A 55104-nucleotide genomic window follows, 5' to 3' on the forward strand; every position below is an offset into this window, starting at 1 on the left:
TTGCGCTCGCCTTCAACTTGCTGATCGGCTATGTCGGCCTGCTTTCCTTTGGCCATGCCATGTTCTTCGGCGGCGCCGCCTATATCAGCGGCCATGTGGTCAAGGTCTGGGGCTGGTCGCCCGAACTCGGCATTCTCGCCGGCACGGTTTGTGCGGCTCTTCTGGGCCTAGTTACCGGGGTGCTGGCCATCCGCCGCCAAGGCATCTATTTCGCAATGGTCACCTTGGCCCTGGCGCAGATGGTGTTCTTCTTCTGCGTGCAGGCACCGTTCACCGGCGGCGAAGACGGCATTCAGGCGATTCCGCGCCGCCCGATCCTCGGACTGTTCGATCTCTCCAATGACTACGCCTTCTATTATGTGGTGCTGGCCATCTTCACCTTCGGCTTTTTGGTGATCTGGCGCACCATCCATTCGCCCTTCGGCCAGGTGCTCAAGGCGATCCGCGAAAACGAGCCGCGTGCCATCTCGCTCGGCTACCGGGTCGAGCAGTACAAGCTGCTGGCCTTCGTGCTTTCCGCCGCACTGGCCGGCATGGCCGGCGCCACCAAGGCGATCGTCTTCCAGCTCGCCTCGCTGACCGACGTCTCCTGGCAGATGTCGGGCGAGGTGGTGCTGATGACCCTGGTCGGCGGCATGGGCACGGTTTTCGGCCCCATCGTTGGCGCCGGCGTGATCATCACCATGCAGAACTACCTTGCCGGGTTCGGCGAATGGGTTCTGGTGATCCAGGGCGTGATCTTCGTCGTCGTCGTGCTCGCCTTCCGTAAAGGCATCGTCGGCGAGCTGCAGGCCTGGTGGCAGCGGCGGCAAAACCAGAAAGGCTGATTGGCCTTATCCGCAAAGCGAAACGGCCCGCATCGGCGGGCCGTTTTCATTTCAGCGTCTTTCAAGCCGGCAATCAGCCTAGCCCAATGCGGCGGCGGTCATAGGTCTGCGTAGCGCGGCGGCACCAGGCGGCATTGTCGAGATACCATTGCACAGTGGCCTTGAGGCCCTCTGCCAGATCATAGGCAGGCTTCCAGTCCAGCTCGCGCTCGACCTTCGCCGGATCGATGGCATAGCGCGCATCGTGGCCGGGGCGGTCGGTGACGAAGGTGATCTGCTCGGCATATTTGCTGCCATCTTTTTTTGGCACCAGCTCGTCCAGAATGGCGCAGAGCCGGTGAACCAGATCGATATTGCGCTGCTCGCCGCGCGCGCCGATCAGATAGGTCTCGCCCGGCCGGCCCTTCTCCACAACGAGCTGCAGCGCGCCGACATGATCCTCGACATGGATCCAATCGCGCACCTGCTCGCCCTTACCGTAGACCGGCAAAGACTTGCCCTCCAGCGCGTTCAGGATGGTCAGCGGGATCAGCTTCTCGGGAAACTGATAAGGGCCGTAATTGTTGCCGCAATTGGTCACCAGCACCGGCAGGCCGTAGGTGCGGCCGAAGGCGCGCGTCAGATGGTCGGCCGCCGCCTTGCTGGCCGCGTAAGGCGAATTCGGTCGGTAGGGGCTGTCCTCGTCGAACAGCCCGGTCGCGCCCAGTTCGCCATAGACCTCGTCGGTGGAAACCTGCAAATGCCGGAACTGGGTTTTCGCAGTCCCGTCCAGATTGCGATAATGGTCGACCGCCGCTTCCAGCAACACCAGGGTGCCGGTGACATTCGTGTCGATGAACGGCGCCGGGCTGTCGATGGAGCGGTCGACATGGCTTTCCGCCGCCAGATGGTAGACCGCCCGGGGTTTGACCTCGGCATAAATCCGCTTGATCGCCGCCCGGTCGCAGATATCGACCTGCTCGAAGCGATGCAACTCCGGGTTTTTCAGGCCCGCCAGATTGTCCGGATTGCCGGCGTAAGTCAGCTTGTCAATGGTGACGACACGCTGGCCCTGGGCATTGAGCCGGCGAACCAGCGCCGAGCCGATAAAGCCGGCGCCCCCGGTAACGATGATGGTCATATGGACATGTCTCCCTGGAGCTTTGTATACCGGAGGCCCTGAGCCGCCGGAAGGCTCGCAGAAACGCCCGGACCGGGTGGTTGGCCCCGGCCCTTCTCCACCCCATATTGGCAGCCATGAGCCAGACCCCAGTCCAGAGCATCGAACGCGAAATCGAAGACCCGGATCGCTTCGCGGATGCCAATTTTCCGGATTTCATTCCGCATCGCCCGCCCCGCCCGAACAAAAGCGAAGGCGGCATCGCCTATGACCTGCAGGCCCCCTACGAGCCGAAGGGAGACCAGCCGCAGGCGATTGCAGAACTGACGGCAGGCGTGGAGCGCAACGAGCGCGATCAGGTGCTGCTCGGCGTGACCGGGTCGGGCAAGACCTTCAGCATGGCGCAGGTAATCAAGCGCACCGGCCGGCCGGCGCTGATCCTCGCCCCGAACAAGACGCTCGCCGCGCAGCTCTATGGTGAGATGAAGGCCTTCTTCCCGAACAATGCGGTGGAATACTTCGTCTCGTATTACGACTATTACCAGCCCGAAGCCTACGTTCCGCGCAGCGACACCTATATCGAGAAGGATTCCTCGATCAACGAGCAGATCGACCGCATGCGCCATTCGGCCACGCGCGCGCTGCTGGAACGCGACGACGTCATCATCGTCGCCTCCGTGTCGTGCATCTACGGTATCGGCTCGGTCGAGACCTATTCGGAAATGACACTGTCGCTGGAGGCCGGCAAGACCATTGATCGCGACACGCTGCTGCGCCGCCTGGTCGATCTGCAATACCGCCGCAACGACGCCGCCTTTGCCCGCGGCGCCTTCCGGGTGCGCGGCGACGGCATCGAGATCTTCCCCTCGCATATGGAAGACCGCGCCTGGCGCCTGTCGCTGTTCGGCGACGAGCTGGAAAGCATCGTCGAATTCGATCCGCTCACCGGCCATAAGACCGGCGAGATGAAATCGGTGAAGCTGTACGCCAACAGCCACTACGTGATCCCAAAGCCGACGCTGCAGCAGGCGATGGAGCAGATCAAGGTCGACCTCAAGGTGCGACTGGATCAGCTCACCCAGATGGGACGCCTGCTGGAGGCGCAGCGCCTGGAGCAGCGCACCACCTTCGATCTGGAGATGATGGCGGCAACAGGTTCCTGCGCCGGCATCGAGAACTATTCACGCTACATCACCGGCCGCAAACCGGGCGAGCCGCCGCCGACATTGTTCGAATACCTGCCGGAGAATGCCCTGCTCTTCGTCGACGAAAGCCATGTGACGATACCGCAGATCGGCGGCATGTTCCGCGGCGACTTCCGGCGCAAGGCGACGCTGGCGGAATACGGCTTCCGCCTGCCGTCCTGCATCGATAACCGCCCCTTGCGGTTCCGCGAATGGGATCGCCTGCGGCCGCAAACCATCTTCGTCTCGGCCACGCCCGGCAAATGGGAACTGGAACGCACCGGCGGCGTGTTCGTCGAACAGGTCATTCGTCCCACCGGCCTGATCGATCCGGTCACCGAGGTCCGCCCGGTGGAGCATCAGGTCGACGATCTGCTCGCCGAGTGCAAGACGGTGATCCAGAAGGGCTATCGCGTGCTGGTGACGACGCTTACCAAGCGCATGGCGGAAGACCTCACCGAATACATGACCGAGGTCGGCCTGAAGGTGCGCTATCTGCATTCCGATATCGACACCATCGAACGCATCGAGATCATCCGCGACCTGCGGCTTGGCGTGTTCGATGTGCTGATCGGCATCAACCTGCTGCGCGAGGGCCTTGACATTCCGGAATGCGGCCTTGTCGCCATTCTCGATGCCGACAAGGAAGGTTTCCTGCGATCCGAGACCTCGCTGATCCAGACCATCGGCCGCGCGGCGCGTAACGTCGATGGCCGCGTCATTCTCTATGCCGACAAGATGACCAACAGCCTGCAGCGTGCGCTGGACGAAACCGCGCGCCGGCGTGCCAAGCAGCAGGCCTATAACGAAGCACATGGCATCACGCCGGAAAGCGTGAAGAAGCAGATCGGCGACATCCTGCAATCGGTCTACGAGCAGGATCACTACACGGTGGATGCCGGCCAGGCCGAGGCGGGCCATCTCGTTGGCCACAATCTGAAGGCCTATATCGCCGAGCTTGAGAAGCGCATGCGTGAAGCGGCAGGCAATCTCGAATTCGAGGAAGCCGCCCGCCTGCGCGACGAGATTCGCCGTCTGGAGCTGAACGAACTTGAATTGCCGGCCGGGCCGGTTGCCCTCAAACCCATGGGCCTGGCGGAGGAAGCTGCTGCCGCGCCGCGTCCGGTCGGACGTTCCACCGCAGGCCGCGCAGGCTCACGTCGCGCCTATCGAGGCCGGAAGCGCTGATCATGACTGTTCCGACTGCTGCTCCCACCGCCCTGATCACTGGCTCCGGGGTCCGTATCGGGCGGGCCATTGCACTTTATCTCGGCCGCCGCGGCTATTCCGTCGCCGTGCATTGCAACCGCTCGCGCCAGGAGGCCGAAGCGGTGGCATCCGAAATCATCGGCCTTGGCGGCAAGGCAGCGGTAGTCCAGGCCGATCTCGCCGATCATCAGGCGGTGATGAAACTGGTCGGCGAAGCAGCCGCAAAGCTCGGGCCGCTCTCGGTGCTGGTCAACAACGCCTCGCTGTTCGAATACGACCATATCCAGACGGCCACCGAGGAAAGCTGGGACCGCCATCTCGACATCAACCTGAAAGCGCCGTTTTTCCTGTCGCAGGCCTTCGCCGCGCAATTGCCGGACGATGTTCCGGGCAACATTGTCAATCTGATCGACATGCGGGTCTGGCGGCTAACGCCGCATTTCGCCTCCTACACCATGGCCAAGGCCGGCCTTTGGGCGATGACCCAGGCCCTCGCGCTCGCGCTGGCGCCCCGCATCCGCGTCAACGGGATCGGCCCCGGCCCGGTGCTGCCTAGCGCGCGCCAGACCCCGGAACAATTCGCGCGGCAATGGCAGAGCACACCCCTGCGGCGCGGCGCCTACCCTGACGAGATTGCCGCAGCCGTCGGATTCCTGCTTGACGCTCCGGCCCTCACAGGCCAGATGATCGCTCTCGATGGCGGCCAGCATCTGCCCTGGCAGGGTAATTCCGGTCCCTTGGCATCCGGTCCGGTAGACCCGGAGGAATGAAATGACCATTCATGAACGGGCGCGTGCTGCCTGGGCGGACATTCCCGTCCCTGACCTTACTCCCAGTCTGCGCCGGCGGAGCCAGCCGGAACGGCGGGTTTTCGTCCGCGACCTGCTGCTTGAAGGCCTGATCGGCATCTATCCGCATGAGCGAATCGAACCGCAGAAGGTCTTGATAAACATGGACTTATGGGTGGCTGAAACCCCAGGCGAGCCGCCCAAGGACTACGCCGACGTGGTCTGCTACGAGAAGCTGGTCAATCAGGCAAAGATCCTGTTGGCCCAAGGCCATATCGATCTGGTCGAGACCCTGGCCGAAAGGCTGGCCGAACTCTGCCTTGTGGACGAGCGAGTTCTGCGCTGCCGGGTACGTGTTGAAAAACCCGATGCCATCGCCGAGGCGGCTGGCGTAGGAGTGGAAATCGAGCGGCATCGCCACTAACTAACGGTGGTACTTGCATTTTTAAAATGAAACTGCACTTTGCGTCGCGATAGTACTGTTCCAAAAGGTTGTACACAGCGCGCTTTTCCGAGTCGTTGAGAGCGATTTACAGCGAATCGGCTATCAAAAGACTGTGCATAAGTGATCCTAGATCAATGAAATCAATGATTTATTCCTAGGCTTGAATGCGCAAGCTGGAGAAGCTTGGCGTTGGATTGTTAGCAACTCGGATAGACCGCATCATTTCCCCACAAAGTTATCCACAGCCTTGGGACGCTTTTGTCAACACCGTGTAATCATTGAGCTTTTAACGGTATGGTCTGGCGTATGAGTGAGCCTGACAGCGTGTCTTCCCCGGCCGATACGGCGGCGCATCCCGGCGAGATCGGCGCGGAGGTGATTGCGCGGCACCTGCCCACACTGCCGCTCGGGCCAGGCGTCTACCGGATGATCGATGCCCGTGGCGAAGTGCTGTACGTAGGCAAGGCCCGCTCGCTGCGCAAACGCGTCTCGTCCTATGCCAAGACCTCGGGCTTAAGCATCCGCATCCAGCGTATGGTGCGTCAGGTGGCCTCCGTCGAGGTCACCACGACCCATACCGAGGCCGAGGCGCTGCTGCTTGAGGCCAATCTGATCAAGCGTCTGCAGCCGCCGTTCAACGTGCTGCTGAAGGACGACAAGTCCTTTCCCTATATCCTGATCGCCCGCGACCATCCCTTCCCCAGCATCACCAAGCATCGCGGGGCGCGCGACGTGCCGGGCGAATATTTCGGTCCCTTTGCTTCGACCGGCGCCGTGCACATCACGCTGAACGCATTGTCGCGGGCTTTTCCGCTGCGCAGTTGCACCGACAGCGAATTTGCCAGCCGCTCACGGCCCTGCCTGCAATATCAGATCAAGCGCTGCACAGCGCCTTGCGTCGGGCGGATTTCGGAAGCGGAGTACGCCCGCCTCGTCAATGAAGCGCGTGACTTCCTCAGCGGCCGCAACCGCCATGTTCTGGACGACTGGCGGCGGCGCATGGAAGCGGCTTCGGAAGCACTGGATTTCGAAACCGCGGCCGAGCTGCGCGACCGCATCCGCGCGCTCGCCCATATCACCCAGAAGCAGGACGTCAATCTCGCCGATATCGACGATGCTGATGTCATCGCCATTCATGCCGAAGGCGGGTTGGTCTGCATCCAGATTTTCTTCTTCCGCGCCGGGCAGAATTTCGGAAATCGTGCCTATTTCCCGGCCCATGCGCGCGATGTGGAACTGGACGAAGTTCTGGATGCCTTCATCGGCCAGTTCTATGCGCAGCGCGAGCCGCCGCGCCTGATCCTCATCAGCCATCCAGCCGGCAATGCCGAGCTGATCGAGGAAGCGCTGACCAAGCATGCCAGGCGCAAGGTCGAACTGCATTGCCCGCAGCGCGGCCTGAAGCGCGATCTCGTTGAACATGCCGTCAACAATGCGCGCGATGCCCTGCGCCGGCGTCTGGCGGAAACCAGCACGCAGCAACAGCTTCTGAAAGGTGTGGCCGAACTGTTTGGTCTGGAAGCACCGCCGCAGCGCATCGAGGTCTACGACAACAGCCATATCATGGGCCGCCATGCCGTCGGCGCGATGATCGTCGCCGGCCCCGAAGGCCTGCGCAAGAACGCCTATCGCAAGTTCAATATCCGCGGCGAGGATATAGCGCCGGGCGACGACTACGCGATGATGAAGCAGGTGCTGACCCGGCGCTTCCAGAGATTGCTCAAGGAAGATGCCGAAGGCAGCGAGGCGGACTGGCCCGATCTGCTGCTGATCGATGGCGGCAAGGGCCAGCTCAGCGCTACCTTGCAGGTGATGCAGGAACTCGGGATCACGGATGTGCCGGTGGTCGGCATCGCCAAGGGTCCGGACCGCAATGCCGGCCGCGAGCAGTTCTTCCTTCCCGGCCGCGAGCCCTTCATGCTGGAGCCGCGCCACCCTGTGTTGTTCTTCCTGCAACGGCTGCGCGACGAGGCCCATCGCTTTGCGATCGGAACCCACCGGGCAAAGCGCAGCAAGGACCAGATCCGCTCTCCGCTCGACGAAATTCCCGGCATCGGGGCGGCACGCAAGAAGGCGCTTTTGCTGCATTTCGGCTCGGCCAAGGCGGTCGCCCGTGCCGGACTGGCCGATCTCGAGGCGGTGGATGGCGTCAGCAAGGCCATGGCGAAACGTATTTACGATCACTTCAACGGCAGTTGACGCCGGGGACGGCTCTGGCCCTTCCCCAGCCGCCATGCGATAGTTGAGTGCCATGCTGAACAGCCTGCCCAACATCCTTACCGTCTCGCGCATTCTGGCAATTCCGGCAATTTGCGCGGCCTTTTTCCTGCCCGGCGCCTGGAGCGCCTGGGTGCCCCTCGTCCTGTTCGTCGCGGCGGGAATCACCGACTGGTTCGATGGCTATCTGGCGCGCAAATGGAAGCAAATGTCCGACCTCGGCCGCTTCCTCGATCCGGTCGCCGACAAGCTGCTGGTCGCCGCGGTGATCCTGATGCTGATTGCCTTCGAGCGGATTGACCGCATCACCTGTCTGGCCGCCGTCGTCATCATGTGCCGCGAAATCACCGTGACCGGCCTGCGCGAATTCCTCGCCGAACTGCGCGTCAAAGTGCCGGTCTCGCGCCTCGCCAAATGGAAGACCACGGTGCAATTGATCGCGCTCGGCATCCTCATCGTGGGCGATTACGGGCCGGATGCTTTCCATGTCCGCCTGATCGGCGAAATCGGCCTGTGGATTGCTGCCGTGCTGACGATCTATACCGGCTGGGATTACTTGCAGACGGGATTGCGCCACATGGCGTCAGAGCCTGCCAACAAGCCCGGACCGAAGGGAATGGAATGAACATGCGGGTGCTCTATTTCGCCTGGCTGCGCGAGCGGGTTGGCCTCGCCGAAGAGACCGTGTCGCCCCCGCCGGAGGTGCGGACCGTTGCCGACCTGATTACCTGGCTGCGCAGCCGCGGCGAGGTTTACGAGGCGGCTCTTGCCGATCCGAGCATCGTGCGGGTGGCTGTGAACCAGGATTACGCCCGGCCGGACCATCCGGTTCAGGCCGGCGACGAGATTGCCATTTTCCCGCCAGTCACCGGAGGCTGAAGTCATGGCGGTGTTCGCATGACGGTGCGGGTACAATGCGAGGATTTCGATACCGCGGCCGAGCTGGAAAAGCTCACCGCTGGCAATCCCCGCATCGGCGCCGTTGTCACCTTCACCGGTCTCGTCCGCGACTTCGCGGAAGATAAGGCCATCCAACGCATGACGCTGGAGCATTATCCCGGCATGACCGAGAAGCAGCTTTCCGCCATCGTGGCCGAGGCGCAGCAGCGCTGGCCGCTGGATGGCTGCCTTGTCATTCATCGCTACGGGCCGCTGGAGCCTGGCGACAGGATCGTTCTTGTCATCGTCGCCTCGGCGCACCGGCAGGCAGCATTCGAGGCCTGCGAATTCCTGGTCGACTGGCTTAAGACCAAGGCGCCGTTCTGGAAACTGGAAGAACAAGGCGGCGAGCGCCGCTGGGTGGAAGCCAAGGCGAGTGACGATGCCGCAGCGGCACGCTGGCAGCGCTGATCGCAGCCCCTGCCATCTTTGTCTGTTTATTGACCCGCCAAAACAAACGGCCGCGGAGTGATCCGCGGCCGCATGCTGTTGATCTAAGAGCTGTCTGCAATCAGGCAGCAGCCTTGCGCCGGGTGGCGGCGTCGAAATCCGCCAGCAACTGCTGGCAAATCCGGCCCGGCGTGAACTTGTAGGGACCGATTTCAGAAACCGGCGTCACCTCAGCTGCGGTGCCGGTCAGGAAGCATTCCTCAAAGCCAGCCATTTCTTCCGGCATAATAGCGCGTTCGATGACCTCAATGCCGCGGGCCCTCGCCATCGCCATCACCGCGCGGCGCGTGATGCCGTCGAGGAAGCAATCCGGCGTCGGCGTATGCAGCTTGCCGTCCTTCGAGAAGAAGATGTTGGCGCCGGTAGCCTCGGCGACCTGACCGCGCCAGTCGAGCATCAGCGCATCCTGGTAGCCATCGCGCTCGGCTTTGTGCTTCGACAAGGTGCAGATCATGTACAGGCCAGCGGCCTTCGCCTTGGTCGGCGCGGTATTCGGCGCCGGGCGGCGCCAATCGCTGATCTGCAGACGCAGCCCCTTCATCTTGGCTTCCGGCGAGAAGTAGCTCGGCCATTCCCAGACCGCGATCGCCAGATGGATCTTATTCTGCTGCGCCGACACGCCCATCATTTCAGAGCCGCGCCAGGCGACCGGGCGGACATAGCAGTTCGGCATCTTGTTGGCCGCCACCGTCTCCCGCGTGGCACGATCAATCTCCTCCACCGAATAGGGGATGGTGAAGTCCATCAGCTTGGCGGAGTCGTAGAGACGCTGGCTGTGTTCGGTCAGTTTGAACACCTCGCCGTCATAAGCGCGTTCGCCTTCAAAAACGCAGGAAGCGTAATGCAGGCCGTGAGTCAGCACATGCAGCTTCGCCTCGCGGAAGGGAATCAACTTACCGTCGAACCAAATAAAACCGTCGCGGTCGTCATACGGGATGAGGGACATGATGCTGCTCCTTTGGCGAAACGAACATTCGGTATTATTATTACCGGCAGACTGGCCATGAAGTAACAATATGATAGAATTATGTCAATATTGCTGACTTATTTTCTGCGCCGGCTACAGGCAGACTTGTCGGGTGGCTGCCTTGAAGCTGGCCATCCCTTTGCGCCATATAGGACATCATGACCGATCTCAAATCGCTGGCCAATCCGCTGTTTCTGCGCGAAGACGAACTCCGCCAGGGCATCGAACTGCTGTTCTATGCGTATCGGGACTTCACCCGGGGGCCGGATGAGATTCTGGAGCGGTACGGCTTCGGCCGCGCCCACCACCGCGCCCTGCACTTCATCGGCGGCAATCCCGGCATCACGGTCGCCGAGCTGCTGGGCATCCTGCGGATCACCAAGCAAAGCCTGTCGCGGGTGCTTTCCGCCCTGATCGAAGGCGATTTCGTCCGCCAGCAGCAGGGCACGCGCGACCGCCGGCAGCGCCAGCTTTTTCTCACCGATCGCGGCAAGGATCTGGAGCATCAAATCGCCATGGTTCAGCAGGCGAAGGTCGCCCAGGCCTATCGCGAAGCCGGCGCCGAGGCCGTGGCGGGCTATCGCAAGGTCCTCGCCGGTCTGATCGACGAGCCGGATCGCGCCGCCATCCTTCGTGCGATCCAGCGGCGCTGACATGGCCAATGTCGACATGACGGACGCGCATATCCTCGTCGTCGATGACGACGAGCGCATCCGCACCTTGCTGTCGCGGTATCTGGCCGGACAGGGCTTCCGGGTCACCAGCGCCGAAGACGCCGCCGACGCGGCGGCGAAACTCAACTTGGTCAGCTTCGACCTGCTGATCGTCGACGTGATGATGCCGGGGCAGAATGGCTTCGACTTCGTGTCTGAGCTGCGTCAGCGCAACAACCATGTGCCGGTCATCCTGCTGACGGCGCGCGGCGAGGCCGAAGACCGCATCAAGGGCCTTGAGACAGGCGCCGACGATTACCTGCCCAAGCCATTTGAGCCGCGCGAGCTGACCTTGCGCATCAATGCAATCTTGAAACGCGCTGTCCGCCCCGGCGCCGCTTCCGCCTCCGAGCCTGCGCGTTTCGGCGATTTCACCTTCGACATTGTTCGCGGCGAATTGAAACGCGGAGACGAGATCATTCCGCTGACCAGCGGCGAGGCGCAGCTCCTGCGCATCCTGGCGCGCTCGCCGGGCACCACTGTGCCGCGTGCGGCCCTGGCGGAGCCGGGCAGCGGCGGCGAAAGTCGCGCTGTGGACGTGCAGATCACCCGTCTGCGGCGCAAGATCGAGGCCGATCCCCGCAATCCGCGTTACCTGCAAACCGTCTGGGGCGAAGGCTATGTGCTCTGGACCGAGTAGCGTTTCATGCAGCTGACGCGGTTGCTGCCCCGCAGTCTGTTCGGCCGCTGGCTGATGCTGCTGGTGGCGCCGATCATGGTACTGCAGATTCTGCTGACCTACATTTTCTACGAGCGCCACTGGGATACCGTTACGCGGCGCCTCACCCTTGGTCTGGCGGGCGAGATCGCCGTCATCATCGACACGCGGCGGCACAATCCAGATCCCATCGTGCTGGGCGAGCTGATCCACCGGGCGTATCGCTTCCTCGAAATCAACGTGGAATTCACCGAAGGCGGCAAGCTGCCCACCAATCTGCCGCCGCCGCGGCGCTTTTCCATTCTGGACCGCATGCTGATCCAGGGATTGAGCGAGCGGCTGACTGACCCCTACATGATCGACACGCAGCGCGGCGGCGGGCGCATCGCCGTTTATGTGCAGCTTCCCGACGCGCTGATGACGGTGGTAGCACCGGAGAACCGCGTCTTCTCCAGCAGTACCTATGCCTTCCTGCTGTGGATGGCCGGCGCGTCGCTGGTGCTGCTCAGCATCGCGGTGCTGTTCCTGCGCAATCAGATCAAACCGATCCGCCGCCTCGCCGAAGCCGCCGATGCCTTCGGCAAGGGCCGTGAGATCACCGACTTCCGCCCTACCGGCGCTGAAGAAGTCCGGTCTGCAGCCCGCGCCTTCCTGGCAATGCGCGATCGTCTGCGCCGCCATATCCGCGAGAGAACCGACATGCTGGCCGGTGTCAGCCATGACCTGCGCACGCCGCTGACACGCATGAAGCTTCAGCTTTCGATGATGCCTCCCGGCAGCGAAATCGACGAACTGAAAGGCGATGTCGAGGAAATGGAAAAGATGGTGGAGGCCTATCTCGCCTTCGCCCGCGGCCACAGCGAGCAGCCGGCCCAGCCCACCGACCTTGGGGATCTCATCCATGAACTGGCCGACGACGTGCGGCGCCGCGGCCGCGAATTGCAGGTCGATCTGGCCGAGCCGGTAACGCTGCCCCTGCGGCGGCTGAGCTTCAAGCGCGCGTTGTCCAATCTGATCGAGAATGCCCTGCGCTATGGCAAGAATGTGCGCCTCAGTACGGCCCGCCACGGCGGGAGGATCGAAATTCACATTGAGGATGACGGGCCTGGGCTACCGGAGAAAGAGCGGCATAAGGTATTTCGCCCCTTTTACCGGATCGATCAGTCGCGGCATGGAAGCGGCAATGTCGGCCTAGGCCTGACCATCGCGCGCGATGCCGTGCTGGCGCATGGCGGAGAGATATCACTGGGCGAGTCCAGCATGGGTGGATTGATGGTGACGATCCGCCTGCCGGTCTGATTGCCCGTCCAATACAGTCCAGCTGCTTAGTCTGTGTCGCCGTCTGCCGGCTTGGCAACCACGAAACGGCGCTCGGCCTGCAAGCGTCCGTCGCTGTCTTTAAGCTGGATCAGCCATTCGCCAGGGAATATGCGCGACTGTGACCAGATCCGCCAGTTGCGGCTGACATCGACGCGCGCCTTCGACTTGCCCACCTCGCGGTCGTTCACTACCCAGTGGAACCAGAAGGTTTCGCCGGGCCGGACCACGGAGCAATCAAGACGGACAAAGGCATAGGCACGCTCGGTGCCGCGCGGATAGGTGCCGGTGATGATCTCCTGAGGTTCTAGGTTGATCACGTTGCGCGCCAGGCTGAACTCGCGCACCACGCAATCATGGTCCTGCGCCTGCGCCGGCAGGCTGGGCAGGATCAAAGCGATCGCCGCTGTGAAGAGTCGTGTCAGCATGTTTTGTTCTCTGGCGGGGATTGTCAGACGGCAGGCCCGATCCGGTCAATACACGGTGCTTTGCCAATACACGGTGCTTTGCCCAATACGCTGGCTTGGTCAGTACATCCGGCCGCCATTCGGGACCGGCTGATCGGGACCAATCAGCACCACCTCGCCGTCTGCATCGGGCAGCCCGAGGACCAGGACTTCAGACATGAAGGATGCAATCTGCCGGGGCGGAAAATTCACCACCGCCAGCACCTGCCGTCCGACCAGCCGGTCGGGCTGGTAATGCCTGGTGATCTGAGCGGAGGATTTCTTGATTCCGATCTCGGCGCCGAAATCGACCCACAGCTTGATGGCTGGCCTGCGGGCACCGACGAAAGGCTCCGCTCGGCTGATCGTCCCCACGCGGATATCGACTTTGTGAAAATCGTCGATGGTGATTGTCATGCCGCCCCTCAAATGCGAACGGGCGGGAGATTACCCGCCCGTCGCCGGCCTGCAAATCGCCTGAAGGGGTGATTCGCGGGGTTACTTCTTCTTCGCCTGAGCGAAGCTGTTCTTGATCTCCTCGAGATTCTCCTGCAGGCGGCGCTGCACGGTCTCGAAGGCTTCGCTGTTGGTCTTGGACGCCATCTCGGTCAGCTCACGCATATTGGCCAGCGCCTTCTCGACCGCCTGACGCAGCATCTCGGCCTGCTTGGTGAGATTTGCATCGGGCGCGCCGGTGCCGACGCTTTCCTTCATCATGCGGGCGATTTCCTGCATGGTCTCCTGGAACATCTCGGCCTGGCGCTTTACCAGCGCCTGATAGCCTTCCAGGGCGCGCTTGTTGGCAGCAGCGATCGCATCGATGTTGCGCTGCTGTGCAGCAGCCAGGCTCGCAGGATCAAAGCCCGGGACCTTCAGGTCGCCGAACATCTTGGTGAAATCGAACGCGGCAAACGGGTTCTCAGTGGTTTTCATGGCCAGCTCCGGGGGTATGAGGATGATTGGAGTCTAGGGGCTGAGCGGCGCACTGTCAATCATTTATTGTGCACTGCACAATAAAATTTTATTATTAAAATTAGACGATTAAGGGGAATTACGGCTAAATCTTCGCACTCGCGAAAGAAATCCCGGTGCTGTCAGGCATCGATTGGCCTGGCGCAGGCGCTTGTCCAGATGCGCCATGGTATGGGCCATATCGGCGCCATCGTCTGAAAGCCAGACGCGCAATGTGTCGAGGTAGATCGCGCCAAGGACTTGGCGGCGCAGAAAGCCCGACAGGCCCGGGGCATCCAATTCCGCCGCCGCCAGCGCCCAGTCCAGGCCACGGCGAAGCCCGCCGTAGAGGAAGCAGGCCAGCGCCGGGGGGTCGGCCGGCAATTCCCGCATCAGGACACGGACCGCGGCCTTGTGCGGCGCCAGCGCATCCAGGCGCGCCATGATGGCTTCGAACAGGCGGTCCTTCACCACACCTTCCTCTGCCGTCTCCGGCACAGGACCAAGCGCTGCCAGCATCGCGGCATCCACCCGCTGGGCATAGGCGACCAGCAGATCGGCCTTGGAGCGGTAGCGGCCATACAATTCGCTGAGGGTCATGTCGCATGCGACTGCGATGCGAGCCAGCGTGACAGCCCGCCAGCCCTCCGCCGCCACCAGCGTCATCATGACGTCGATGGGATCCGCGCCTGCCGCAGCGGTTCTGGCCGCTTTCTCTTCCATGGGACCTGTTTTGCGCTTCGCCGCTTTCGCCATCACTGTCTCCCTAGGATCGCCTGCCGGGCATGCCTGGGGATAATGTGGGGGCTTACCCCCCAGCGGCAAGGCCGCTTCAGCCGGCCAACTCCTTGGATCGCCGGGCTGCGGCAGCCACTGCGCGCTCCATCAGCGGCGCCAGGCCATCGGCAGCCATCAATATGTCGAGCGCCGCCTGGGTCGTGCCGTTGGGGCTGGTGACATTCTTGCGAAGCTGCGCCGGCGATTCCGGGCTGCGCTGCATCAGCAGGCCGGAGCCGCAGACAGTCGCCCGCGCCAAACGCGCGGCCAAAGCAGAATCGAGGCCTGCTTTCTCGCCAGCAGCCGCAAGACATTCCGTGAGCCAAAAGACATAAGCCGGGCCTGAGCCCGATACGGCGGTGACCGCATCGATCAGCCCCTCATCTTCCACCCAGCCGACTTCGCCGACCGCTTCCAGCAGCGACTGACATGTCTGCCGCTGCTGATCCGTCACAGCGTCATTCGCGCAGCAGACCGTGATACCAGCGCCCACCGCAGCCGGGGTGTTGGGCATGCTGCGCACGATGGCGGCTTTGCCGCCGAGCAGCTGGTTCAGCTTGGCGATGGTCTTGCCGGCGGCAATCGACAGGAAGCAGACGCCGCTCTCGGCATAGCGCGCATAGGCCGGCGCGACCTGGTCCATCACCTGCGGCTTGACCGCCAGCATAACAATGGCCGGGCGAAAATCGCCAGGAACGGCATCGGCGGTTGCCACCTGACGCAGGCCGGAGGGCAAATCGGCAACCGGATTCGGCTCGACCACCACAACATCCGCCGCCGCAACGCCGCGATCCAGCCAGCCCGCCAGCAGGGCACCACCCATCTTGCCGCAACCAACCAAAAGAATGCCCCGGCTCATCCGATCCTCCTTCGCCATACTCTGGCGGCGGAGGTTAGCCGGATGCCGGCGCGCGGGTAAGCGTCAGTGCAGGATTATGCTTCGCCGGCGCACTCGAACATGGCCGCGGCGACGGCATCCTCGGGAGTCCGGCCGCCCCAGACCAGGAACTGGAAGGCCGGATAGAAGCGTTCGCATTCCGACAGGCCGATTTCCATCAGATCCTCGATCTGCTCACTGGTAGCGCCGGGACCGCCGCGCAGCAGCAAGGACTGCCGGAACACCATCATGCCCTCCTCGACCCAATGGTCGAAATGGCCGATCAGGGCCTTCTCGTTCACATAGGCCAGCAGCGAATGCAGGTCTTTCCGCCGGTTCGCCGGCACCTTCATGTCGAAGGCGCAGGTAAAGCTGAGCGCGCCAAGCTCTTCCCGCCAGGAGAACCACATCTGATGCTCGCAATAGCGGCCGGACACGCCGACCGTGAGCTCATCCTGTCCCTGGCGATCGAAGGGCCATTCATGCTCGCCCACGATCTGCTCGACCAGATCGAGCGGATTGAGACGGCTGGAGGTCTCATTTTCAATAAGAGTCCGCATGCGCTAGCACTCCCCCTGTGCGGCGGGCCGGTTCTCGGCGAGTGACCCGGAATGGCTCATTGGATGGGAATTTTCCCCCAGGGCGGGGACCGAAACGGCCTTGGCCGAGCTAGCCCCCACCGCCTCGGCTGACCATACATGTTGGTGTCGCGAAACGAAACGCACCATAGATTTAGAGTATGCGGCTCAACATTTTGACGCAAGAGCGGATTTACGAAAAATTCACGAAATTAGCCTGATCCGGGCTGAGCTTAGGCCTGATCAACGAATCCGCCATTCTGCTTGGATTCGAGCGCGGCGAGGCGCTCGGCGAGGCGGATATTTTCCTCCCGTGCGGCCTCCGCCATCGCTTTGACGGCCTCGAATTCCTCGCGGGTGACGAGGTCCATATCGGCCAGGGCGCGTTCCAGCCGCTGCCGGATGGCTTGCTCCACTTCGCCCTTTACGCCCTGAAGCGTGCCAAGCGCGCCGGTGGCAATCCGGCTGAGATCGTCGAGAAGGCGATTATCGGTCTGCATGGGGCGACTCCATGGACGGCATCTCCTCGCATATGATCACGCTGATCCGGCGCTGCAAGCATCCCCGCCCATTATCCACAGCTATTCCTGGCGGTTGGACCGGTTGGAAAGCCCCAGGGGCGGTGCTAGGTTCCCCGCCCATTCCATGGAAATTGCGACCAAATCGCCGTGACTGATCAGACTTCTGCCCATACCGCCGCCCCCGCCGCCTCTGGCGAACGCGCCAATCGCGAAGCCAAGCTGCAGCAGCTCCGCCAGCTTGGCCTCGATCCGTACAAGGCGCCGAAATTCCCGAAGAGCCACAAGAATGCGGCCGTGCATGAAAGGTACGCGCATCTACAGCCGGATGAGCGGACCGAAGACGAGGTCGCCGTCGCCGGCCGCATCATGGCCATGCGCAACAGCGGCATGTTCATCGATCTGGTCGACGACACGGTGAAGCTGCAGATCTATACCGCCAAAGAGGATGTACAGGGCCGCCTGGCCCCGATCATGAAGGCGCTTGATCTCGGCGACATCATCGGCGTCAAAGGCACCGTCCGCCGCACCAAGCGCGGCGAGATCACCGTCGACACCAAAGAAATCGTCGTGCTGGCCAAGGCGCTGGAACCGCCACCGGAGAAGTGGCACGGCCTGAAGAATGTCGAGCAGCGCTATCGCCACCGCGAATACGACCTGATCAGCAACGAGGAAAGCCGGCAGACCCTGCGCACGCGCTTTCGCGTCATCCAGGGCATGCGTCAGTTTCTTTCGGATGAAGGCTTCCTCGAAGTCGAAACCCCGATGCTGCACAGCATCCCGGGCGGTGCCATCGCACGTCCCTTCATCACGCATCACAACGCACTCGACATCCCGCTCTACATGCGCATCGCGCCGGAGCTGCATCTGAAGCGTCTGGTGATCGGCGGCCTGAGCGAGAAGGTGTTCGAGATCAACCGCTGCTTCCGCAACGAGGGTATCTCGCCGCGCCACAATCCGGAATTCACCACCATGGAGCTGTATCAGGCCTATGCCGATTACAGGGACATGATGGACATCACCGAGCGCGCCATCGCCCATGTCGCCAAGATCGCGACCGGCAGCACCAAGGTGAAATTCGGCGACCACGAGATCGACTTCACGCCGCCGTTCCGCCGCGCCTCCATGCTCGACCTGATCAAGGAGCACGGCAATATCGACCTGAACGGCCTAGATGACTCCACCGCCCGCGAGGCTGCGCGCAAGGCCGGCATCGAGATCGATGACAAGGCGAACTGGGGCAAGGTGGTGGAAGCCTGCTTTGAGCATTTCGTCGAGCCGAACCTGATCCAGCCGACCCATGTCGTGGCGCTGCCGAAGGCGATTTCGCCTCTGGCCAAGGCCAATCCCGAGAACCCGGAGATTGCCGAGCGTTTCGAAACCTTCTGCAACACCTGGGAGATCGCCAACGCCTTCTCCGAGCTGGCCGATCCGCAGGAGCAGCGCGCGCGGTTCGAAGAGCAGCAAAGCCAGCGCGATGATGGCGACGAAGAAGCCCATCGCGTGGACGAGGATTTTCTGAAGGCGCAATCCGCCGGCATGATGCCGATGGGCGGGCTTGGGATCGGCATCGACCGTCTGGTGATGCTGCTGACCAATTCGCAGACCATCCGCGAAGTCATCGCCTTCCCCACCCTGCGGCCGCGTGCCGTGGGCGAAACCGAGGAATGATGTTCACCACGCTACCCGCCATCGCCTTTCCGGTGATCGACCCGGTGATCTTCTCCATCGGGCCTTTTGCGGTGCGGTGGTATGCGCTGGCCTATATCGTCGGTCTGGTGCTGGGCTGGCGCATGGCGATGCGCATCGCCGCCAAGCCGAGCAGTCCGGATCTTGCGCATGCCGTCACGCCGCAGCAGATCGACGGTTTCCTGATCTGGGCGACCTTGGGCGTCGTGCTCGGCGGGCGGCTGGGCTACGTGCTGTTCTACAATCTCGACCATTACCTGCAGCATCCGGCCGGCATCCTGGCCGTCTGGCAGGGCGGCATGTCGTTCCATGGCGGCATGCTGGGCGTGATCCTGGCGATGCTGATCTATTGCCGTCGCATCGGCGCGCCGCTTTTTGTCTTCACCGACATCATTGCCTGCGTCGCACCCATCGGGCTGTTTTTCGGCCGCATCGCCAATTTCATCAATGGCGAACTCTGGGGCCGCGTCGCGCCGGACGTTCCCTGGGCCATGGTCTTCCCGACCGGCGGACCGGAACCGCGCCACCCGAGCCAGCTTTATCAGGCCGGCATGGAAGGCCTTCTGCTTTTCCTGCTGCTGAATCTGCTGCGCTGGAATACCGGCATCATGCAGCGCCACGGCATGCTCACCGGCGTTTTTCTAATCGGTTATGGCCTGGCGCGCATCATCGGCGAGCTGTTCCGTCAGCCCGATGCGCAGATCGGCTACCTGATCGGCGGCACCACGATGGGACAATGGCTTTCGCTGCCGATGGTGCTGTTTGGCATCGGCCTCATCTGGTGGGCCCGCAAGCGGGCTGCAGCGTAACGGTCGAATTGCCGTGGGCCCTGAAGCGCCACTTCTGGATATTCTGCGCCGTCGCATTGCCGCGCAAGGACCGATCACGGTCGCCGCTTTCATGGCCGACTGCCTGCTGCACCCCGAGCATGGCTATTACCGCAGCCAGGAAGCCATCGGCATCGGCGGCGATTTCATCACCTCACCCGAAATCAGCCAGATGTTCGGCGAGCTTCTGGGCCTGTGGGCCGCCGATTGCTGGCAGAAGATGGGCGGACCGTCACGGGTTTATCTGGTCGAGCTTGGTCCCGGCCGCGGCACGTTGATGCGCGATGCCTTGCGCGCCGCTCGCGCCCTGCCGCCCTTCCGCGCGGCTTTGACGCCAGTGCTGATCGAGGCTTCTCAGCGCATGCGCGACGCTCAGCGCAAGACGCTCGGCGATGACGTCGGCGCGATCTGGCACGAGGATATTGCGGCGATTCCGAAGGATGCACCGCTGATCCTGCTCGCCAACGAATTTCTCGATGCCCTGCCGGTCCGGCAATTCCAGCGCGGCGATGATGGCGCCTGGCATGAGCGCTGCGTCGGGCTCGCCGAGGACGGCGTCCATCTGCAATTTCAGCTGGCCCCCCGCCCGCTGCCTCTGGATCCCGTATTGCCGCCCGCCTTACGTGATGCGCCGCCCGGATCGATCATCGAGTCCAGTCCCGCCGTGCGAGCCACGGCGGCGGATATTGCCGTGCGGCTGCGCCTGCAAGGCGGCGCGGCACTGTTCGTCGATTACGGCTATACTCAGCCTGGCATTGGCGAAACGCTGCAAGCCGTCTACCGCCATGCCTATACTGATCCGCTGGCGGAACCTGGACTGGCGGATTTGACGGCCCATGTCGATTTCGCCTCCTTCGCCAAGGCGGCAGCCGAAGCTGGTGCAATCACCTTTGGCCCGGTCACCCAGGGCGAGTTCCTCAAGGCTTTGGGCATCGAGATGCGCGCTGCGCGCCTGAAGCAAAGCGGCAGCAAAACACAAGGGCTTGAGATCGATGCTGCATTACACCGGTTGACCGCACCCGAGGAGATGGGCACCCTCTTCAAGGTCATGGCTCTGATGCCGCCCGAATCTCCCGCCCCGGCAGGTTTCGCATGAATGCTTCCGCCAACGGCAAGATCGACCCCGCCACCGCATTATCGCTGGCTGGTATTCCCCATGGCTTCTTCACCCGGCAGGGCGGCGTGTCGACAGGGATTTACCAGTCGCTGAATTGCGGCCCAGGCTCGTCCGACGATGCCGCGGCGGTTCAGGAGAACCGCCGCCGCGTTGCCGCGACTTTAGGCGCCAGCGCGGGGCTGGTTTCCCTGTATCAGGTGCATGGCCGAGACGTTGTTGTCGTGGATGATGGTTACGATCTCTCGGTCCGCCCCAAGGCCGATGGCATGGTGACGACACGGCGCCGGATCGCCCTTGGAATATTGAGTGCGGATTGCGCGCCGGTGCTGTTTGCCGATCGGGAGGCCAATGTGATTGGCGCCTGCCATGCCGGCTGGCGTGGTGCTCTCGCAGGCATTACCGATGCGACCATCGAGGCGATGGAAAAGCTCGGCGCGCGGCGCGACCGCATTCACGCCGTCATCGGTCCTACGATCGGGCAAGCATCCTACGAAGTGAGCGATCCCTTCCGCGCGGCTTTCCTGGAAGCGGAGCACGGCAATTCAATCTTTTTTGCACCTGGAAAGCGCGAAGGCCATTGGCAATTCGATTTGCCGGGCTATTTGATGCGGCGGCTGTCGCGGGCAGAGGTCGCTGCGGAGAACCTCGCCCTCGACACCTGTAGCGACGCCGAACGCTTCTTCAGTTATCGGCGCGCGACCCTGGCGGGGGAGCCCGATTACGGTCGGCAGATCTCGGCAATCATGTTGCCGGCGTGACGGCCTTCTCATGCCGCATCTGTTTTTCTTTCTCGCGATTTTTCTGCTCGGCATGATGGTGAGCTGTGTCCTGGCTTAAAGTCCTCCCCCTTTTCGCGATCATCGGAATAGCGGCCTGTCAGCCGCTGCCGCAGCCGTTCCAGCCGGAGGTCAAAGGCCGCACTGCCAGTCCGCTGGTGCGTCCCATCGGCGAGACCAGCCTGTTCATCCCGCCGGTTGCGGGCCTGCCGGCGCCGCAAGACGCGGCGCTGTCTGATGCGCTGGCGGAGGCCCTGGCCGAACGCGAAGTCCCGGCCAGCGACCGCGCACGCAGCGTCCTCTCCTCCGTCCTGACCGTGTCGCTGGAGCGGCGTGGGATGGATACGGTCTGGCGCTGGAGCAAGATCGCCCCCGACAACACCGCCCAGGAGGGCGGCGAGCAGTCGCTGGGGATCGCCCCTGACCGGCTCGCGGCGGGCGATCCTGCCGTCATCAAACAGGCAGCCGCCAGCATGGCGAATGCCATTTCCGCCAAGCTGAACGAGGCGGTCGGCAACGATTTCGCCGAGGCGGCACCGGCAAAACTGTCGCTGCTGGAATGCGATGGCGCTCCGGGCGACGGCAACCGCAGCCTGCGCCAGGCCCTGCGGGAAATCCTGATCCTGGCGGGTATCCCGCCGGTGCCCGACAAGGACAGCGCCGATTATCTGATCGCCTGCCAGGTCCGGGTCTGGTCCGATACCCCCGATTCCGAGCGCGTAGCCATTGAATGGGCCCTGCTGACCGCTGACGGTCGCCGTCTGGGCGAGGTCAAGCAGGCCAACCGCATCCCCCGCGGGCAGCTGAGCCAGGCCTGGGGCAACACCGCTCACATCATTGCCCAGGGCGGCTGGCAGGGACTCAGCCGGATCATTGAGGCGCAACGCCGGCCCGGTCTGCGTGCCGTTCCTCCAAGATCTTGATTGTTCTATGTTTTTGCCGGTTTACAGGTCCGGCGTCGGCGGCTATAGTCCGCCCGGTTTTCTCCCCCGGGTCCGGCGCATCCTAGAGCTCTGTCATGAAGGTTTTGGCGGGTAATTCCAATCGTCCGCTGGCGGAAGCCATTGCGGCTTATCTTTCCGTTCCCCTCGCCAAGGCGAGCGTCCGTCGGTTTTCCGATATGGAGGTCTTCGTCGAGATTCACGAGAACGTCCGCGGCGAGGACGTCTTCGTGATCCAGTCGACCTCCTATCCCGCCAACGACCATCTGATGGAAACGCTGGTCTGCATCGATGCGCTCAAGCGCGCATCGGCGCGGCGCATTACGGCGGTGATTCCCTATTTCGGTTATGCGCGGCAGGATCGTAAGCCCGGTCCGCGCACGCCGATCTCGGCCAAGCTGGTCGCCAACCTGATCACGGCCGCCGGCGCCAACCGTGTGCTGACGCTCGATCTGCATGCCGGCCAGATCCAGGGCTTCTTCGATATTCCCACCGACAACCTGATGGCCGGCCCGGTTCTGACTGCCGACATCAAGCAGCATCTGCAGGGCGACGACCTGATGGTGGTGTCGCCCGACGTCGGCGGCGTGGTCCGCGCCCGCAACATCGCGAAACGCCTGGATGTCGATCTCGCCATCGTCGACAAGCGCCGCGAACGCGCCGGCGTTTCGGAAGTCATGAACATCATCGGCGACGTCGAAGGCCGCCGCTGCATCCTGGTGGACGACATCGTCGATTCCGCCGGCACTCTGTGCAATGCGGCCGAAGCGCTGAAAAAACATGGCGCCAAGGCCGTCTACGCCTATGTTACTCATGGCGTGCTGTCGGGCGGCGCGGTGGCCCGTGTCACAGCCAGCCAGCTGGAAGGCCTGGTCATCACCGACTCGATCCTGGCGACCGAAGCGGTCCGCCTGGCGCGCAATATCCGCCAGGTGTCGATCGCCCCGCTGATCGGCGAGGCGATGCGTCGCATCAGCGAAGAGACCTCGGTCTCCAGCCTGTTCGATTAACAAGTTTCCGAATTTCGGCGCACGGCACCCCTGGAGGCCGGCGCCGGGATCGGTTCCGGCATGGTGCCGGGCCGAGTTTAACCAAGGAGCGTATTATGCGTGACGTAACCACCATCGCCGCCGAGGCGAGGGCTAGGGCCGGCAAGGGGACCGCCCGTGCGACGCGACTGAAGGGTCGTGTGCCGGGGGTCATCTATGGCGAAAAGCAGACCCCGGAACTGATCTCGGTCGACAGCCGCGACCTGCTGAAGGAACTGCAAAAGGGCAGCTTCTTCTCGCGCCTGTTCACCATCGAGTTCAACGGCAAGTCCGAGCGCGTGCTGGCGCGCGACGTGCAGCTCGATCCGGTCTCCGACCGTCCGATCCACGTTGACTTCCAGCGCGTCGGCAAGGGTTCGCGCATCCGCGTCTTCATCCCGGTGCAGTTCCTCGATCAGGATCAGTCGCCGGGTCTGAAGAAGGGCGGCGTGCTGAACATCGTGCGCCACGAGGTCGAGTTCTTCTGCCAGCCGGACAACATCCCCGAGGCGATTTCGATCAGCCTGGCGGGCATGGAGATCGGCCATTCGATCCACATTTCCGCCTTCGCGCTTCCCGACGGCATCAAGCCGGTGATTCAGGACCGCGACTTCACCGTCGCCACCATCGCCGCGCCGCTGAAGGAAGACGAAGTCAAGCCTGCCGCCGAAGCGGCGCCGGCCGCTGGCGCGGCTGCGCCGGCTGCGGCCAAGGCTCCGGCTGCCAAGAAGTAATCATCCCTGGGACGGCGTGGTCATCCGCGCCGTCCCTTCCCTCTTACTTTGATGCGATACGGCCATGCTGCTCCTCGTCGGTCTCGGAAATCCCGGCAACGAGCATAAGCGGCAGCGGCACAATGTCGGCTTCATGGCCGTGGATGCCATCGCCGAGCGCCATAATTTCCAGCCCTATCGCAAGCGGTTCCACGGCGAGGTCGCCGAAGGCGTGCTGGACGGCGTCAAGACGCTGATCCTGAAGCCGCAGACTTACATGAACCTGTCCGGCAAGGCGGTCGGCGAAGCGGCGCATTTCTTCAAGCTTCCGCCGCAGCAAATCGTGGTCGTCCATGACGAGCTGGACCTGGCGGCAGGCAAGATCCGCATGAAGCTCGGCGGCGGCCATGCAGGCCATAACGGCCTGCGGTCAGTCGATGCGGCCATCGGGCCGAATTACCGCCGCCTGCGCGTTGGCATCGGACATCCGGGCAAGGACCGCGTGCTGGGCTATGTGCTGCAGAATTTCCATGCGGACGAGCATCAGTGGCTCGATCCGCTGCTGGATGCCATTGCCGCCGAGGCCGGCTATCTGGCCAGGAATGACGATTCCGGTTTCTTGACCAAGGTGGCGCTGCGCCTGCAGCCGCCCAAGGAAAAGGCGGCGAAGGAAAAAGCGCTGAAACCGGACCAGGACAACAAGACAGACTCAAAGGACGCGTAACATGGGTTTCAAATGCGGCATCGTCGGCCTTCCCAATGTCGGCAAGTCGACGTTGTTCAACGCGCTGACGCAGACCGCGGCGGCCCAGGCGGCGAATTATCCCTTCTGCACCATCGAGCCTAATACCGGCCTCGTGGGCGTGCCCGATGAACGCCTGGACGTGCTGGCGCAGATCGCCGGCTCGCAGAAGATCATCCCGACACAGCTCACCTTCGTCGATATCGCCGGCCTGGTGCGCGGTGCTTCGAAAGGCGAAGGCCTGGGCAATCAGTTCCTCGCTCATATCCGCGAGGTGGATGCGATCTGCCATGTGCTGCGTTGCTTCGAGGACAGCGACATCACCCATGTGGAAGGCAAGGTCGATCCGATTGCCGATGCCGAGACGGTCGAGACCGAACTGATGCTGTCCGACCTCGAAAGCCTGGAGCGCCGCGTCGATCTGACGGCCAAGCGCGCCAAGCAGGGCAACGAGGAAGAAAAGGCCCGCCTTGCCATAATGGAGAAGGTTCTGGCCGCGCTGCGCGAGGGCAAGCCGGCCCGAACTGTGATACCGACCGAGGATGAGAAGAAGCTTTACAAGGAGCTGATGCTGATCACCTCCAAGCCGGTGCTTTACGTGTGCAACGTGGAAGAGGCTTCGGCTGCCGAAGGCAATGCCTTCTCGGCACGCGTCAAAGCCAAGGCCGAAGCGGAAGGCGCCGCCATGGTGGTGATCTCGGCCGCCATCGAATCCGAAGTGGCACAGCTCGACAGCGACGAGGAAAAGAAGGCCTTCCTGGCCGATCTGGGCCTGAAGGAAACCGGCCTGGCGCGCGTCATCCGCGCGGGCTATGGCTTGCTCGATCTGCTGACCTTCTTCACGGTCGGCCCGAAGGAAGCCCGCGCTTGGACCGTGCGCAAGGGCGCCAAGGCGCCGGAAGCCGCCGGCGTCATCCATACCGATTTCGAGAAGGGCTTCATACGCGCGGAGACCATCGCCTATGCCGATTATGTCGCCTGCAAAGGCGAAGCCGGCGCACGCGATGCCGGAAAGCTGCGCCTGGAAGGCAAGGACTACGTCGTGCAGGATGGCGACGTCATGCACTTCCGCTTCAACACCTGATCGCAGCACCCGATCACAAGCACCGTTTACAACGCCGGTCAGCCAGGCAGCCGTCGCTCATGAAGCCTCCGCGCTTCTAGAACCACGGGCGGCGGTAGCTCGTATTCGGGCAGTTCGTTCGATCTGAGGACGGACCGGCGCATTCGGCAGCCGCCTGGATGTGATTCGTAATACAGTTGCGGGCCTCCGGCTGGCGGTTCTGCTCCGAACCGGCATTGATCGAGGCCCCCTCTGTACCGTCATCACATCCTCGGACGCTGCTGCTTGCAAGAATTCTGAGCAGATCCATATGCCGGCTTCGGTAATCCAGCACGACCTGGGCAGCGGCATTGATCTGGACGACGAGTTGTTCAGCCGTCAGATCAAAAAAGGCTTTTGCATCGCCGCCGGTCGCAGTTGCCCGATGGTCACCTGGTTTCCGCCGCGCTCGCCAACTGAGCGTGCGATCCCATTACTGTGAAACTGCCGCCGCAGCGGCGTGATCTCCTTCACGATCTGCAGGATTGCCATCGTCAGGTGCCTGCCGCGGCAAGAACGCCAATCGTGGCCAGCGGCGGCCCGCCTGCCAGCGCCCTGATGGCCTCGTCGATCGAGTGCGATGCGTCCATGATATCCCCCTGTCTTTTATCGGCTGTCGATCAGTCCGCTTGCGGGAATAACGGCTGGCTTCCATTTTGCGCCGGGGATAATTCTGGCCTGAGGTTTTTCGAGTTGATTCAGCGCGTTGCGATGGTATTCACTGTGTCGCAGTGAAAACAAATGGCCTTTAGCACAATGAGATATCTGGAGGATTTCGCCGTCGGGCAGGTCACGCATTACCCGCCGCGCACGGTGAGCGAGGAGGAAATCATCGCCTTCGCGCGCGTCTACGACCCCCAGCCTTTCCATCTCGATAAGGAAGCTGCCAAGCAGTCACTGTTCGGCGGCCTGTGCGCATCCGGATGGCACACGGCCGGCATCGTGATGCGCATGCTGGTCGATCACATGGCAGGCCGATATGCCAGCATGGGCTCGCCGGGCATCGACCAGCTTCGCTGGGTCAGGCCGGTTTTCCCTGGCGACACGCTCAGCCTCAAAGGTGAAGTCATCGACGTGAAACCGTCGCGATCCAAGCCCGACCGCGGCGTGGTCACCTCACGCTACGAACTGCGCAACCAGAAGGGCGAAATCGTGCTGACGATGCAGTCCAAAGGCATGTATGCGCGCCGGCCGCAGGCGAAGGACTGAGGAACAATTATGCAATATTACGAAGATATCGTTGTCGGCCAGGGCCGCGATACCGGCAGCCACACCTTCACCGAGGAAGCCATCATCGAATTCGCCAGGCAGTTCGATCCGCAGCCCTTCCATATCGATCCGGAAGCCGCGAAAAAAACTTTTTTCGGCGGCATCATCGCATCGGGTTGGCATACTGCGGCAACGGTGATGCGCCTGATCGTCGATTCTGCCATCGCGCTTGAAGCCAGCCTTGGCTCGCCCGGTTTTGATGATCTTGCCTGGCTCAAGCCGGTCCGCCCAGGCGATACGATCCGAGCCCGCATGACCTGCGTCGAAAAAACACCCTCAAGAAGCCGCCCGGGTATCGGTTCGGCGCGCTTCCTCGTCGAGGTATTCAATCAGAAAGACGAAATGGTAATGCGGTTCACCAGTATCGGCCTGATGCGCTTCCGCAATCGGGCCTTATGAGGAGGACATTATGGGCAGCATGACCAACCTGACCGCCGCCGACGGCCATCGCTTCGAGGCCTATATCGCCGAGCCACGCGGTGCGGCCAAAGGCGGGCTCGTGGTGATCCAGGAGATTTTCGGCATCAACAGTCACATCAAGGCCGTCTGCAACGGCTTTGCCGCCGACGGCTACTATTGCGTTGCGCCAGCGATCTTCGACCGCGTGCAGCGCGGCGTTGATCTCGGCTACAACGCCGACGATGTCGCCAAAGGCCGAGACATCCGCAACAAGATGGTCTGGGACACCGTGCTGAAGGATTGCAGCGCGGCGCTGGCGGCGGCAAGCCAGGCCGGCCGCGTCGGCGCCGTCGGTTACTGCTATGGCGGGGGTGTCACCTGGAAGATGGCGGTCGACCTGCCCGGCCTTGCGGCATCGGTGGGCTATTACGGCGGTCCTTGGGCCGAGTTGAAGGACGAGGCGCCGAAGGCGCCCTGCCTGCTGCATTTCGGCGCCGAGGACAAACTGATCCCCATCAGCCTGGCCGCCGAACTCAAGGCCAAGCATCCGAGCATCACCACGCATGTCTATGCCGCCGACCACGGCTTCAATTGCGAGCAGCGCGCGACCTACAACGCCGCCGCTGCTGTGACGGCACGCCGGCGCACCCTCGCCTTCTTCGAGGCGATCCTCTAAGTGCTTTCCCCTGAGTGTTGCCCGTCAGGCGCGCGCGGAGAATTCCAGGAAACAGCCATGCGCAGCTTCGGCCGGAACCAGCACGGTTCCGTCCAGGCTGCGTTCATGGGTGACGCCTGCCGCCTTGAAATAGGCTGCGGCAGCCTCCGGGTTATGCACGCGGAAACGCATCCCGGCGACATAGGGTGTCGGGCGCGGCGCATGATCGAGATCAGGGAATAGCGTGGCAAGGTCGTCCGGCGTGACGAACAGGATCGTCTCACCACCGATGCGGGCCGCGATCATGCGATCGGTGCGGACGGCGCTGCCCGCACCCAGCAGCCGCTCGTAAGTCAGTTCCAGCGCCGGCGGATCGTCGGTAACGACCACCACGCCGGCGAGATGCTCAGCGCCGTTCGGATGCACCAGCCATTCCGGCCGGCGCAGCAATTCCGGCGTCAGATGCTGGCACAGGAACATCGATGTCTGCGGCGTGGTTTCGGGCGGCAGATGCACCAGCGAAAAAGCGGGCATCACCGTCCCTTCGGGCAGTTCCAGAGCGCGCTTGAGGCTTTGCACTTCGGAAGGTGAAAGCTGATCGCCCGCCAATGACTTGCGCGCTGCTTCGGCGTCGTCCGTGCCCAGGACCAGCTTGTGCACGCCCTCGCCGCGGTCCTTGATTGCCTCTTCGAGACCCGCCGTGAACCCGCCCGGCTCGGCAATGCCAAGCAGCTCAAGATAGTTGCGCGGGAACATGATGCAGTAATTGCCCGTCGCCCAGCCGATATGGCGGCCGCGCGGGGTCAGCGTGAAGCCAAGCTTGCGATACGTCTCGCGCGCCGCTTCCAGATCGGAAGCGGCGAGCACCGTGTGATCAAGACCGATGATGTGATGCGCCACAGGATTGCTCCTCCTGCGGCTTAGGGTATCAGTGGCCTTCGAACTCGCAAAGGGCCAGAACCTTGACGCCCAGATCCTCCAGCCGCTTGCGGCCACCCAGTTCCGGCAGGTCGATGATAAAGGAGCAGCCGACAACGACCCCCTTATGGGCGCGGATCAGCTTCACGGCCGCTTCGGCGGTGCCGCCGGTCGCAATCAGATCGTCGACCACCAGCACGTTCTCGCCCGGCTGGATTGCATCGATATGCACCTCCATCGCGTCGGTGCCGTATTCGAGCTGATATTCCTGCTGCAGGGTCTTGTAGGGCAGCTTGCCGCGCTTGCGCACCGGCACGAAGCCGATGGAGAGCTGATGCGCGATGGCGCCGCCCAAGATGAAGCCACGCGCCTCGATGCCGACAACCTTGTCGATCCGCGTGCCGGCAAAGGGCTGCACCATCTCGTCCACAGTCTTGCGGAATCCGCGGGCGTCCTGGAGTAGCGTCGTGATGTCGCGGAACATGATCCCCGGCTTCGGATAATCCGGGATGGTACGGATCTTGTCCTTGATGCCCTGCATAGCGGCTGGTCTTCCTTCTGTCTCAGGCCTTCAACACACGGCCGGCGACCGCGTCGAGTTTCTTGATCAATTGCGGATCGCGCTTCTCCGGCGCCGTGATCAGGGCCGTATCGAGCGCGTGATTGCATCCCTGCGGGCAATCCTCCGGGCGATGCTTCAGATGAGGCACAGCCTTGGCTACCAGGTTCTGCCCCTTCTCGGCATTCTCCAGCAGCACCTTCACGACGGCAGCGACATCAACATGGTCATGGTCGGGATGCCAGCAATCGTAATCGGTGACCATCGCCACAGAGGCGTAGCAAAGCTCGGCCTCGCGCGCCAGCTTGGCTTCCGGCGCGTTGGTCATGCCGATGACGTCGCAGCCCCAGCTCTTATACAGGAAGCTTTCCGCCTGGGTGGAGAATTGCGGCCCTTCCATACACAGATAGGTTCCGCCGCGCTGCACCGTGATGCCGGCATCCTTGGCGGCTTTCTCCAGGGCATCGCCAAGGCGATGGCAAACCGGATGCGCGGCCGAGACATGCGCCACCAGCCCGGTGCCGAAGAAGCTTTTCTGCCGCATGAAGGTGCGGTCGATGAACTGATCGACGATGACGAAGGTGCCCGGCGCCAGTTCCTCCTTGAAGGAGCCGCAGGCCGAGACCGATATCACGTCCTGGCAACCGACCCGCTTCAGGGCATCGATATTGGCGCGGTAATTCACTTCCGAGGGCGAATGTCGATGGCCCCGACCATGGCGCGGCAGGAAGACCAGCTCCACACCATCCAGGCTGCCGAACAGCAGTTCGTCGGAGGGATCGCCCCAGGGCGTCGAGACTTTCCGCCACTTGGTATTCTGCAGGCCCGCCATGCCGTAGATACCGCTACCGCCCAGCACACCGATGCGGACCGGATCGCCCGGCCTAGCGATATGCGGCTTTGGAATGGCGGCAGCCTTGGCCTTGCCGGCGACGGATTGGCGGGCTGTGCGCGCCGTGCTTGCTGCGGGCGTCACCATCTTGGGCTTGCGGCTGGCCGCCACCTTGGCCTTCGGCTTTGCAACTGGCCGATTGGACACAGTGCGTCTGGACGCCGGGCGCTTGGACGCCGGTTTAGCCGCCTTCTTCTTCACCTTTGCCGCCATGTCTGTACCCGTCGGAATCGGCCTGAAATGCCGCGCGACTTAAGCAAACCGCCTGCCGCGGCGCAACAAAAAAGGCCGCCATTTCTGGCGGCCTTTGATGTTCGTGCTACCGCGCGCTTAGTGCACGTCGCGCCAGATGCGCTTCTTCGCGGCGAAGAACAGGCCGGTCAGGATGACCAGGAAGATCATGACCTTCAGGCCCATCCGCTTGCGCTCTTCCAGCTTGGGCTCGGCGGCCCACATCAGGAAGGCGGAAACGTCGCGCGACATCTGCTCGACCGTGGCCTTGGTGCCGTCGGCATAGGTCACCTGGTCTTCGTTCAGCGGCTTGGGCATCGCGATCTGATGACCCGGGAAAGCCTCGTTGTAATGGAGGCCTTCGCCCACCGTGAAGCCGTTCGGCGCATCCTTATAGCCGGTCAGCAGGGCGTAGAGATAATCCGGGCCGTGCATCCGCGCCTTGGCGATGAGCGACAGATCCGGCGGATAAGCACCGCCGTTGGCCGCACGCGCCGCCTTCTCGTTCGGGAAGGGCGACGGGAACTTGTCGGACGGCAGAGCCGGACGCTGGAACATCTCGCCGTCGTCGTTCGGGCCGTCAGTGACCTCGAAGGTCGCCGCCAGCGCCTTCACCTCGGCTTCCGAGAAACCGATGTCCCGCAGATTGCGGAACGCCACGTATTTCATGGCATGGCACGAGGCACAGACTTCCTTGTAGACCTGATAGCCGCGCTGCAGCTCACCCCGGTCGAAGGTGCCGAACGGGCCATTGAAGCTCCAGTTCTGCGCCGCCGGGGCGCTGCCGCCTCCGGCCGCAAAGGCCGGAGCCGCCAGGCCGAACGTCAGTGCGGTGAGGACCACACGCAGGGTTTTGCTGGTCATTCTCTGATCCCCCACCTTACGCCTTGCTTCCAGCCGAACCGGGCTGGACGTCGCCTTTGAGCACCGCCTCGCTGATCGAAGCGGGCAGCTTCAGCGGCTTCTCGAACCAGCCAACCAGCGGCAGCAGCACCAGGAAATGCAGGAAGTAATAAATCGTGCAGACGCGGCCGATGATCAGCGCCAGCCCCTCCGGCGGCTGGCCGCCGGCATAGGTCAGGCCGATGCAGGCCAGAACGAAGACCCAGAAGAGCTGCTTGTAGATCGGGCGGAACTTCGCCGACCGCACCTTGCTGGTATCCAGCCAAGGCAGCAGGAACAGGATCAGTATCGCGCCGAACATCAGGAGCACGCCGCCCAGCTTATCCGGGACCGAACGCAGGATCGCGTAGAACGGCAGGAAGTACCATTCCGGCACGATATGCTCCGGCGTCACCATCGGGTTGGCCGGTATGTAGTTGTCCGGATGGCCCAGATAGTTCGGGTTATAGAACAGCCAGTAGGCGAAGAAGATCAGGAACACACCCACACCGAACGCATCCTTGATCGTGTAGTACGGATGGAACGGGATCTTGTCCTGCGGGCCCTTGGTATCGATGCCCAGCGGGTTGTTCGAACCATGCTGGTGCAGTGCCAGAATGTGCAGGACCACCACGCCGACGATCACGAACGGCAGCAGGTAGTGTAGCGAGAAGAAGCGGTTCAGTGTCGGATTATCGACCGAGAAGCCACCCCACAGCCAGGTCACGATCGGTTCACCGACCACCGGAATGGCCGAGAACAGATTGGTGATCACGGTGGCGCCCCAGAAGCTCATCTGGCCCCAGGGAAGCACGTAGCCCATGAACGCCGTCGCCATCATCAGCAGGAAGATGATGATGCCGAGGAACCACAGCAACTCACGCGGCGCCTTGTACGATCCGTAGTAGAGGCCGCGGAAGATATGGATGTAGACCACGATGAAGAACATCGAGGCGCCGTTGGCGTGCATGTAGCGCAGCAGCCAGCCGTAATTCACGTCGCGCATGATGTGCTCGACGGAGTCGAAGGCCAGCAGGGTATGCGGCGTGTAATGCATCACCAGCACGATGCCGGTGAGGATCTGCATCACCAGAACCAAGCCGGCCAGCGAACCGAAGTTCCACCAGTAGTTCAGGTTTTTCGGCGCCGGATACTGGGTGCCGACGACATGGTCGATCGTGGAGAAGATCGGCAAGCGGTACTCGATCCACTTGACGACCGGGTTGGCATAGAAGCCGGAATTATTGTCAGCCATCGGTATGGGGTCCTTAGCCGATGCGGATGCGGGTGTCGGTCAGGAAGGTGTATTCGGGCACCGGCAGGTTGGCCGGCGCCGGGCCCTTACGGATACGGCCGGACGTGTCGTAGTGCGAACCGTGGCACGGGCAGAACCACCCGCCGTAATCGCCCTTCTGACCCAACGGCACGCAGCCCAGATGGGTGCAGACGCCCATCATCACCAGCCATTCCGGCTTCTGGACGCGGGCCTCATCCTTTTGCGGATCCGGCAGATCGGCGTTGTCGTCCTTGCGGGCCTGCTCGATCTCGGCCTCGGTGCGATGGCGCACGAAGACCGGTTTACCCCGCCATAGAATAGTCACGCTCTGGCCGGCTGCGATTTGACTGAGATCAACTTCGGTGCTGGACAGTGCCAGAACATCCGCCGACGGATTCATTTGATCGATGAACGGCCACAAAGCTGCCGCCGCCCCCACCGCACCGAACGCACCGGCCGCGACGACAATAAAGTCGCGACGGGTCGGCTCGGCCGTGCCGGCCTTTTGGGTCGCTGTCCCTGCCATAGCTCCCTCGAAGAGTGAAAAGGTCCTGGAAACGAGAGGGGATATTTCTCACTATATGTTGGCGAAGTCCAGCACTTAGCCGGAAGCATGCGACAGGTTGCCGCAGGGGTCTTGCGGTTGGAATCTCCTCGATAAACCGCCAAAAAACCCTGTCCCGTCCCTGACCCCGAAGAACCGAATGCGGATCGCCCTATTCGAGCCAGACATACCCCCGAATCTGGGGACGATTCTCCGTCTCGGGGCCTGCCTGGAGACGCCGGTGCATGTCATCGAGCCCTGCGGCTTCCCCTTTTCGGTCCAGGCCATCCGCCGCAGCGCGATGGACTATCTGGAACATGCGGAGATCTGTCGCCACGACAGCTGGGAAGCCTTCCAGCGCGAGAAGCCGGCGGGCCGGCTGGTGCTGATGACCACCAAGGCGGCAATCCCCTACACCGATTTCCAATTTGCGGCAGACGACATCATCCTGCTGGGTCGCGAAAGCAAAGGCGTGCCCGAGCATGTGCATGCTGCCGCCGATGCACGTTTATTGATTCCGATCAAATCCGGCCTTCGCTCGATCAATGTCGCGACCGCCGCTGCTATGGTGCTGGGAGAAGGACTGCGGCAATTGCAGGCCTTCCCGCGCCGCGAACCGCACCCGTCATTATCGCGTCCATAATAATAAGGAGTGTTTGCCATGACCGACGCCACGATCACCCAACGTCAGCAACGCGCGCGGTCCTGGTTCGAAAATCTGCGCGACCGGATCTGCACCGCCTTTGAACAGCTCGAGGATGAACTGCGCGGCCAGCTCAGTGACCGCCCGCCCGGACGGTTCGTGCGCACGGCTTGGGAACGGCCGGGCGGCGGCGGCGGCGTGATGAGCGTGATGCGCGGCCGCGTCTTCGAGAAGGTCGGGGTGAACGTCTCCACCGTGCATGGAGAATTCTCTCCCGAATTTCGCAAGCAGATCCCAGGCGCTGCGGAAGACGGACGCTTCTGGGCCTCCGGCATCTCTCTGGTCGCGCATATGCAGTCGCCGAAAGTGCCCGCCGTGCACATGAACACGCGCTTTCTCGTCACCTCCAAGGCCTGGTTCGGCGGCGGCGCCGACCTTACCCCCATGGTTCCCGATGCTGCCGATACGGAAAGTTTTCACGCGGCGCTGAAGGAAGCCTGCGACCGCTTCGATCCCGACTACTACCCGCGATTCAAGAAATGGTGCGACGACTATTTCTTTCTGCCGCATCGGAACGAGCCGCGCGGCGTCGGCGGAATCTTCTTCGACAACCTCGATAGCGGCGACTGGGAACGCGACTTCGCTTTCACCAAAGCGGTCGGCGAATCGTTCCTCGAATCGTACCCAAAAATCGTGCGCCGGCACCTCAATGATTCGTGGTCGGAGGCCGAAAGAGAGCACCAGCTGGTCCGTCGCGGGCGCTATGTCGAGTTCAATTTGCTCTACGATCGCGGCACGATGTTCGGCCTGAAAACGGGCGGCAACACCGAAGCGATCCTCATGTCGATGCCGCCTTCGGTGAAATGGCCATGATCAAAAAAAGCCGCAATTCATGCGGCTTTTTTTGATGTCATGATTTCGTGAAGTCATCGCGCGCGTTTTACTTTGGCGATGCTTATTCGTTCGCCGGATACCCCACGCACCGCTGCAAAAAGGACACGGTTTTAAGAATTTTTTAGCACTACGCAAGATTTAGTGGTTAATGTCGCAACGTTGTGCTAGAGATACGCTTGTTCGAGAAACATTTCTCGAAACTTCGTTGCGGTGTGAACCGCATTTAATCCATGGAGGAGAACATGGCTGCTGCGAAGAAGAAGGCCACTAAGAAGAAGGTGGCTAAGAAGGCCGTGAAGGCTAAGAAGGCCGTGAAGGCTAAGAAGGCCGTGAAGGCCAAGGCCCCGAAGGCCAAGAAGAAGGTTGCCAAGAAGAAGGCTGCCAAGAAGTAAGTACTAGCGTTTTAGTTTGGTCTCGAGCTCCACATCGACGGCCGGGTTTGCGGCGCCGACGTGGAGCTCGAGTTCTTTCTGGGGTTAGCTCATTCCATCGGCCAGCGCCGCCCCACCCCGCCACCTCGGCAAAATCCAAATAAATTCAAATATTTCCGATCGGCAGTATAGCAGGCCAGCGCTTGTTCAAGGCTGACTGCTGGTGCGCACCCGTTCGCGCAAGCGGGTAAGGCATGCTTCCCGGTCGGGCATGAAGCCGTTATCGGCCCACCATTTCTCCAGTTCGTTCAGCAGCGCGCTCACGGTGGGCCCGGGCGCGAAGCCCAGCGCCAGGACATCGGCGCCCCGCAGCGGGAAAACCGGCCGCTGCCAGGCCGCGCTGTCTTTTGCGCGCTCCAGCATGGCGGATTTCAGATCCGGATCGTCCACTGCCGCCAGCAACGCGTGGTCGCGACAGCGCTCGACGCCATGGCGATAGAGCGCCTGACCGAACGCCGCCCGATCCAGCAGCGCCTCGCGCGGAAACAGCCGCGGCGCCAGCAGACCTTCGACGCGCAGCCGCTGCGCGTTCGACAGCTTCAGCCGCTCGGCCACCAGTGCCCCCTTCTCCTCGCTGGCATCGTCCAAGAAAAGGATCGCGAGACGCGGCCAGACTTCCGGCTCAAGGCCGATCTGCTCCGTCAGCAGCACCTGCAGATTCGTCAAACGGCCGAAGCGTTCAAAATCGAAGCGGGCCTGCGGCAGCAAGGCACGCAACACACCGGTTCGCTCCATCAGCGCTAGCGCCTCGGTGGCATTGGGCAGCGCCAGAATCTTCAGCAGCTCATCGCGCACCCGCTCGCCGGACAGACGATCCAGCCTGTCGGCGGCGGCCGCGCAGGCGCGAAGCGATGCGTCGTGCGGTGCTCCCTTGCCGAAGCGCGCATGGAAGCGGAAAAAGCGCAGCACTCGCAGGTAATCCTCCGCCACCCGCTGCGCCGGATCGCCTATGAAACGAACGATTCCGGCCGCCAGGTCGGCACGGCCATTGGTGAAGTCATGCAATCGGCCATCCGGATCGGCGTAAAGCGCGTTGATGGTGAAATCCCGCCGCTTGGCGTCTTCGGCCCAGTCCGTGCCGAAGCAGACGACGGCATGACGGCCATCGGTGACGACGTCCCGGCGCAGCGTGGTGATCTGGAATGTCGCCGGCGGCAGCACCGCGGTGACCGTACCATGGTCGATGCCGGTCGGCACGGCTTTCAGCTTCGCTTTCTCCAGCCGCCGAATCACCTGATCAGGCGTCTCCGGCGTCGCGATGTCGACATCATCGGGCCGCAGCCCGAGCAGCGCATCCCGCACGCAGCCTCCGACGAACCGCACCACCGCGCCGCCTGCGCTGAGCGCCTGCAGCACGCTGCGGGTCGGCGGCGCCGTCATCCAGTTCGGCGGTGCGAGCCGCTCCGGCAGGCTATCCATTACCCAGCAATGCCGTTCATTGCGCGATCCGCCCCGGCACGATGCGGCCATTCTCCAGCCGCGCCGGCACGTAATCGCCGATCTTTTCTTCCATGAACAGGCCCCAGACGATGAAGCTGAGGATGACGAAAATCAGCCCGATGGCCGCCAGCCAGAACCATGGAGTCGCCTCCGGCCCATCCTTGCCGCTGCGCTTCACATGCCAGATGTATAGGCCATAGAGCAGGAACGGCGCCAGAAACGGCAGGAGATGGACAAGCACCCTGCTCATGATTGCACCGTCTTTCCATGCGTCAGGTCGCCGTGCAGCAGATCGTGCAGGTTCCGCAACATCCCCGCCGTCGCCCCCCAGATGTATTTGTCGTTGTATGGCATCGCCCACCAATGCCGCTCGACGCCATTGAACACCCCTTTATGGCGCTGATGGTTGCGACGATCCATCAGGAACTCGAACGGCACCTCGAAAACCTCTTCCACTTCGTGCTGCTGCGGGATCAGGGTGAAACCCGGCCGCACCAAGCCGACCACCGGCACCACGACGAAGCCTGTTCCGGTCATATAGGGGTCCAGCGCACCCAGTACGCTGACGTGCGACCGGTCCAACCCGATCTCCTCCTCGGTCTCGCGCAAGGCGGTGGCGATGACGTCCGGATCTTCCGGATCGATCCGCCCGCCGGGAAAGCTGATCTGGCCGGCATGATTGGAAAGGTGCGCCGTGCGCTTGGTCAGGATCACGCGCTCGCCCCCCTCATAACCGACCACCGGCACCAGAACGGCCGCGGGCACCAGCAGGCCCGAACGCGTCGGCCTGAAATGGGGATTGAGCTGGAAATCGCCCTTGGCCACGGCGCCGTATTCGCGCGGAATCGCCGAAAGCGGCGGCACCGGCTGCAGACGCCGACGCAATTCATCCAGCGTCGGCGTTGCTGCAACAATCGTCGATGTCACGCCGCTCATGTCGCGTCTCCGAGCGGAAAGAACTGGCCTGCGCTTTGCACGCCCAGCACCCGCCGGCCAGCGTGCTCTCTTTCCTGCGCCATCTCGACCAGCTGATAGAAGACTGAGCGCGCGAGCAGCGCTTCCAGCCCACCGCGCACGCGGATGTAGGGCGACGGCTCGCCGGTTTCAGGATCGACCTCTACCCGCAGCGGATGCTCGGCATCCAGCGGCACGACGTCGTCGACATTGGTGCGGAAGGCGATCATGCGCGCATCGCCTTCGCCGGTTTCCGTCATCTCCACGGCGACGAAAGGCGCATCGTCGACTCGGATACCGCATTTCTCCACCGGCGTGACGAGGACATAGCTGCCGTCCGGCTCCCGCCGCAGGGTGCTGGCAAACAGCTTCACCATCGCCGGGCGGGCAATGGGCGACCCCATGTAATGCCATGAGCCGTCCCGGGCGATCCTCATGTCGATTTCTCCACAAAACGGCGGATTCCAGGAATCGACCGGCGGTTTCTTGCGCAGCATTTCCTCGGCGCTGCCGCCAAACCGGGCAATCACTTCTTGGAGACTTGGGGGGTTAGGGGCGGACGCGGACATATGTGAGATCTGTGCTTTCGTTACTCTTCTACTATATACTGCTCCGCATGCACAATTTGAGCGATACCGCCGAACATATCCTCCCCGAGATCGAGCGGATCGGCGGCCGGCTCGGTGCCGCCCGCGACGCCGTTCAGCGTGTCATCTTCGGTCAGGGCGAGGTTGTCGAGGAAACCCTGATCACGCTGCTGGCGGGGGGACATGCCCTGCTGGTCGGCGTGCCGGGTTTGGCCAAGACCAAGCTGGTCGAGACCCTGGCAAAAGTCCTGGGTCTGGACGCCCGTCGCGTGCAGTTCACTCCAGACCTGATGCCGCCTGACATTCTCGGCTCGGAAGTGCTGGAGGAAAGCGAGGCCGGCCGGCGCTCATTCCGGTTCATCCAGGGACCGGTCTTCTGCCAGCTTCTGATGGCCGACGAAATCAACCGCGCCAGCCCGCGCACGCAATCCGCGCTGCTGCAGGCGATGCAGGAGCGTCAAGTATCGGTTGGTGGCCACCGTTACGACTTGCCGGCGCCCTTCCATGTGCTGGCGACGCAGAACCCGCTGGAGCAGGAAGGCACGTATCCGTTGCCGGAAGCGCAGCTTGATCGTTTCCTGCTGCAGATCGACATCCGTTATCCTGACCGCGAAGCCGAGCGGCGCATGCTGTTTGCCACCACCGGCGCGGCCGAGGAAGCGGTGCCGACGGTGCTTTCGGCTGCTGAGCTGATGGCGGCGCAGCGCCTGGTGCGCCGCATCCCGGTGGGCGAAAGCGTTGTCGAAGCGATCCTCAACCTCGTCCGTGCCGGCCGCCCTGAGGAATCCACCATAGAAGGCCTGCGCGAGCAGGTTGCCTGGGGTCCGGGGCCGCGCGCCAGTCAGGCGCTGATGCTGGCAGTGCGCGCCCGCGCGCTGCTGCAGGGCCGCCTGGCGCCTTCGATCGAGGATGTGCTGGCCCTGGCTGGTCCGGTTCTGCAGCATCGCATGGCGCTGACCTTTGCCGCACGGGCTGAAGGCGTGACGGTGGCCGACGTCATCGGCCGTCTGACCGAACCATTACAATGAGCGAGGCCGCAGCGGCCACCACTCTTGCGAATGCCCGGCGCCAGCGCGCCGAACATTTTGCCGCATTCCTTCCGCCGCTGCTGGTTGCTGCCGAGCGTGTCGCCGCCACCATCGAACAAGGCGTCCATGGCCGCCGCCGTGTCGGCGCAGGCGATGCGTTCTGGCAGTTCCGTCAATACAGCCCTGGCGACCCGATTACCCGCATCGACTGGCGTCAGACCGCCAAGCGCGTTCATCCCTTCGTGCGCGAAAATGAATGGGAAGCCGCAGAAAGCGTCTGGCTGTGGCGCGATCCCTCGCCTTCGATGCGGTGGAAATCGCCGCTCGGAATGGAACAGAAGGACGAGCGCGCCGATCTTCTTCTGTTGGCCATGGCCAGCCTGCTTCTGCGCGGTGGCGAAAGAGTCGCGCTGCTGGGCAGTCCGGAACGGCCGGCTGCAGGCCGCCTCGTGCTGGAACGCTTCGCCGAACGGCTTTTGCGCACCCGCTTCGACGCGGCCGAAGCCAGCCTTCCGCCGGTCCAGCCGCTGCCGCGCTATGCGCAGGTGGTTCTGGTCGGCGACTTCCTCTATCCGATCCCCGAAATCGCCGTGCGCCTGCGTGCGATTGCCGACATGGGAGTGAAAGGCGCCGTGCTGCGCATCATCGATCCGGCCGAAGAGGATTTCCCCTATAAGGGCCGCACGCGTTTCCTCGGTCTGGAAGGCGAAAATCCATTGCTGGCGCCGCGCGCCGAAAGCCTGGCTAGCGACTGGCGCGCGCTGTTCGCCGCGCATCAGCAGGAACTGGCCGAAGTCTGCCGGCGGCTGGGCTGGCGCTACATCAAGCATCGCACGGATCGTCCACCGCAAACCGCCTTGCTGGCGCTCTATCACGCGATGCAGGGCGAACGCGGCCTGACGGCGGGCGCGGCAGCGAGATAGGCCATGCTTTCGCTCGGCGCGCTTGCTTTCGCCACGCCCTGGGCCCTTGCCGCCCTCGCGACGCTGCCCGTGCTGTGGTGGCTGCTTCGCATCACGCCGCCGACACCCAAGCAGGTCTCCTTCCCGCCGCTGCGTCTTCTGCTGATGCTGCGGCCCAAAGAGGAAACGCCCGCTCATACGCCACTGTGGCTTCTGATTCTGCGCATGCTGATTGCCGCTTTGGCGATTATCGCGTTGGCCGAGCCGGTGCTGAATCCGCAGGCGACACAGCGCAGCGAAGGACCGCTGATTCTGGTGGTAGACGATGGCTGGACGGCGACGCCGCGCTGGCGCGACCGCCTTGCGCATGCCGACAGCATCCTGGAACGCGCCGAACGCGAAGGCCGCCCGACGATCCTGGTTACGACCGCGCCGAACGGCAACGACATGACGCAGATCAGCCGGATGATGCCGGCTGCGGAGTTGCGCCCCATCGTCGCAGCCTTGCAGCCGAAAGCCTGGATGGCCGATCGCACCGCCCTGCTGCAAAGCCTGATCCAGGCCCAGTTGCCCGGTGAGGCCGAAGTGCTGTGGCTGGCCGACGGCCTGCGTGACGATGAAAGCGGCGAGGCAGCCTATACGCTGGCCGAATGGCTGCTGCGTCAGGGCAGCTTGCAGGTGGTGAATACCGATCCCCAGGATGGCCCAGTCGCCCTGCTGCCGCCCGTCACCGAACGCCAGGGCGACACCATCACAGTGCGCCGGGCGGAGAATGGCGACGGCGAGCGGCGGCTGACCTTGCGCGCGGTCACCGATCAGGGCCGCGTGCTGGCGCGCGAGCCGATCGTCATTCCCGCCGGATCGCCGACCGGATCGGTCAAGCTCGATCTGCCCGGCGAGATCCGCAACCAGCTTTCGCGGCTGGAGATCGAAGAGCAGCCGAGCGCGGGCGGCGTGTATCTGCTTGATGACCGCTGGCGACGGCGGCCGGTTGGTCTTGTCTCCGGTGGCGCGCTCGAAACGCGCCAGCCGCTGCTGGGCGACCTGTTCTATCTCGAACGCGCTCTTGGCCCTTACGCGGAACTGCGCGAGGGCCGCATCGCCGAATTACTGGAGCGCGAGATCGCCGTAATCATCATGGCCGATGTCGCCCAGGTGGTCGCCGGCGACGAGACGCGTCTGCAGGACTGGATCGATCAGGGCGGTGTGCTGCTGCGCTTTGCGGGTCCGCGCATGGCCGAAGCGAACGACAGCCTGCTGCCGGTGAAACTGCGGCAGGGTTCGCGTCAATTGGGCGGCGCGCTGTCATGGTCGCAGCCGCAGCGGCTTGGCGAAATCCCTGAGACCAGTCCCTTCTTCGGCCTCTCCGGCGGCAACGAGATCACCGTAACACGCCAGGTTCTGGCCGAGCCAGAAGCGCAGCTTGGTGAGAAGACCTGGCTGCGGCTGGAAGACGGCACGCCCTTGGTGACGGCCGAGCGCCGCGGCAAGGGGTGGCTCATCCTGGTGCATACCACCGCCAATACCTTGTGGTCCGATCTCGCGCTGAGCGGTTTCTATGTCGAGATGCTGCGCAAGGTGGTCGATTTGTCCCAGGGCGTTGCAGCGAATGGCGAAAATGCCGAAGCGCCGTTGCCCCCGCTGACCGTGCTGGACGGCTTTGGCCGCTCTGTCGAGCCCGGCTCTGCGGTGCAGCCTTTGCCCGCGCGCGGTATCGAGAACCTCACGCCCGGACCGCGCCATCCACCGGGATGGTATGGACGGCTCGACAGCCGCCGCGCCTTCAATACCACCAATGTCAGTCTGGTGCTGCGCCCGATCGACAACTGGCCGTCCGCTGCCACCGTTGTGACGCTGGACCAGACCTCGCGGGAAATCCGCTTGCTTTCCTGGCTGCTCAGCGCGGCTCTGCTGCTGCTGATTGCCGATTGGCTGATCGGGCTGGGCCTGCGCGGCCTGCTGCCGCGACCAAGGACGGCCTCCGCCGCGATCCTGCTGCTGGTGGCTGTCGCCGGCGCTGATGCCGCGCAGGCCCAGGCACAACAGAACCGCGGCGCGGTTTCCGCCAGCGATGACTTCGCCCTGCGTGCCTCGCTCGATCTGCGGCTTGCTTTTGTCGTCACCGGGCAGGCCGATGTCGATCAGATGAGCCGCGCCGGATTGATGGGCCTGACCGAGATCCTGTATCGCCGCACTTCCATCGAGGCGACCGAGCCACTGGGCGTCAATCTGGAAACCGACGACATCTCCCTGCTGCCGTTTCTCTACTGGCCGATCACGCCAAGCCAGCCGCAATTGTCGGATGCGGCTTTGCGGCGGCTCGATCAGTTCATGAAAACCGGCGGCATGATCCTGTTCGATACACGCGATCAATCCTCGGGCTTCAGCGGCACGGCGGCCAGCCCAAACAACGAGAAGCTACGCCAGATGCTGGCCAAGCTCGACATTCCGCCGCTGATGATCGTGCCGGAAGACCATGTGCTGACCAAGGCCTTCTACCTTCTGCAGGACTTTCCCGGCCGCTATACCGGCGGGCCGGTTTGGGTCGAGCGCAATCCCGGCGGCGACAAGGATGGCGTAACCTCCATCGTCATCGGCAGCCATGACTGGGCCGCCGCCTGGGCAATGGATTCCATGGGCCGTCCGATGGCGGCGACCTTCCCCAACAATCCACGCCAGCGCGAATTCGCCTATCGCTTCGGGGTTAACCTGCTGATGTACACTCTGACCGGCAACTACAAGGCCGATCAGGTGCATGTTCCAGCCCTCCTGGAGCGCCTGGGGCAGTAGGAGCGGATCGTGAGCAGCGCATACACTCTCGATTTTTCCCCGCTGATGCCATGGCCGTTCCTCGCGGTCTGCGCGGCCATTGTTCTGCTGCTGACGGTCTATGGCCTGTGGCGCCGCGCGCGCGGCACGCTGCTGCGCTGCTGCGCGGCCCTATTGGCGATTGCCGCGCTCGCCAATCCGGTCGCGCGCCGGGAAGAACGCTCGGGCCTGCCGGATATCGCCGTCGCCGTCATCGACGAAAGCCCGAGCCAGGGCATCGGCGACCGTCAGCGTCAGGCCGACGAAGCCGAGGCTGCCTTGCGCCAGAAGCTGGGGGAAATCGAAAATCTGGAAGTGCGCATCGTACGCGCCGGCAAATCCGGCACGGAAACCGCCGAACGCAACGAAGGCACAAGGCTATTCTCCGCCCTCACCCTGGCCTTGAGCGATCTGCCGCGGCATCGCCTGGCCGGCAGCATTCTGGTCACCGACGGCCAGGTCCACGACATGCCGGAGATTACCGCGGCCCAGGACGTGACTGCCGCGCCGGTGCATGTTCTGCTCACGGGCCGGCCGGATGAGCGTGATCGCCGACTGGTCGTGCGCAATGCGCCGACCTTCGGCATGATCAATCAGGATCTCACCGTCACGCTGCGCGTCGATGACAGCGGCGCAGCACCGAACGAGATGGCGCAGTTGCATTTCCGCCAGGAGGATGCAGGCGAACAGACCCTATCGGTGCCGGTCGGCCGTGACGTCACCGTGCCTTTCCGCCTTTCTCGCGCTGGCCAAAGCCTGCTGGAATTCGAAGTCGCGCCGGTCGAGGGCGAGCTTACGCCGCATAACAATCAGGTGGCACTGTCGGTCAACGGCGTGCGTGACCGTCTGCGCGTGCTGCTGGTGACCGGCGAAGCCCATGCCGGCGAGCGGGTCTGGCGCAATCTTTTGAAGGCCGATCCGAATGTCGATCTCGTGCATTTCACCATCCTGCGGCCGCCGGATAAGCAGGACGGCACGCCAATCCGCGAATTGTCACTGATCGCCTTTCCGATCCGCGAATTGTTCGAGTTGAAGCTGAACGACTTCGACCTGATCATCTTCGACCGGTATCGGCGGCGCGGCATCCTGCCGACTTCGTATTTCGAAAACATCGCCAACTACGTCGCCCGCGGCGGCGCGTTGCTGGAGGTGTCGGGCCCGGCCTATGCGACGCCGCTCAGCCTGTATCGCACGCCGCTGGCCGATATCTTTCCCGGCCGCCCCACCGGCACCGTGCGGACCGAACCGTTCCTGCCGATGCTGAGCGCGACCGGCAGCCGGCATCCGGTCACAGCCGGTCTGCCCGATTCCGTCGGGCCCGATGGCAAGCCGACCTGGAGCCGCTGGTTCCGCGTGATCAATGTCGAGCAGCCGCGCGGCCATACCTTGCTGGAAACGCCCAATCGCGAACCGCTGCTGGTGCTGGATCGCGTCGACCAGGGCCGCATCGCGCAGATCTATTCCGATCACATCTGGCTCTGGGCGCGCGGCTATGAAGGCGGCGGCCCGCAGGCCGAGCTCCTGCGCCGCCTGTCGCACTGGCTGATGAAGGAACCCGATCTGGAAGAAGAGGCCCTGCGCGCCCATGCCCGTGGAGGACGCCTGGAAGTCGAGAGGCGCAGCCTGACCGAACACCGGGAGCCGGTTACCGTCGTCAAGCCGGATGGCAGCGAAACCAGCCTCATGTTGGAGGAGCGCGGCAACGGCATCTCCGGCGGCGCGCTGCCAGCCGATATTCCCGGCATCTATCGCGTACGCGACGGCGAGCGCGAAGCGGTGGCAACAGTTGGCGCCATCAACCCGCGCGAATTCGCCGATCCGCGCGCCACGCCTGCTATCCTCAAGCCGCTGGCCGATGCCAGCCATGGCAGCGTGCATTGGCTTCGCGACGGTCTGCCTGACATTCGCCTGGTAGACAAGCCAACCAGCCGCGCAGCCCGCGATGCCGCCGGCCGCAACTGGATCGGCCTGTATCGTCAGAACGATTATGTCGTCACCGGCCTGACCTTGACGCCGCTGGCGCTGCCGCTTGCGGTGCTGGCGGGGTTGCTCGGCCTGATGCTGCTGATGTGGCGCCGTGAAAGCCGCTAGGCTTTTACGCCGCGCGCCGCCGACGCGTGGCCTTCCCCACCATGCCGGTCACGCCATTCAGCGCACCGGGGATCAGCTCCATCGCCTGAAACCGCTCGCGCTCCACCCAGCCCGGCATTTCCAGCCCGCGATCGGCAGCATTAGTAAAACCGAACGGCTCGTAATAAGGCTTGTCGCCGACCAGGATGCAGATCCGGTGTCCCTGACGCGTGGCGGCGTAGAGGCTGTGACGAATCAGCGCGCGGCCGATGCCCTGTCCCTGATAATCGGGGTGCACGGCCACCGGACCCAGCATGATGGCGGAAACGGCATTCTCGCCGATCACCACCGGCCAGTAGCGGATCGAGCCAAGCACTGCGCCTTCCGGGTTGCGCACCACGAAGGCAAGCGACTTGATATGCGCAACACCCTCGCGCAGGCGATACACCGTCTTCTTGGTCCGCTCGGAACCGAAGGTCAGATCCAGGAGGTTGTCGATATGGGCGGCATCCGCGGGCCGCTCGAGAACGATGGGGAACATCAGCTTGCTTCCAGGAACGAGGTCTGAAACCGCAGGCGGACGGGCAGCCTTAACCTTCCGTCCGGTTGGCCGGCGCTTCGCGGTCATCTTGGAAGCTGATGTCTGTCGTAAGAGAGAAGAACCGACAAGGACTTTTGCTTCAGCGCACGCGAACGGCCGCCACGCATCGCTTTCGCGATGCAGTCATTTGCGGTCGTCGATGTCGCCACAGGCGGTTCATTTGGATGCGTCCTCTTGTCGCGCCCGTTCGATAGCATAGCTGGCATAGGCGCGTAAACCGGTTTCAGGCCGGTTCGTTCCGCTGCCTTTCGACTGTGTCCACCAGAACACACTCCCAGGGCGGACGCGGCCCGAAACGCTCGACCAGGAAGTCGATGAAGGCTCGCAATTTTGGCGTCAGGTAGCGCTGCGCGGGATAGACGGCGTAGATGCCGAAGCTGGCTGGCTCGTAAGCCTCCAGGATCGGCACCAGCCGGCCGGCGGCAATGTCCGGACCGACGATGAAACTGGGCGAGCGCACCACGCCATGGCCGGCCACTGCCGCATCGCGCAGTGCTTCGCCGTTATTGGCATGCAGCCGCCCCGAGACTTTCACCGACCAAGGACCGCCCGGTCCTTCATAGCGCCACAGGAACGGCTCAGGCAGGTATTTGTAGATCAGGCATTCATGCTGCTGCAGGTCACTCGGCTTCAGCGGCACGCCGGCTTTGCGCAGGTAAGCCTCCGAAGCGCAGGTAATAAAGCGCGCCGGCGCCAAGCGCCGCACGGTCAAGGTTGAATCTGCCAGTTCGCCGATGCGGATGGCAACATCGACATCTTCTTCCAGAAGATCGACGCGGCGGTCGTTGAACGTCAGGTCGATATGCAGCTCGGGATATTTCGACAGCAGCTCGGGCAGCAGCGGCGTCACATAAGCCAGGCCGAAAGACATCGGCAGATTGACCCGAAGCTGGCCGCGCGGCGCAGTCTGCAGGTTCTGCACGGCGGCCTCCGCCGCCTCGGCTTCGATCAGGACACGCTGCGCATGATCCAGGACGATCCGGCCGGTTTCGGTTAGCGTCAGCTTGCGCGTAGTCCGTTGCAGCAGTTGCGCGCCCAGCCGCTCTTCCAGCCGGGCGATCTGCTTGGACACGGCGGATTTCGACAGCCGCAGGGAGGCAGCCGCAGCGCTGAAGCTGTTGGCCTCAACCACCCGGGCGAAGACCGCCAGATCGGCGAGATGATCCATCTTATTGTTCTCTACAGGAAACGATCATGTTCCAAACATAATATTGTTTCCGATTTCTAGAAAGTTACATTCCGAGCCGTACCAACCACCACCCCAATCCTACAGGGAGACGACGATGACCAAGGTTTTGGTGCTTTACCATTCGATGTACGGCCATATCGAAAAGATGGCCGAGGCGGTCGCAGCCGGCGCCCGCGAAGTGCCCGGCGCCGAGGTGACCATTAAGCGCGTTCCCGAAACCATGCCCGAGGAAGCCTTCAAGAAGGCTGGCGGCAAGTGGGATCAATCCGCCCCGATCGCCAGCCCGGCCGAACTGGGCGACTACGATGCGATCATCTTCGGTACCCCGACCCGCTTCGGCAATATGACCGGCCAGATGCGCAACTTCCTCGACCAGACCGGCGGTCTGTGGGTCAAGGGCGCGCTGATCGGCAAGGTCGGCAGCGTCTTCACCTCCACCGGGACCGGCGGCGGCAACGAGACGACCATCACCAGCTTCCATAACACCCTGCTGCACCATGGCATGGTCATTGTTGGCCTGCCTTACTCCGCGCCCGAGCTGACGCAGATCGGCGAAGTCAAAGGCGGCTCGCCCTATGGCGCGGGCACCATCGCCGGCGCCGATGGCAGCCGTCAACCCAGCGAGATCGAGCTGAAGCTGGCGCGCTTCCAGGGCCGCCATGCCACCAGCATCGCTGCGAAGCTGAAGGCGTAACCTTTAGACATGGCCGCGGCGGCGTGCTGCCGCCGCGGTTTTGGGAGAACCGCCATGATCCATGTGATCCCGTTTGACCGGCTTGGCCGCATGCAGATCGACTGGCTGAACAGTCGCTTCCATTTCAATTTCTCCGGCGTCGCTGCGCCGATGGGCTTCGGCTTCGGTCCGCTGCGCGTCTGGAATGACGACGAAATCCAGCCGCAATCAGGATTCCCGATGCACGGCCATCGCGACATGGAGATCATCACCTATGTCCGGCGCGGGGCGATCAGCCATGAGGACAGTCTGGGCAACAAGGGCCGCACGCCGGCCGGCGATGTCCAGGTGATGAGCGCGGGCACCGGCATCATGCATTCGGAATGGAATGCCGAAGATGAACTGACGCATCTGTTTCAGATCTGGGTGGAGCCGCGCCAGGCGCGCCTCAAGCCGCGCTGGGAGCAGGCGCAGTTCCCAAAGAGCGACCGCGCCAACCGCCTGGTGCCGCTGGCTTCAGGCGAAGAGCAAATCCGCGCCGCGCATCCCGCTACGCTGCTGATCCATCAGGACGCCACCCTATATGGCGCTCTGCTGGAGAAGTCGGCGGCGACCAGCTACGACCTTGGGGACAACCGGATCGCCTATCTCGTGGTAGCCGATGGCAAGGTCACGCTGAACGGCACCGAAGTGCCGACACGGGCCGGCGCGGCCCTGGTCGGTGAAGGCAAGCTGGAGATCGCCACCGCAGACGGCGCCGAAATCCTGCTTTTCGATCTGCCACGGCCAAACTGAAGCTGCTAGGATTTCTTCGGCACCTTCGCATCGAGAATGTCTTTCACCAGCTTCTCGATGCGGTCGAGATCCTTGATCTGCACGACGGTCGGCGCTGCCGGGCTACCATAGGGAAGCGGAACGCCGTTCTCACGGCATGCCTTGTGAATGGCGGTCCGCAACTCACTTTCAATCGCCATGCGCCGCTCGACATTGGCGATATGGCCGCGCAGGGCGAAGGTGAGCATGCCGGCGCCGAAATCGCGGAACACTACCGCGGGCGCGGGCATGCTCAAGATTTCCGGATGCTGCTTGAGGCAATCCAGCAGCACCGCACTCGCCTTCTCGACATCGGCCGCATAGGACAGTCCAATATTGATATCGACCCGGCCCAGCCGGTTGCGGTGTGTCCAGTTCATCACCGGGCTGGAGATCAGCGCCGAATTTGGAATGATCACCGAGGCGCGCGGAAAGGTTTCGATCTCGGTGGAGCGCACATTGATGCGCCGCACGTAACCTTCCTTGTCGCCGATCACTACCCAGTCGCCGACTTTCACCGGACGCTCGATCAGCAGGATCAGGCCGGAGACGAAATTATTGACGATATTCTGCAGACCGAAACCGATACCGACCGAAAGCGCACCGGCGATGATGGCAAGGTTCGAAAGATCGAGGCCTAGCGCAGCCACTGCGGCCAGCACGGCCAGCAGATAGCCCGCATAGGTCAGGCCGGTGACCATGGAATTGCGCACGCCAGGATCGATACCCGACTGCACCTCCAGGCGTGCGTTCAATCCATTGCTGAAGAAGCGTGTCAGGCCAATGCCGATCACCATCACGACAACCGCCGCCAGAATCTCTCCCAGCGAGATGGTCACCGGACCGATAGTGACGCCGTAGAACAGTTCCAGCATGTAGCTGACGAGTGCGCTGGTACTGACGCCCCAGGCAAGCGCCAGCGCGACGAGCAGCAGCAACAGCAGCACGGCATCGGCGAGCAGGCCAAACAGAAGCTGCATCGTCGTGCTCATCGGTCCGCTCAAACCGAGCCCAAGCCGCAAGGCCGTCCACTGGCCCTCCGGCGCGGCAGCAAGCTGGTTCAGCGCATCCCGGGCGGCGATCCGCACCAATGCATAAGCCGCAACCGCGATCACCGATGCCAGCAGGCCATAGGCCAGGAACAGCGCGAAGCCGTAATACCCCAGCAGGATCGCGCCGAACGCAATCAGGTTGAGCGCAAAGACTGCCAAGGCGATGGGCAACAGACGGCGATGTCCCGCCGCCAGAGGGCGCCACAGGCGCGGATCGGCAAAAGCGAGATTGAAGAGAACGAGGAAGGCGGCAATAGCGGCAATCGCCATATCACGGCCAGCCGAGCCGAAATCGGGCATGCGCGTCGGCGCGCTGGCCAGCGCGATGACGATGATGCCGGCGCCAAACGCCGTGACCCGCCGCAGCAGGCGATCGCGCTGCGGCTGCGGCAGCGGAACCAATGCCCAAGCCGGATTGCGCGGCGCCAGCGCTGCATGCGTCAGCCCCAGAGCCAGCAAGGCCAGACTGGCGGACTGTACGAAAGCGGTCAGGAAACCGCCGATCAGCTCAATGACCCAGCCATTGCCCCACAGCACACCGTAGACGGCCCAGAGAACCGCCAGAGGCATCGCCGTCCAGTTCAGCCATTCGACGAATGCGCCAATGGTGCGCCGCACCGGCGACGGCGCGTCGATGCTGGCATCAATCCCGAAACGGCGCCGCAGCCAGCGCTGCACGGGCACCAGCAGGACGATTGCCAGAATGGCGATCATGCCCATCTGCAGCATGGTGGCCACGGCGGGCCGGCGTCCCTCGTCGGCTGCCCACCAGATGGCCGGCGCTTCTGTGATGCTGTCTGCCGCCGCTTCGATATCGGCAACGCCGTTCTGCCAGAAGGATGGCGAGAACGGCGACTGGCCACGATAGGTCAGTTGCCGGGCGAACTGCTGATGCTCGGCCTGCGCGACTTCATCCTGCAGGACGAGAATGCGAGCGAGCGCAAGCTCAGCCTGCTTGACGCCATCCTGCAGCCGCTGCTGCTGGGCAGACAATTGCCGGCGCGATTCAGCCACCCCAGCCGATTCCCGCGGCTGATCCGCCGTCGGTGCGGGACCAAGCGCATCGAGTTGCGTCTGCCCTGCCGCCGCAGCCTGCCGGAACTGGTCGCGCTCGGCCGTGGCGGCAACTCTCAGGCGGTCGAGTTCGACGCGAAGCTTGCCGAAGGCATCGCCGGAAATACGCGGATCGCGGAGCTGGCGGGACACCGCATTGAGAGGCGCGTTCCAATCGGTCGCCGCCGGCGGCGTGGCCTGCCCCCAGGCAGAGGTGACAGTGGCGCTCGCCGCCAACCACAGCAGCGGCAGGAGGAGCAGGAAAAATCGGCGCATGATGGAAGGGGCCTCGAAAATTCCTCCGGCATTGGAGGGTCAACGGTCGTCAAGGTGCAAAAGCATAAGGGGAGTGCAGAGTATGACCGCCGCGCTCCCGGGCAATTTACTCCCTTTGCTGCCGGATTGGGGCAAAAACAAGGCCCTAGACATTTCTTTTCGATTCCCCCTTAACAGCCGCCCCCGAAAGGTCGACGCAGCGAAAGACGGTTTGGTCACGGGGAGAACGGTTCACTATTTACGATTGCTGAGGTCACAATTGCAGGGCCACGATTGCGATGGCTGGATCGCGATGGCTGGGATCGCGGCATCAAAAATTCCGATTGCCTTGACACTCGTGGTATCGCTGTCGTTGTTTCCCATATGACTGAAGCGGTGCCAGGCGTGGCAGCCCAATGACATGAACGCCATAAACGTGAACAACGGGATGAAGCGGGATGGCTGACCGGATCGATTGCGACGTTGCCGTGCTCGGTGCTGGGCCAGGTGGGCTTGCCGTCGCCGCGGGCGCCGTGCTGATGGGCGCCAAGACCGTATTGGTCGAGCGCGGCCGCATGGGCGGCGAGAGCCTGAACTACGGCTGCATCCCTTCCAAGGCGCTGGTAAGCGCCGCCCGCCATACCGTGGCCTGGCGGCATGCCGCGCGTCTGGGCATCAATTACGATGAGCCGGAAATCGACTTCGCTGCAGTGATGCGGCATGTGAAGACCACCGTCGCCGCCATCGCGCCGCAGGATTCCATCGAGCGCTTCGCGGCTTTGGGCGTGCAGGTGCTGCAGGGCGAAGGCCGGTTTGCGGATCCCGATACTCTGCTGGTTGGCGACGCGATGGTGAAGGCGCGTCGTTTTGTGATCGCCACCGGATCGCGCCCGGCAATTCCGATGATCAATGGCCTTGCCGATATTGCATATCTGACTAATGAGACGATCTTTGACATTTCCGAACGTCCCGTTCATCTCTTAGTCATCGGCGGCGGGCCGACCGCCATCGAACTAGGCCAGGCCTTCCGCCGTCTCGGCTCCAAGGTCACCATCGTCGAACAGGCGCGCTGCCTGGCCCAGGAGGACCGCGAACTCTCCACGCTTCTGCTGAACGCGCTGCGCGATGAAGGCGTCGACATCCGCGAGCAGACGCAGATCATTCGCGCCGAGATGACCGTATCGGGCATAGTGCTGACTCTGCGTTCCAGCGATGGAACGGAAGATCGCATTGCCGGTTCGCATCTTCTCATTGCCGCCGGACGGCAGCCCAATGTCGAGGACCTTGCACTCGACAAGGCCGGCGTCTTTGTGACCAGAACCGGCATCACCGTCGACGGCAGATTGAGAACTGCCAACAAGAAAATCTACGCCATCGGCGACGTGACGGGTCTAAGTCCGTTCACCCATGCGGCCGGCTATCATGCCGGGATCGTGCTGAAGAATGCCCTCCTGCGCCTGCCGGTCCGTGCCAATCATCTGACCGTCCCGCGCGTTACTTATGGCGATCCGGAACTGGCCTCCATCGGCCTGCTGGAAGATCAGGCCCGCGCGCGGTATGGCCGGGTCACCATCCTGCGCTCTCCGTTTGCCCTGAACGAACGCGCCCAGGCCGAGGCGCGGACCGAAGGCCTGATCAAGGTGATCGCCGGCCGCACCGGTCGCGTACTGGGCGTCTCCATCGTCGGCCCCGGAGCGGGCGATCTGCTGCAGCCCTGGAGCCTTGTCTTCGGCAAGCGGCTGGGGCTGAGCGCCATTCAAGGCATGCTGGTGCCCTACCCCTCGCGTGGCGACGCCAGCAGGCGGACAGCGGCGGATTTCTATAAGGCCTGGCTGTTCAGCCCATTGGCCCGCCGCCTCGTGCAGTTTCTTGCCCGCTTTGGCTAGCGGCCGGTGTAAGATTTCGTATGGATCAGGCGGTATCGCAGAAGGCACTGAAGCGGCTTTCGCGCCCGGCGACAAACAGCTTCGCCGGCCTGTCTGGCCGTCTGCTGGTACTGACAATCGGCTTCGTCATGCTGGCGGAGGTTCTGATCTACCTGCCCACCATGGCGCGCTACCGCATCTCCTATTTCGAGGCGCGGATCGAACTGGCCGACCAAGCCGCACTGGCGCTGCTGGCGGCGCCCGACGGCATGGTGAGCGAAGAACTCGAAAATGAATTGCTGCGCAATGTCGGCGCGAAGCTGGTGGCGATGCGCCGCGCTGCTTCCAATGCGCTGATCCTGAGCGACCGCCAGGAATTGCCTATGCTGGGTCCGCCGGTCGATCTGTCGAACTGGATGTGGGGAGGAGCTATCGTCCACGCGGTGCGGGCCCTGGTGGGCGACACTCCCGATTACATCCGCGTCGTCGGGCCATCGCCGCGCGATGCGCAGACTAAGATCGAGGTCGTGCTGCCCGCGGCACCGCTGACCGAGGCGTTGCGCGCTTTCTCCTGGCGCATCTTCACTATGTCGCTTGGCATCTCCATCTTCACCGCCAGCCTGGTCTATCTGACCTTGCAATGGTGGCTGGTGCGGCCGATGCGCCGTCTGGTCGACAGCATCGTCGGCTTCCGCGCCGCGCCCGAAGATGCGCGGCAGATTATACAGCCTTCGCAGCGCAATGACGAACTCGGTCTTGCCGAACGCGAATTACAGGCCATGCAGCAGGAACTGCGCCAGGCGCTGACCCAGCGCGCGCGTCTGGCCCAGCTCGGCATCGCGGTCAGCAAGATCAGCCACGACCTGCGCAACATCCTGGCTTCGGCACAACTCGTCTCCGACCGGCTGGCGACGTCGGAAGATCCCACCGTCAAGCAGATCACGCCGCGGCTCGTCGGCTCGATCGATCGCGCCATCGCGCTTTGCGCCCAGACGCTGCGCTACGGTAAAGCGGAAGAACGCGCGCCGGAGGCGGAATATTTCGCCCTGTATCCCTTCGCCGAAGATGTCGCGGCCGGGCTGGCGCTGCCTGATGAGCCCAGCATCCGCTGGCACAACGCCGTGCCAGAAGACCTGCAGGTCTTCGCCGACCGCGAGCATCTGTATCGCATCCTGAACAACATCATCCGCAATGCCGCCCAGGCAATGCCTGATGGCGGCGACATCCGCATTGCCGCCGCCAACCGTGCCGGCCTGACGGTGATTGAAATCGCCGATACCGGCTGCGGCCTGAGCGAAGCGGTCCAGGCTCATCTGTTTGAACCGTTCCGCGGCAGCCGCAATGGCGGCACCGGGCTTGGGCTTGCCATCGCCCGCGAACTGGCCCGCGCCCATGGCGGCGATCTTGAACTGGCCCGCACGGGACCGTTGGGCACGACTTTCCGCATCACCCTGCCCGATCCGCAGAAGAATCGCCCGGCCAAGCATTGATTAGTCAAACATTGACCGGGCAGTATTAACCATATCGCTTAACTGTATGTAGACGGCAACATGCGTCATAATCGCCGCGCCAGAATGGCTCGCGATGTCATTGTGTCGCGCGGAGAGAAGTCATGCGCTCGATCTTAAATGCCGCTTTGTTGCCGCTTTTGCTGGCCGGACTGCTCAGCGCCTGCGCGTCGGAGCGCGACAACCTGACGCCTGCCGCCGAAGCAGTGGTACTCGGCCTTGGCGTCGAAGTGATCAAGACGAAGATCGAGCGGAGGCTGGAAATCACCTGTAATCCGCTCAACCTGATCAGCGACGGCACCTACTGCGTCAGCAATTACAAACCCACCGACCGCCAGGAAGTCTGGTGCTTCAAGACACTTGCCGGCGTCGACTGCTATGGCGAGCCGGATCCCTATTCGCTGCAAGGCCGCGCCTTGCCGGCAGCGCCGCGTCCGCTGGCCGATCCGCGCATGCCGATGGAGCCTCCGGGGCGGCACCCCAACCCCGAACAGGTTGCTGTGGCACCCATCGATGGCACGGCATCGGCGGTGGAGGTCGTTCCGGCCGGCCAACCGCCGCTGGTGGCGCCAACCGGCGCGCCGCGCGAACGCGATCCGGTCATCATCGCGCCGGTCGGACGGCCGTTGCCGCCTCAGGCCACGCCGGATTCCGTGATTGTCGTCCCGCCCAGCGATATCAACGAACGACTGGCACGCTGATCGCTTGGCGAACGCTGGTCAATCCGGCGTCAAAGCCGACAGGCCAAGCTGCGCCCGGCGGCGCAGCCACAGGCTGGGACGATAGCGGTCGTCGCCGGTAATTTCCTGCAATTGCCG

The 55104-nt window shown here is 63.2% G+C and carries 59 protein-coding genes and 1 pseudogene (2 of these 60 only partly in view); 36 read left to right on the forward strand and 24 right to left on the reverse strand.

Translation table 11 applies throughout. The features are described 5' to 3' along the window. Positions 1–827, forward strand: the 3' portion of a protein-coding gene (locus Q0603_RS14880) for a branched-chain amino acid ABC transporter permease (protein ID WP_298727034.1). It extends 151 nt beyond the left edge of the window; only the last 827 of its 978 coding nucleotides appear in the window; its start codon lies off the left edge, out of view; the stop codon is at positions 825–827. Between the two features lie 73 nt (positions 828–900). On the opposite strand, the gene rfbB is transcribed toward Q0603_RS14880, so the two are convergent. After that, positions 901–1947, reverse strand: coding sequence for a dTDP-glucose 4,6-dehydratase (rfbB, locus tag Q0603_RS14885; protein ID WP_298727035.1), 1047 nt, complete (start codon positions 1945–1947; stop codon positions 901–903). Between the two features lie 116 nt (positions 1948–2063). On the opposite strand from rfbB, the gene uvrB reads away from it, so the two are divergent. The 7 genes and pseudogenes from uvrB (at position 2064) to Q0603_RS14920 (ending at position 9119) form a co-directional block, all read left to right on the forward strand. After that, entirely contained in the window at positions 2064–4298 is a 2235-nt protein-coding gene (gene uvrB / locus Q0603_RS14890) for an excinuclease ABC subunit UvrB (RefSeq protein ID WP_298727037.1), read from the forward strand. A 2-nt stretch (positions 4299–4300) separates the two neighbouring features. After that, on the forward strand, positions 4301–5089 hold the full coding sequence (locus Q0603_RS14895) for an SDR family oxidoreductase (RefSeq protein WP_298727039.1): 789 nt from the start codon (positions 4301–4303) through the stop codon (positions 5087–5089). Position 5090: 1 nt separating this feature from the next. Next, entirely contained in the window at positions 5091–5531 is a 441-nt protein-coding gene (folB, locus tag Q0603_RS14900; RefSeq protein WP_298727041.1) for a dihydroneopterin aldolase, read from the forward strand. Positions 5532–5942: 411 nt separating this feature from the next. Further along, a pseudogene (gene uvrC, locus Q0603_RS14905) lies at positions 5943–7751 on the forward strand (excinuclease ABC subunit UvrC); the annotation flags it as partial. Between the two features lie 52 nt (positions 7752–7803). Further along, positions 7804–8394 (forward strand): CDP-diacylglycerol--glycerol-3-phosphate 3-phosphatidyltransferase, encoded by a 591-nt coding sequence (gene pgsA, locus Q0603_RS14910; RefSeq protein WP_298727045.1) that lies wholly within the window; start codon positions 7804–7806, stop codon positions 8392–8394. A gap of 2 nt (positions 8395–8396) precedes the next feature. Then, positions 8397–8648 carry a molybdopterin converting factor subunit 1 gene (moaD, locus tag Q0603_RS14915; protein ID WP_298727460.1) on the forward strand — a complete coding sequence of 84 codons (252 nt, stop codon included), beginning with the start codon at positions 8397–8399 and terminating at the stop codon, positions 8646–8648. Between the two features lie 18 nt (positions 8649–8666). Beyond that, positions 8667–9119, forward strand: coding sequence for a molybdenum cofactor biosynthesis protein MoaE (locus tag Q0603_RS14920; protein ID WP_298727047.1), 453 nt, complete (start codon positions 8667–8669; stop codon positions 9117–9119). A gap of 100 nt (positions 9120–9219) precedes the next feature. Here Q0603_RS14920 and Q0603_RS14925 read toward each other — a convergent pair whose 3' ends face one another. Then, positions 9220–10104 carry a branched-chain amino acid aminotransferase gene (locus Q0603_RS14925; RefSeq protein WP_298727049.1) on the reverse strand — a complete coding sequence of 295 codons (885 nt, stop codon included), beginning with the start codon at positions 10102–10104 and terminating at the stop codon, positions 9220–9222. 179 nt (positions 10105–10283) lie between these two features. Here Q0603_RS14925 and Q0603_RS14930 point away from each other — a divergent pair, with 179 nt between their 5' ends. Genes Q0603_RS14930 through Q0603_RS14940 form a run of 3 tightly spaced genes read left to right on the forward strand, consistent with a single transcriptional unit; the run spans position 10284 to position 12795 of the window. Next, positions 10284–10778, forward strand: coding sequence for a MarR family transcriptional regulator (locus tag Q0603_RS14930; RefSeq protein WP_298727051.1), 495 nt, complete (start codon positions 10284–10286; stop codon positions 10776–10778). A gap of 1 nt (position 10779) precedes the next feature. Continuing rightward, positions 10780–11478: a response regulator gene (locus tag Q0603_RS14935; protein ID WP_298727053.1), complete on the forward strand. Its 699-nt coding sequence runs from the start codon at positions 10780–10782 to the stop codon at positions 11476–11478. Positions 11479–11484: 6 nt separating this feature from the next. Next, on the forward strand, positions 11485–12795 hold the full coding sequence (locus Q0603_RS14940) for an ATP-binding protein (protein WP_298727055.1): 1311 nt from the start codon (positions 11485–11487) through the stop codon (positions 12793–12795). 26 nt (positions 12796–12821) lie between these two features. On the opposite strand, the gene Q0603_RS14945 is transcribed toward Q0603_RS14940, so the two are convergent. From Q0603_RS14945 to Q0603_RS14975, 7 genes are all read right to left on the reverse strand, one after another. Continuing rightward, positions 12822–13241, reverse strand: coding sequence for a DUF2914 domain-containing protein (locus tag Q0603_RS14945; RefSeq protein WP_298727057.1), 420 nt, complete (start codon positions 13239–13241; stop codon positions 12822–12824). 99 nt (positions 13242–13340) lie between these two features. Beyond that, positions 13341–13676, reverse strand: coding sequence for a tRNA-binding protein (locus tag Q0603_RS14950; RefSeq protein WP_298727059.1), 336 nt, complete (start codon positions 13674–13676; stop codon positions 13341–13343). 81 nt (positions 13677–13757) lie between these two features. Then, entirely contained in the window at positions 13758–14192 is a 435-nt protein-coding gene (gene phaP, locus Q0603_RS14955; protein WP_298727061.1) for a TIGR01841 family phasin, read from the reverse strand. A 108-nt stretch (positions 14193–14300) separates the two neighbouring features. Continuing rightward, complete coding sequence (locus Q0603_RS14960; RefSeq protein WP_298727064.1) at positions 14301–14966, reverse strand: TetR family transcriptional regulator; 666 nt, start codon at positions 14964–14966, stop codon at positions 14301–14303. Positions 14967–15042: 76 nt separating this feature from the next. Further along, a complete protein-coding gene (proC, locus tag Q0603_RS14965) occupies positions 15043–15846 on the reverse strand; it encodes a pyrroline-5-carboxylate reductase (protein WP_298727066.1) in 804 nt (267 codons plus the stop codon). Positions 15847–15920: 74 nt separating this feature from the next. Continuing rightward, a complete protein-coding gene (locus Q0603_RS14970; protein ID WP_298727068.1) occupies positions 15921–16424 on the reverse strand; it encodes a YbjN domain-containing protein in 504 nt (167 codons plus the stop codon). 251 nt (positions 16425–16675) lie between these two features. Beyond that, on the reverse strand, positions 16676–16942 hold the full coding sequence (locus tag Q0603_RS14975; RefSeq protein ID WP_298727070.1) for an accessory factor UbiK family protein: 267 nt from the start codon (positions 16940–16942) through the stop codon (positions 16676–16678). A gap of 168 nt (positions 16943–17110) precedes the next feature. Here Q0603_RS14975 and lysS point away from each other — a divergent pair, with 168 nt between their 5' ends. The 9 genes from lysS (at position 17111) to ychF (ending at position 25877) form a co-directional block, all read left to right on the forward strand. Continuing rightward, the gene (lysS, locus tag Q0603_RS14980) at positions 17111–18631 is read left to right on the forward strand and encodes a lysine--tRNA ligase (RefSeq protein WP_298727072.1); all 1521 of its coding nucleotides are present in this window, start codon (positions 17111–17113) and stop codon (positions 18629–18631) included. Then, complete coding sequence (gene lgt, locus Q0603_RS14985) at positions 18631–19458, forward strand: prolipoprotein diacylglyceryl transferase (protein WP_298727464.1); 828 nt, start codon at positions 18631–18633, stop codon at positions 19456–19458. Before lysS ends, lgt begins: the two co-directional genes overlap by 1 nt. Positions 19459–19471: 13 nt before the next feature. Next, on the forward strand, positions 19472–20572 hold the full coding sequence (locus tag Q0603_RS14990) for an SAM-dependent methyltransferase (RefSeq protein WP_298727074.1): 1101 nt from the start codon (positions 19472–19474) through the stop codon (positions 20570–20572). Further along, complete coding sequence (gene pgeF, locus Q0603_RS14995; RefSeq protein WP_298727076.1) at positions 20569–21351, forward strand: peptidoglycan editing factor PgeF; 783 nt, start codon at positions 20569–20571, stop codon at positions 21349–21351. Before Q0603_RS14990 ends, pgeF begins: the two co-directional genes overlap by 4 nt. A gap of 65 nt (positions 21352–21416) precedes the next feature. Continuing rightward, on the forward strand, positions 21417–22292 hold the full coding sequence (locus Q0603_RS15000; protein WP_298727078.1) for a hypothetical protein: 876 nt from the start codon (positions 21417–21419) through the stop codon (positions 22290–22292). 95 nt (positions 22293–22387) lie between these two features. Next, positions 22388–23320, forward strand: coding sequence for a ribose-phosphate pyrophosphokinase (locus Q0603_RS15005; protein WP_298727080.1), 933 nt, complete (start codon positions 22388–22390; stop codon positions 23318–23320). Between the two features lie 95 nt (positions 23321–23415). Further along, positions 23416–24072 (forward strand): 50S ribosomal protein L25/general stress protein Ctc, encoded by a 657-nt coding sequence (locus Q0603_RS15010; protein WP_298727082.1) that lies wholly within the window; start codon positions 23416–23418, stop codon positions 24070–24072. Positions 24073–24136: 64 nt separating this feature from the next. After that, positions 24137–24775 (forward strand): aminoacyl-tRNA hydrolase, encoded by a 639-nt coding sequence (gene pth, locus Q0603_RS15015; protein ID WP_298727084.1) that lies wholly within the window; start codon positions 24137–24139, stop codon positions 24773–24775. A 1-nt stretch (position 24776) separates the two neighbouring features. Further along, positions 24777–25877 (forward strand): redox-regulated ATPase YchF, encoded by a 1101-nt coding sequence (ychF, locus tag Q0603_RS15020; protein WP_298727086.1) that lies wholly within the window; start codon positions 24777–24779, stop codon positions 25875–25877. A gap of 357 nt (positions 25878–26234) precedes the next feature. On the opposite strand, the gene Q0603_RS15025 is transcribed toward ychF, so the two are convergent. Beyond that, on the reverse strand, positions 26235–26387 hold the full coding sequence (locus Q0603_RS15025; RefSeq protein WP_298727088.1) for a hypothetical protein: 153 nt from the start codon (positions 26385–26387) through the stop codon (positions 26235–26237). Between the two features lie 264 nt (positions 26388–26651). Between Q0603_RS15025 and Q0603_RS15030 the strand changes: the two genes are divergently transcribed. The 3 genes from Q0603_RS15030 to Q0603_RS15040 are packed head-to-tail and all read left to right on the forward strand — an operon-like array spanning position 26652 to position 28239. Then, positions 26652–27104, forward strand: a complete 453-nt coding sequence (locus Q0603_RS15030; protein ID WP_298727090.1) for a MaoC family dehydratase — start codon at positions 26652–26654, stop codon at positions 27102–27104. Between the two features lie 9 nt (positions 27105–27113). Further along, positions 27114–27563 (forward strand): MaoC family dehydratase, encoded by a 450-nt coding sequence (locus tag Q0603_RS15035; protein WP_298727092.1) that lies wholly within the window; start codon positions 27114–27116, stop codon positions 27561–27563. Between the two features lie 10 nt (positions 27564–27573). Beyond that, a complete protein-coding gene (locus Q0603_RS15040; RefSeq protein ID WP_298727094.1) occupies positions 27574–28239 on the forward strand; it encodes a dienelactone hydrolase family protein in 666 nt (221 codons plus the stop codon). A 24-nt stretch (positions 28240–28263) separates the two neighbouring features. Here Q0603_RS15040 and Q0603_RS15045 read toward each other — a convergent pair whose 3' ends face one another. From Q0603_RS15045 to petA, 6 genes are all read right to left on the reverse strand, one after another. Then, positions 28264–29118: a VOC family protein gene (locus Q0603_RS15045; protein WP_298727096.1), complete on the reverse strand. Its 855-nt coding sequence runs from the start codon at positions 29116–29118 to the stop codon at positions 28264–28266. Between the two features lie 28 nt (positions 29119–29146). Next, the gene (locus tag Q0603_RS15050) at positions 29147–29677 is read right to left on the reverse strand and encodes an adenine phosphoribosyltransferase (RefSeq protein ID WP_298727097.1); all 531 of its coding nucleotides are present in this window, start codon (positions 29675–29677) and stop codon (positions 29147–29149) included. A 22-nt stretch (positions 29678–29699) separates the two neighbouring features. Then, positions 29700–30800 carry an S-methyl-5'-thioadenosine phosphorylase gene (locus Q0603_RS15055; RefSeq protein WP_298727099.1) on the reverse strand — a complete coding sequence of 367 codons (1101 nt, stop codon included), beginning with the start codon at positions 30798–30800 and terminating at the stop codon, positions 29700–29702. A gap of 117 nt (positions 30801–30917) precedes the next feature. Beyond that, positions 30918–31682, reverse strand: coding sequence for a cytochrome c1 (locus Q0603_RS15060; protein WP_298727101.1), 765 nt, complete (start codon positions 31680–31682; stop codon positions 30918–30920). Between the two features lie 16 nt (positions 31683–31698). Then, the gene (locus Q0603_RS15065) at positions 31699–32955 is read right to left on the reverse strand and encodes a cytochrome b N-terminal domain-containing protein (protein WP_298727104.1); all 1257 of its coding nucleotides are present in this window, start codon (positions 32953–32955) and stop codon (positions 31699–31701) included. A 13-nt stretch (positions 32956–32968) separates the two neighbouring features. After that, a complete protein-coding gene (petA, locus tag Q0603_RS15070) occupies positions 32969–33502 on the reverse strand; it encodes a ubiquinol-cytochrome c reductase iron-sulfur subunit (RefSeq protein ID WP_298727107.1) in 534 nt (177 codons plus the stop codon). Positions 33503–33680: 178 nt separating this feature from the next. Here petA and Q0603_RS15075 point away from each other — a divergent pair, with 178 nt between their 5' ends. The 3 genes from Q0603_RS15075 to Q0603_RS15085 all read left to right on the forward strand — a co-directional run bounded on the left by Q0603_RS15075 (position 33681) and on the right by Q0603_RS15085 (position 35449). After that, on the forward strand, positions 33681–34163 hold the full coding sequence (locus tag Q0603_RS15075) for a tRNA (cytidine(34)-2'-O)-methyltransferase (RefSeq protein WP_298727467.1): 483 nt from the start codon (positions 33681–33683) through the stop codon (positions 34161–34163). 18 nt (positions 34164–34181) lie between these two features. Then, entirely contained in the window at positions 34182–35036 is an 855-nt protein-coding gene (gene hemF / locus Q0603_RS15080) for an oxygen-dependent coproporphyrinogen oxidase (protein ID WP_298727109.1), read from the forward strand. Between the two features lie 263 nt (positions 35037–35299). Beyond that, a complete protein-coding gene (locus tag Q0603_RS15085) occupies positions 35300–35449 on the forward strand; it encodes a hypothetical protein (RefSeq protein WP_298727111.1) in 150 nt (49 codons plus the stop codon). 186 nt (positions 35450–35635) lie between these two features. On the opposite strand, the gene Q0603_RS15090 is transcribed toward Q0603_RS15085, so the two are convergent. From Q0603_RS15090 to Q0603_RS15105, 4 genes are read right to left on the reverse strand one after another with little or no spacing between them, the layout of a single operon-like run. Further along, the gene (locus Q0603_RS15090) at positions 35636–36907 is read right to left on the reverse strand and encodes a CCA tRNA nucleotidyltransferase (protein WP_298727113.1); all 1272 of its coding nucleotides are present in this window, start codon (positions 36905–36907) and stop codon (positions 35636–35638) included. A gap of 16 nt (positions 36908–36923) precedes the next feature. Further along, a complete protein-coding gene (locus Q0603_RS15095) occupies positions 36924–37178 on the reverse strand; it encodes a DUF6111 family protein (RefSeq protein WP_298727115.1) in 255 nt (84 codons plus the stop codon). After that, positions 37175–37864, reverse strand: a complete 690-nt coding sequence (locus Q0603_RS15100) for a CoA pyrophosphatase (RefSeq protein ID WP_298727117.1) — start codon at positions 37862–37864, stop codon at positions 37175–37177. The genes Q0603_RS15095 and Q0603_RS15100 overlap by 4 nt, the downstream gene beginning before the upstream one ends. Further along, complete coding sequence (locus tag Q0603_RS15105) at positions 37861–38379, reverse strand: DUF1285 domain-containing protein (RefSeq protein ID WP_366132824.1); 519 nt, start codon at positions 38377–38379, stop codon at positions 37861–37863. Before Q0603_RS15105 ends, Q0603_RS15100 begins: the two co-directional genes overlap by 4 nt. A gap of 128 nt (positions 38380–38507) precedes the next feature. On the opposite strand from Q0603_RS15105, the gene Q0603_RS15110 reads away from it, so the two are divergent. From Q0603_RS15110 to Q0603_RS15125, 4 genes are read left to right on the forward strand one after another with little or no spacing between them, the layout of a single operon-like run. Further along, on the forward strand, positions 38508–39497 hold the full coding sequence (locus tag Q0603_RS15110; protein ID WP_298727121.1) for a MoxR family ATPase: 990 nt from the start codon (positions 38508–38510) through the stop codon (positions 39495–39497). Continuing rightward, the gene (locus Q0603_RS15115) at positions 39494–40420 is read left to right on the forward strand and encodes a DUF58 domain-containing protein (protein ID WP_298727123.1); all 927 of its coding nucleotides are present in this window, start codon (positions 39494–39496) and stop codon (positions 40418–40420) included. Before Q0603_RS15110 ends, Q0603_RS15115 begins: the two co-directional genes overlap by 4 nt. Before the next feature lie 3 nt (positions 40421–40423). Beyond that, positions 40424–43189 (forward strand): DUF4159 domain-containing protein, encoded by a 2766-nt coding sequence (locus Q0603_RS15120; RefSeq protein ID WP_298727125.1) that lies wholly within the window; start codon positions 40424–40426, stop codon positions 43187–43189. Between the two features lie 9 nt (positions 43190–43198). After that, entirely contained in the window at positions 43199–45298 is a 2100-nt protein-coding gene (locus Q0603_RS15125; RefSeq protein WP_298727127.1) for a hypothetical protein, read from the forward strand. A 4-nt stretch (positions 45299–45302) separates the two neighbouring features. Here the strand turns inward: Q0603_RS15125 and Q0603_RS15130 are convergent, their stop codons facing one another. Both Q0603_RS15130 and Q0603_RS15135 read right to left on the reverse strand, forming a co-directional pair. Beyond that, positions 45303–45818 carry an N-acetyltransferase gene (locus tag Q0603_RS15130; protein ID WP_298727129.1) on the reverse strand — a complete coding sequence of 172 codons (516 nt, stop codon included), beginning with the start codon at positions 45816–45818 and terminating at the stop codon, positions 45303–45305. A 283-nt stretch (positions 45819–46101) separates the two neighbouring features. Beyond that, positions 46102–47046, reverse strand: a complete 945-nt coding sequence (locus Q0603_RS15135; protein ID WP_298727131.1) for a LysR family transcriptional regulator — start codon at positions 47044–47046, stop codon at positions 46102–46104. Between the two features lie 115 nt (positions 47047–47161). Between Q0603_RS15135 and wrbA the strand changes: the two genes are divergently transcribed. Next, positions 47162–47761: an NAD(P)H:quinone oxidoreductase gene (gene wrbA / locus Q0603_RS15140; protein ID WP_298727133.1), complete on the forward strand. Its 600-nt coding sequence runs from the start codon at positions 47162–47164 to the stop codon at positions 47759–47761. 54 nt (positions 47762–47815) lie between these two features. Further along, positions 47816–48535, forward strand: a complete 720-nt coding sequence (locus tag Q0603_RS15145) for a pirin family protein (RefSeq protein WP_298727135.1) — start codon at positions 47816–47818, stop codon at positions 48533–48535. A gap of 5 nt (positions 48536–48540) precedes the next feature. Here Q0603_RS15145 and Q0603_RS15150 read toward each other — a convergent pair whose 3' ends face one another. Beyond that, entirely contained in the window at positions 48541–50934 is a 2394-nt protein-coding gene (locus Q0603_RS15150) for a DUF3772 domain-containing protein (RefSeq protein WP_298727137.1), read from the reverse strand. Between the two features lie 82 nt (positions 50935–51016). Here Q0603_RS15150 and Q0603_RS15155 point away from each other — a divergent pair, with 82 nt between their 5' ends. The 4 genes from Q0603_RS15155 (at position 51017) to Q0603_RS15170 (ending at position 54987) form a co-directional block, all read left to right on the forward strand. Beyond that, positions 51017–51301 (forward strand): hypothetical protein, encoded by a 285-nt coding sequence (locus Q0603_RS15155; protein ID WP_298727138.1) that lies wholly within the window; start codon positions 51017–51019, stop codon positions 51299–51301. Positions 51302–51371: 70 nt separating this feature from the next. After that, a complete protein-coding gene (locus tag Q0603_RS15160; RefSeq protein WP_298727139.1) occupies positions 51372–52799 on the forward strand; it encodes an FAD-dependent oxidoreductase in 1428 nt (475 codons plus the stop codon). A 20-nt stretch (positions 52800–52819) separates the two neighbouring features. Continuing rightward, the gene (locus tag Q0603_RS15165; RefSeq protein WP_298727141.1) at positions 52820–54268 is read left to right on the forward strand and encodes a HAMP domain-containing sensor histidine kinase; all 1449 of its coding nucleotides are present in this window, start codon (positions 52820–52822) and stop codon (positions 54266–54268) included. Between the two features lie 122 nt (positions 54269–54390). Further along, entirely contained in the window at positions 54391–54987 is a 597-nt protein-coding gene (locus tag Q0603_RS15170) for a hypothetical protein (protein WP_298727143.1), read from the forward strand. Positions 54988–55005: 18 nt separating this feature from the next. On the opposite strand, the gene Q0603_RS15175 is transcribed toward Q0603_RS15170, so the two are convergent. After that, positions 55006–55104, reverse strand: partial view of a 3-hydroxyacyl-CoA dehydrogenase gene (locus Q0603_RS15175; RefSeq protein WP_298727144.1) — the final stretch only. The gene runs 1410 nt beyond the window's last position; only the last 99 of its 1509 coding nucleotides appear in the window; its start codon lies off the right edge, out of view; it ends in the stop codon at positions 55006–55008.

The sequence above is a fragment of the uncultured Ferrovibrio sp. genome, from assembly GCF_937960835.1.
Taxonomy (GTDB): domain Bacteria; phylum Pseudomonadota; class Alphaproteobacteria; order Ferrovibrionales; family Ferrovibrionaceae; genus Ferrovibrio.

Excerpts from the sequence above, each read along its gene's own strand:
- wrbA (WP_298727133.1), top strand. The coding sequence starts at position 47,162 with ATGACCAAGGTTTTGGTGCTTTACCATTCGATGTACGGCCATATCGAA.
- pth (WP_298727084.1), top strand. The coding sequence starts at position 24,137 with ATGCTGCTCCTCGTCGGTCTCGGAAATCCCGGCAACGAGCATAAGCGG.
- pgsA (WP_298727045.1), top strand. The coding sequence starts at position 7,804 with ATGCTGAACAGCCTGCCCAACATCCTTACCGTCTCGCGCATTCTGGCA.
- uvrB (WP_298727037.1), top strand. The coding sequence starts at position 2,064 with ATGAGCCAGACCCCAGTCCAGAGCATCGAACGCGAAATCGAAGACCCG.
- rfbB (WP_298727035.1), bottom strand. The coding sequence starts at position 1,947 with ATGACCATCATCGTTACCGGGGGCGCCGGCTTTATCGGCTCGGCGCTG.
- lgt (WP_298727464.1), top strand. The coding sequence starts at position 18,631 with ATGTTCACCACGCTACCCGCCATCGCCTTTCCGGTGATCGACCCGGTG.
- Q0603_RS15025 (WP_298727088.1), bottom strand. The coding sequence starts at position 26,387 with ATGGCAATCCTGCAGATCGTGAAGGAGATCACGCCGCTGCGGCGGCAG.
- Q0603_RS14945 (WP_298727057.1), bottom strand. The coding sequence starts at position 13,241 with ATGCTGACACGACTCTTCACAGCGGCGATCGCTTTGATCCTGCCCAGC.
- Q0603_RS15010 (WP_298727082.1), top strand. The coding sequence starts at position 23,416 with ATGCGTGACGTAACCACCATCGCCGCCGAGGCGAGGGCTAGGGCCGGC.
- Q0603_RS15085 (WP_298727111.1), top strand. The coding sequence starts at position 35,300 with ATGGCTGCTGCGAAGAAGAAGGCCACTAAGAAGAAGGTGGCTAAGAAG.
- Q0603_RS15165 (WP_298727141.1), top strand. The coding sequence starts at position 52,820 with ATGGATCAGGCGGTATCGCAGAAGGCACTGAAGCGGCTTTCGCGCCCG.
- Q0603_RS15170 (WP_298727143.1), top strand. The coding sequence starts at position 54,391 with ATGCGCTCGATCTTAAATGCCGCTTTGTTGCCGCTTTTGCTGGCCGGA.
- Q0603_RS15100 (WP_298727117.1), bottom strand. The coding sequence starts at position 37,864 with ATGAGCGGCGTGACATCGACGATTGTTGCAGCAACGCCGACGCTGGAT.
- Q0603_RS14950 (WP_298727059.1), bottom strand. The coding sequence starts at position 13,676 with ATGACAATCACCATCGACGATTTTCACAAAGTCGATATCCGCGTGGGG.
- folB (WP_298727041.1), top strand. The coding sequence starts at position 5,091 with ATGACCATTCATGAACGGGCGCGTGCTGCCTGGGCGGACATTCCCGTC.
- Q0603_RS15145 (WP_298727135.1), top strand. The coding sequence starts at position 47,816 with ATGATCCATGTGATCCCGTTTGACCGGCTTGGCCGCATGCAGATCGAC.
- Q0603_RS15055 (WP_298727099.1), bottom strand. The coding sequence starts at position 30,800 with ATGGCGGCAAAGGTGAAGAAGAAGGCGGCTAAACCGGCGTCCAAGCGC.
- Q0603_RS15120 (WP_298727125.1), top strand. The coding sequence starts at position 40,424 with ATGCTTTCGCTCGGCGCGCTTGCTTTCGCCACGCCCTGGGCCCTTGCC.
- Q0603_RS15135 (WP_298727131.1), bottom strand. The coding sequence starts at position 47,046 with ATGGATCATCTCGCCGATCTGGCGGTCTTCGCCCGGGTGGTTGAGGCC.
- Q0603_RS14925 (WP_298727049.1), bottom strand. The coding sequence starts at position 10,104 with ATGTCCCTCATCCCGTATGACGACCGCGACGGTTTTATTTGGTTCGAC.
- Q0603_RS15005 (WP_298727080.1), top strand. The coding sequence starts at position 22,388 with ATGAAGGTTTTGGCGGGTAATTCCAATCGTCCGCTGGCGGAAGCCATT.
- Q0603_RS15050 (WP_298727097.1), bottom strand. The coding sequence starts at position 29,677 with ATGCAGGGCATCAAGGACAAGATCCGTACCATCCCGGATTATCCGAAG.
- Q0603_RS15115 (WP_298727123.1), top strand. The coding sequence starts at position 39,494 with ATGAGCGAGGCCGCAGCGGCCACCACTCTTGCGAATGCCCGGCGCCAG.
- hemF (WP_298727109.1), top strand. The coding sequence starts at position 34,182 with ATGACCGACGCCACGATCACCCAACGTCAGCAACGCGCGCGGTCCTGG.
- petA (WP_298727107.1), bottom strand. The coding sequence starts at position 33,502 with ATGGCAGGGACAGCGACCCAAAAGGCCGGCACGGCCGAGCCGACCCGT.
- Q0603_RS15030 (WP_298727090.1), top strand. The coding sequence starts at position 26,652 with ATGAGATATCTGGAGGATTTCGCCGTCGGGCAGGTCACGCATTACCCG.
- Q0603_RS15095 (WP_298727115.1), bottom strand. The coding sequence starts at position 37,178 with ATGAGCAGGGTGCTTGTCCATCTCCTGCCGTTTCTGGCGCCGTTCCTG.
- Q0603_RS14930 (WP_298727051.1), top strand. The coding sequence starts at position 10,284 with ATGACCGATCTCAAATCGCTGGCCAATCCGCTGTTTCTGCGCGAAGAC.
- phaP (WP_298727061.1), bottom strand. The coding sequence starts at position 14,192 with ATGAAAACCACTGAGAACCCGTTTGCCGCGTTCGATTTCACCAAGATG.
- Q0603_RS15155 (WP_298727138.1), top strand. The coding sequence starts at position 51,017 with ATGACCGCCGCGCTCCCGGGCAATTTACTCCCTTTGCTGCCGGATTGG.
- Q0603_RS15105 (WP_366132824.1), bottom strand. The coding sequence starts at position 38,379 with ATGCTGCGCAAGAAACCGCCGGTCGATTCCTGGAATCCGCCGTTTTGT.
- Q0603_RS15150 (WP_298727137.1), bottom strand. The coding sequence starts at position 50,934 with ATGCGCCGATTTTTCCTGCTCCTCCTGCCGCTGCTGTGGTTGGCGGCG.
- Q0603_RS15065 (WP_298727104.1), bottom strand. The coding sequence starts at position 32,955 with ATGGCTGACAATAATTCCGGCTTCTATGCCAACCCGGTCGTCAAGTGG.
- Q0603_RS14895 (WP_298727039.1), top strand. The coding sequence starts at position 4,301 with ATGACTGTTCCGACTGCTGCTCCCACCGCCCTGATCACTGGCTCCGGG.
- Q0603_RS14960 (WP_298727064.1), bottom strand. The coding sequence starts at position 14,966 with ATGGCGAAAGCGGCGAAGCGCAAAACAGGTCCCATGGAAGAGAAAGCG.
- Q0603_RS14975 (WP_298727070.1), bottom strand. The coding sequence starts at position 16,942 with ATGCAGACCGATAATCGCCTTCTCGACGATCTCAGCCGGATTGCCACC.
- Q0603_RS15060 (WP_298727101.1), bottom strand. The coding sequence starts at position 31,682 with ATGACCAGCAAAACCCTGCGTGTGGTCCTCACCGCACTGACGTTCGGC.
- pgeF (WP_298727076.1), top strand. The coding sequence starts at position 20,569 with ATGAATGCTTCCGCCAACGGCAAGATCGACCCCGCCACCGCATTATCG.
- Q0603_RS14940 (WP_298727055.1), top strand. The coding sequence starts at position 11,485 with ATGCAGCTGACGCGGTTGCTGCCCCGCAGTCTGTTCGGCCGCTGGCTG.
- Q0603_RS14920 (WP_298727047.1), top strand. The coding sequence starts at position 8,667 with ATGACGGTGCGGGTACAATGCGAGGATTTCGATACCGCGGCCGAGCTG.
- Q0603_RS15035 (WP_298727092.1), top strand. The coding sequence starts at position 27,114 with ATGCAATATTACGAAGATATCGTTGTCGGCCAGGGCCGCGATACCGGC.
- proC (WP_298727066.1), bottom strand. The coding sequence starts at position 15,846 with ATGAGCCGGGGCATTCTTTTGGTTGGTTGCGGCAAGATGGGTGGTGCC.
- Q0603_RS15160 (WP_298727139.1), top strand. The coding sequence starts at position 51,372 with ATGGCTGACCGGATCGATTGCGACGTTGCCGTGCTCGGTGCTGGGCCA.
- Q0603_RS14970 (WP_298727068.1), bottom strand. The coding sequence starts at position 16,424 with ATGCGGACTCTTATTGAAAATGAGACCTCCAGCCGTCTCAATCCGCTC.
- Q0603_RS15090 (WP_298727113.1), bottom strand. The coding sequence starts at position 36,907 with ATGGATAGCCTGCCGGAGCGGCTCGCACCGCCGAACTGGATGACGGCG.
- ychF (WP_298727086.1), top strand. The coding sequence starts at position 24,777 with ATGGGTTTCAAATGCGGCATCGTCGGCCTTCCCAATGTCGGCAAGTCG.
- Q0603_RS15130 (WP_298727129.1), bottom strand. The coding sequence starts at position 45,818 with ATGTTCCCCATCGTTCTCGAGCGGCCCGCGGATGCCGCCCATATCGAC.
- moaD (WP_298727460.1), top strand. The coding sequence starts at position 8,397 with ATGCGGGTGCTCTATTTCGCCTGGCTGCGCGAGCGGGTTGGCCTCGCC.
- Q0603_RS15075 (WP_298727467.1), top strand. The coding sequence starts at position 33,681 with ATGCGGATCGCCCTATTCGAGCCAGACATACCCCCGAATCTGGGGACG.
- Q0603_RS15040 (WP_298727094.1), top strand. The coding sequence starts at position 27,574 with ATGGGCAGCATGACCAACCTGACCGCCGCCGACGGCCATCGCTTCGAG.
- Q0603_RS14935 (WP_298727053.1), top strand. The coding sequence starts at position 10,780 with ATGGCCAATGTCGACATGACGGACGCGCATATCCTCGTCGTCGATGAC.